Origin of the sequence: Virgibacillus sp. MSJ-26 (assembly GCF_018918075.1) — a bacterium.
Taxonomy (GTDB): Bacteria; Bacillota; Bacilli; order Bacillales; family Amphibacillaceae; genus MSJ-26.
Genome location: NZ_JAHLPW010000022.1, coordinates 1 through 56,896, shown reverse-complemented (window position 1 = coordinate 56,896; position 56,896 = coordinate 1). Strand labels below are relative to the sequence as shown.

Genomic DNA, 56,896 nt, shown 5'->3' with positions numbered 1-56,896 from the left:
AAAAACAGAAAACTCTAATGCCGCCAAACTTCTAAAATAATTCATTTTTATAATGGATGACAAAAGCACACGCTCTAAGTTTTGAACGTGTGCTTTCCTTTGCCACCACTCCTCCTTTGAAACAAGCATAGGAGGTAAAAGTGATAAAAGATAGTAGTTTTTTTCAAAGTGTCCTTGACATGGGGTCCACTTTAGAAAGCCAAAACGCTTGCTAACAGTTTTGTAATTTATTTATTATTAACCTCCACTGACTGGAGGAATAAATGCGACTGTGTCACCGGTGTTTAAAATGGCATCCTCTTCAGCATATTCTTCATTTATTGCAATCATGGCATTGTCTAGGTTTTCCAAGTCATATGATTTAAGCCACTGATCTTTTAATTCTTTTACCGTAATTCCTGAAGTATCAAATGACAACTTCTCATGTCCTACTTTGTCTCGCAAATCTGCGAAAAATAAAACATCAACCATTTTTCATTTCCTCCTCGGTTGGGATTTGTGACTCGTACGATGTCTCTTCTTTTTGATCACCAAGCCACTTTGTGCCGTCCTCCCAATGTTCTTTTTTCCAAATAGGGACAATCTCTTTTATGCGATCAATTGCATATTTGCTTGCTTCAAATGCATCTTTACGATGAGGTGTTGAGACAGCTATACCAACAGCAATCTCTGATATTTCTAGTCGTCCAATTCGATGAACGATGGCCGTTCTTGTGTCGCCCCATTTTTCTTCTATTTCCTCTCCTATTTGAGCTAGTTTTTTCTCAGCCATTGGTATGTAAGCTTGATATTCTAAAAAAAGAGTCTTTTTTCCGTGAGTGAATTCACGGACAATCCCTAAAAATGTACTCACCGCTCCCGCTTCAGGCCTGGTAACCTTTTGAATGCAGTCATCGATCTCTATTGGTTGATCTGTTATCCAATAATTTTTGTCCATAGTCTGTCCTCTCTTCCTAATTTTCCTTCCCCTGAAAAATGTCAGCTAATTGAGGCAATATTTGTTCGACATTATTTAATGAAAAGGTAAAATGATCAAACATGTCTATAAGCTTGTCATCCCTTACTCCAATAGCCTTAACATTCGTCAACTCATGAAGTAAATGGATATCATCTTCATCTTTCACCAAAGCAATTTTAGGATAATCGGCGTATTTATAACCTTCTATTAAAAGTAATTCAATATTAAAGAATGTGTACATCTTTATTAATTCAGTTAATTCCATCTGAAAATTTGTTGTTAATTGAAGTTCATTTTTTCCTTGCACGGCAGATAGGTGCGAACCAGACTGACTGTGTCTAAAACTGTCTGTACCTTCAACAGTTTTTAATGCTCCGCCATGACCGTGGTGCTTCAATGTCCCCACACGTACATTATGATTAGAAAAATATTGAATTAATTTTTCCATTAAAGTTGTTTTACCCGAATTTTTATATCCTACGACTTGATAAATGGGAAATGTCATTAAAACTTACCCCTTTATCCATTTTAATTTATGTGTAAAAAAGGTCGACCCATTCTTGTGATGAATCAACCTTTTCTGCATCTGATTATGAAGTGAAACTATATCGAAATCTGTATTAATTAATCGGGAATCCCTAGTGCAATTTTTGCATAACGAGACATTTTATCTTTGCCCCATGGTGGATCCCATACAATATTAACATCTATATCTTTGACTTCTGGTATATCTGATAATACATATCTTACGTCTTGTTCGATATGACCTGCTAACGGACACCCCATAGTTGTAAGTGTCATGGTCACTGTGCAGAGTCCCTCGTCATTCAAATCGACATCATAAACGAGACCCATATTAACAATATCAATGCCAAGTTCTGGGTCGATGACATTTTCAAGAGCACCCATTAAGTTTTCTTTTAACGCTGCATCCATGATCATACCCTCCTTCTTTATTCATATATTCATTTAACCATATTTTAAAACATTTTTAAATGATTTAAATCACACTCATTAAATTAAATGAGTCTTAAACCATTTTACCGTTTCTAAGATAGCAAATCGACTGACCTTGTGATCGCGGTTCACTTCTTTTAAAAACTTGATATTCTTTTTATTTTTATACTTTCCCTTCGCTTCTCTGTAAAAGGAATATGAAAGACGAAATGGAACGACAGAATCTTTATCGCCATGCCAAAACATAAGTGGACGTTCGTTCAATTTATCCATCTGTAATGATAAATCATACTTCTTAATTTGTTCAAAAGCTCGTTCAATTTCTTCTTCAGGCATAGGAAGTTTCTGTTTTTTAACAATCTCATCAACTAACAGATTAGCGTATTCGGTCAATTTCGGTGTCCCCATCAAGACAGCCGCTGTACTGATCCAAGGGTACTGTGTAAGTGCAGCAGTTGTTGTTATTCCGCCCATGCTTGTCCCTGCTAATCCTATTTTTTGATTTAAAATAAGACCGTCTCCTTCTAACTCTTCCTTAATAAATTTTAACTCTTCGACATTTTGGGTGATGATATTCCAAAATGAAAGCTCTCTTTTAAAATTGGATATGTCTTCTTCACGCTCACCATGATATTTGCTATCAGGTAAAATAACGCGAAACCCCTGTTCAGCTAATAGATAGGCTAAGGGTAGGTTATGTTCTTTCGCACTAGTGAAGCCGTGAGAGTAAATAATTGTCGGTAATGCTTTAAATTCATTGGTATTTTTTACAACGACCAAATATGGAATGTTCGCTGTTTCTTTTTTGTATATCCCAATCATCTTCATAATCCTCTCTTTACTTATATATAATTAATAATAGTATTTTTCAGCATACTAATGCAAATGAATGGCGCAAAATTTGATAGACGGCTAGTGAATCATATAAGGATAAAAAGTTGAATTTACAGATAGGTTACCCCATGATAAACTAACAACATGAGGTGAAAAATTTAATGGAAAATAAGAAACATCTAATCGCTTTAGATCTTGACGGGACACTTTTAACCGACAGCAAAGAAATCAGTGCTAGAAACAAGCAAATGATATTCAGTGCAGTAGAAGCAGGTCATATTGTTGTCATTGCGACAGGTAGACCACATCGTGCGAGCATTAACTATTATCATGAACTGAACATAGACACACCTATGGTCAATTTTAATGGTGCTCTGATCCATCATCCGAAAGATAAAAAATGGGGTGCACTGCATAATCCAATGCCAAGACGCACAGCTTTAAATGTAGTGGAGACTTGCTATGATTTAGATGTTTATAATATCATGGCTGAAATTCAGGATAATGTTTATCTCGATAAGTATGATGAAGACATTATTGACCTATTTCAACAGCTCGGGCAGACTTATCCTTTCACAATTGGAAACTTGAAGGAAGAGTTAAACGACGACCCGACATCACTGCTTATACATCCAAAAGAAGAACATATTGATTCACTCAGAAGTCACTTGAATGATCATCATGCAGAAGTCATTGAACATCGTAAATGGGGCGCTCCATGGAACATTATTGAAATTGTTAAAAAAGGATTAAATAAAGCAGTCGGATTACAAAAAATAGCTCATTATTATAATATCCCAGAAGAACGAATTATAGCATTCGGTGATGAGGACAATGACCTTGAAATGATTGATTACGCTGGCGTTGGCGTAGCAATGGGCAATGCCATCGATGAACTAAAATCAATTTCAAAACACATCACCGACACAAATGAAAATGACGGCGTAAGCACCTTCCTACAGTCATACTTAAAAATTAATGCGAATACAACAAAAGCGTAAGCGCCCGTTTAGCAACATACGAGCTGGAGAAGCCTAACGAGATAAAGGAGAACCGAAGAGCGGAGCGATTCGAGTTCGACTTATCGTAGGAAGGCATTCGAAGCTCGTTAGTTGCTGGGCGCTGAAGCTAGACGATACAAAAGCGTAAGCGCCTGTTTAGCAACATACGAGCTGGAGAAGCCTGACGAGATAAAGGAGAACCGAAGAACGGAGCGATTCGAGTTCGACTTATCGTAGGAAGGCCTTCGAAGCTCGCTAGTTGCTGGGCGCTGAAGCTAGACGATACAAAAGCGTAAGCGCCCGTTTAGCAACGTACGAGCTGGAGAAGCCTGACGAGATAAAGGAGAACCGAAGAGCAGAGCGATTCGAGTTCGACTTATCGTAGGAAGGCATTCGAAGCTCGCTAGTTGCTGGGCGCTAAAGCTAGACGATACAAAAGCGTAAGCGCCCGTTTAGCAACGTACGAGCTGGAGAAGCCTGACGAGATAAAGGAGAACCGAAGAGCAGAGCGATTCGAGTTCGACTTATCGTAGGAAGGCATTCGAAGCTCGCTAGTTGCTGGGCGCTAAAGCTAGACGATACAAAAGCGTAAGCGCCCGTTTAGCAACGTACGAGCTGGAGAAGCCTGACGAGATAAAGGAGAACCGAAGAGCAGAGCGATTCGAGTTCGACTTATCGTAGGAAGGCATTCGAAGCTCGCTAGTTGCTGAGCGCTAAAGCTAGACGATACAAAAGCGTAAGCGCCCAGCAACTCAATGAAAAAATAACAATGTATAGTTTTCTAATTCTGCCGGATATTCCCTCTTATACTTCAATCTTAATAATCCATACTATTAGTGAGCGTAAAAAACGTTCACTTTTTTGTTGGGAGGCTTCGTACCATGATTAATAAAAGCGAACCACCTGCAGAAGACCGAAATCAGGATAAAGGTTTAAAACGTAACAAGAACCTTTTAGAGCAAGAAAAGTTTACCGATGCGAACCGCAAAAGAAAAGAATCTGATGACCATACGGTAGGAGGGTTTTAACATGGATAACTTATTTCAGCAAGCAAAAGATGCTGTTAATCGTTTTACGAATTCAACTCAAGACGGACAAGTGAATGAACAAGAACAACAAGCAGCTCAAAACGCAATTCAATCCGCTTATAACGATGCATCTGCTGAGGAAAAACAACAATTACAGCAGTTGGAACAACAGCTGAAGCAAAATAATCTTAGCTAAACCTCCAATAAAAAGGCTTTGCGATGGTAATGATTGGACCATTATGGAATGCGAAGGGATTACTTTAAGCAAACTTAGAAAAAGATGTGCCTCTGTGGCACATCTTTTTCTAAAATACATCAAGTGAAACTTCAATCAGTGGGGTTTTCATTCCCACTGATTGTTAGTTGAACAAATCAGACTTTTACTGGCTGTTGATCCCCACTTAAATTCTTGATTGCCCTCGAATTCTTGAAGTGGCGGTCTTACAGCTAGTTAACCTGCGATAAAGTGGATTCAGTGTGGCACCAGCCGGTTAACCTTCGACAAATAAATGCATTCTCTTTTTTATTTAGATAATTTCTGATATGATGTATATACGAATGTTTATAGGAGGGAGATTAAATGGGAGTACGCGCAGAAGCTACACCTAATCCAAACGCTTTAAAATTTACAACAGACAAGCTAATCTTTGAAGGTACTGACAGTATTTCAATTATGCCTGGTGATACGAGCGAGCACGAGATTTTGAATGACTTAATGAAACTTGAAGGTGTCGACAACGTATTCGGCTATCAAAACTTTATCACTGTGAATAAACATTTCGATGCTGAATGGGATGATTTACAAGAGAAAGTAAAAGAGGTATTTAACAACTACGGATACTAATATACATAGAGAGAAAAACAGGCAAGCCTTATGGTTTGCCTGTTTTTATGCATAAATCCTAAATTTTTTTAATTACTCTCAGTATTGAATTGCATATTGAAATCAATAGGCAGGTAGTTTGAGTTAATGATTTGATCCTCCTCATCTTTTCCATAAAAAACAACGACAAGTGCGTCTTCACTTTCTTCCATATCCTTTGTAAGATCAAATTCAAATTCAAATTTTGTCCAATCTTTATCTTTATGTTCAAGTGGTATTTTAGTTTCACCAATTACAGTTTCGTCGCCTTGCGTCACCTCATAAAACACTTCATTATTTGTTGCTTCAGCTTGTCCAGTTATTTTTACATCATCAACTCCTAATAAAAAATCGATATTATGAAAACGAGCAAAATCATTTGTTTGTTCTTCCCCACCTTCTTGATTTTCAACAGTTTTACTTTCCGCATTCTCTGTATCATCTTTATCTTGATTTTCGTCGCTATTGCTACAGCCAACGAGAGTGAGCATTAAGACCATTAATAATGGTATTAAATATCGCATGGTAATTCCCCTCTTAATCATTTTGTCTAAAGAATCCAAAGATCCCAGTTGTTTGCACAATATTTGCAAATGCGCTCGGGTCGATTTCATTAATAATTTTTTCTAAATCGTATAATTCATAACGTGTAATGACAGTGTAAAGCATATTTCGATCTTCTTTTGTATAGGCTCCGACCGCTGGCAATATCGTAATGCCTCGTACCATTTTCTTATGAATAGCTTGCTGCAGTTCTTCAGCTTTACTTGTAATAATCATCGCAGTAACTTTCTCATGACGTGTATGAATCGCATCAATCACGAGGGTCGTAACGTAAAGTGTCACCATCGTATAAAGAGCGTTTTCCGGTTCGTAAAGAACCCCCGCAAGGACAATAATCACTCCATTCAGCGCAAGAAGATAATTACCGATGGGTTTATCTTTTAGTCGTGACAACACCATGGCAACAATATCCATTCCTCCTGTTGAGGCCCCTAACTTTAATGTTATTCCTACCCCAATTCCCCCAATGACTCCACCTGCAACAGCATTCATAATGATATCATCTGTTAGTGAAATAACAGGTAACACTTCCAGGAACAAAGTAACGAAGGCAACAGAAACTGCACTATAAATTGTAAATCCTTTTCCAACTTTATACCATCCTAATATAAACACGGGTATATTAAATAAGAACACGAGAATACCAGTAGTCACATTCATATTAAAAAAGTCATGAAAAACACTAGATGCAAGCTGAGCAGCACCAGTAAATCCACTCGCATAAACATTTGCGTTTATTAGGAAAAAGTTCAATGAAATAGCGAGCAATAGTGATCCTAGTATCACTGTTATAATTCGCCGTGCTTCAACTAAAAACATGAAGGTACCTCCAATTAGACATCTTTTAAAAGACATCCCTTATTTTAAATTTCAAAAAAATAGGTAAGTATGCTTTGACTATCTATCTTTATACCATTAAACTTATATTAACAAACATAACTTTTGGAATGAAGGTGAAAGAATGACTGTTAAAATTCTTGCTGATTCAGCTTGTGATCTAACAGAAGAATATTATAACGAATATGATATCGAAATGGTACCATTAACTGTTCATTTAAATGAAAAAGAATATAAAGATGGAGTAGAAATTTCACCAAAGACGGTTTACGATGCTATGCGAGAAGGAGCAGCACCAACAACATCGCAAGTATCACCGCAAACATTTAAAACTATTTTCACATCATACGCCGAAGCTAATCAACCACTTGTTTATTTAGCTTTTTCATCTGAACTATCTGGTACATTTCAAACAGCTAAAATGATTGAACAAGAAGTTAAAGAAACATACCCAGATGCCGTCCTGTATGTCATCGACACTAAATGTGCATCAATCGGATATGGACTTGTCATTCTTCGTGCTGCTAGATTAGCAAAAGAAGGCGCCGGAGTAAAGGAAATCATCGAGATTGCTCAATATCACGCAAAACATATGGAACACATCTTTACAGTAGATGACTTAGAGTACCTTTATCGTGGAGGCCGTGTTAGTAAAACGGCAGCATTTGTTGGCACATTACTCAAAATCAAACCCATTTTACATGTTGAAGATGGAAAACTAATTCCACTTGAGAAAATAAGGGGCTCAAAAAAAGTATTTAATCGAATGCTTGATATTATGGAAGAACGAGGCACCGACTTTAAAAACCAGACTATTGGAATTAGTCACGGAGATGATTTGGAAAGAGCCAATCAGCTTGTTGAAATGATTGAAGAACGATTTGGCGCCAAAACAGAAGTTATTGAGATGGTTGGTTCTGTTATTGGAGCACATTCAGGACCCGGCACGATTGCATTATTCTTCTTAAACGATACATATAAATAATTTTATCTTGAAATAAAACAGTTATTATTCTGCTGTTTTATTTCTTTTTTTGTCATAAAATTGTTGTGAATTTCTTACAATTATCATAAGATATTGCTTCTTATTTCATTTTTAATCAATATAGATAGTGGAGAAAGGACTTTTAAAATTTTAATACATTTTATTTAAATGAATAAGGTGATGCGTGATGCCAAAAGCTTTTACACATATGACGTTTTTCTTTTTCTTTTTAACAGCTTTATCCGGAGTTTGGATGCGATTATACCCTTTAAATTTAGAATTGGCTTTTCCTTACGACCATATTCTTCACGGACATTCTCATTTAGCTATTCTTGGTTGGACTTTTTTAGGTGTTTTCGTTATATTTTTAGCATTATTTTGGCAAAAGTTTAGCGGTAAAGAAAAAGCAGAAGCTAAATTAATAACATATATATTGTTTATCATAACAACGATCATGTTTGCCGCTTTTTTATACCAAGGTTACGCACTATATTCTATTATCGTGTCTACACTGCATATTTTTCTAGAGTACTGGGTCATAAGCTTTATTTATAGAATAACGAAAAGGAATCAGACTATACCTCGGACAAGCAGATTATTTATTAATGGTGCCTTACTTTCATTGATTATTTCTTCTCTAGGCCCATTTTCACTTGGATTTATTTCAGCTTCGGGCTTGAAGGATTCCTATTTATTCGATGTCGCGATTTATTTTTATTTACATTTTCAATATAATGGTTGGCTTTTTCTATTCTTGATTGGTTTATTTATTATCATTTTAAACACTCGAAAAGTATTCATTCGTCACTCTTTTTTAAGCGCGGGTTTCTGGATTTACTTCATCGCTCTGTTGCCCAGTTTCTTCGCCTCTGTCTTATGGGTTGATCATCCACACTTTATCTACACGCTTGCTTTAGTTGGTAGTGTTGGGCAATGGTTGGCCATCGTGTGTATTTTATATTCTTTTAATGGTGTAGTTAAGTCATTAAAAGAACAAGTTTCAAAGGGGTTAACCCTTCTATTAAGCCTTATATTCTTACTGTTATTTTTTAAAAGTACGATGGAACTGGGATTAGTTCTTCCAAATCTAGCTCATCTCGTTTTTGAAACTAGAAGTGTCATTATTGGCTACTTACATTTTACATTATTGGGTTTCATCAGTCTTTTTATTCTAGCACAATACTTTTTAGCACATATCTATTCTGTGAATCATTATACTGGCCCAGGATTTTCTGTTCTTTTAATAGGCTTCTTCTTAAATGAGTTATTGTTATTTATTCAAGGCTTATTCACTTGGCTTAATTGGGGATATATCCCTTATTATGTTGTCGGGCTCCTTCTCGCAAGTATTTTATTACTCGCTGCCATTGTCATAATATGGATATCATACACGGAACATCCTGTATCCTCTTCTAAAAATGATTGATTTCATAAGTTTGGGGGAAAATGAACCTAAGATAATCATTTGTAGGAGGAGATTATATGAGTGAAGAACAAAAGAACACTCCGCCAGCACAACAACAAAAAGAACAACCTGGTATTGAATCGAAAATGAATCCTAAACCTGAATACTTTCGCAATGACTATCAAGGCAGTAATAAATTAAAGAATAAGGTTGCTTTGATTACAGGTGGGGATAGTGGTATCGGACGAGCAGTGAGTTTGCATTTTGCTAAAGAAGGAGCAGATGTTGCGATTATTTACCTGAATGAACACGAAGATGCAATGGATACAAAACGATTAGTTGAGCAAGAAGGACAAAAGTGCCTGCTGATCGATGGGGATATTGGTAATTCACAGTTTTGTGAAGCTGCCGCCACCGAAGCCCTTGATAAATTTAAAAAGATAGATATTTTAGTGAACAATGCGGCAGAGCAACATCCTCAAGAAAATTTCATGGATATTTCCAACGAACAATTCGATCAAACTTTTAAAACAAATATATTTGGTACTTTTTATATGACAAAAGCGGTGTTACCTAATTTGAAAGAAGGAAGCTCAATTATTAATACTTCTTCCATAACAGCATATCAGGGAAGTAAAGATTTAATCGATTATTCAGCAACAAAAGGAGCGCTGACTGCTTTTACAAGATCTTTGTCACTGTCATTAATTGATCAAGGAATACGCGTAAACGGTGTTGCACCTGGACCTATTTGGACCCCATTAATTCCATCCACTTTCTCACATGAAAAAGTAGCTTCCTTTGGCGAAGATTCACCTATGCAGCGACCAGGAGAACCAAAAGAACTCGCACCCGCTTATGTTTATCTAGCAAGTAACGATTCTAGCTATGTAAATGGACAAATTATTCACGTTAACGGTGGAACAATTGTTAATGGGTAAATAAAACAAGATAAGCCAGGACCACTTCCATAACATGGAATAGGGCTCTGGCTTCACTTTTATTGTTGCTCTCTCCTCTTTTGCTTGCGACTTAAATAAATAACACTAACGATAAAAATAATAAAAACAGCTATAATCGGAACGATAAAAAACCAATTGATTCCTGTATTATCTTCCACAATATAAACTTCTGCCGTTTCTCTTGGTATACCAATTCTAAAGTCCCCATTTTTGTCTTCACGTACAAGGTTATCTCCAAGTAGACCTCTTAACTGTTTATCTTCACCCAAACTTTCAATTGATAAAGATCTTGATTCACTATCATTGTTGATGGCAACATATATTGACTCATCTTGATAGGTCCGTTTGAAAACGCTCATTCCTTCATCTGACCCTAACATTTCAAAATCACCATGGGTTAAAGGAGGAAACTCTTCCCTTAGAGCAGAAATTCTCTCGATAAACTCTGTTAAATCTTCATCCCCACTATTGAAATTAACCATTTTTTGATTTTCTGGAACCCCCTCACCATACTCAGGAATCTCTGATCCTTGATAAATAAGTGGAACTCCAGGTGACGTGTACATATATGTTAATGCCAAGGTCCAAGCAGTTACTTTGTTTCGTCCATTTTCAGAAAAACGCTGGGTAAAGCGTTTTGTGTATTTATCGTCTACATAAAGCAAACCCGATTTGTTTTCGCTTGCCTCCCATGTTTCAAAAATCTCAGATACTGCCGTATCTTCTTGAGAAAACACATTTGCCAAGGCATCAAACATCTTCGGATTTTTCACTAATTGAATGGACTCAATCTCGTTGAGTTGAGAAGAATCTTCGACAAGCACGTCAGCGATTATATAAGCATCCTTTTTCTTTTCTTTTATATGTTCTGTTAGCTTTTTCAAAAAACTAGGGGAAGCTTGATCAGCTGCATGAAGTTTATAACCATCAATATCTGTTTCATCTAACCAAAAATCAGCAACATCAATTAAATACTTATTAACTTCCGGATTTTCTTGATTTAATGGCACCACGTTCTCAAGCCATGGATAGTCATCAACTGGTTTTGATTTATCCTCATCCAACCAATCTTCTTTTTCAGGATCAGCTACAATGGGATGGGTTTCAGAAACATAATTAGTCACTAACTCTAAAATAACTTTCATATCCCGCTCATGAGCTTCTTCAACCAACCTCTTTAGGTCTTCCATTGTACCAAATTGTTCATCAATCTTATAAAAGTCTTCGATCCAGTAACCGTGATAACCATCTTCAGCATTCTCCATAATCGGAGAAAGTGAAAGTGTCGTATACCCTAATTCCTTTAACGAATCTAATTTCATAATAATTCCTTCTATATCGCCCCCATGAAAAGCATAAGGGTCATCAAGACGGATTTGGTCACTATGTTTTTGATTACCATTATTAAAGCGATCCACTAAAACGTCATAAATTATTTCCTCATTAATCGCCTCATCAGATTCATCCGCTGCTAAAACTGGTGTGGTATTTACTATAAATAGTGTAAAAACTAGTATGAAGGGGATTATTTTCTTAAATATTGCTCTCAGTCCTTTCAACTTAACTCTATCTTGTACTATTATTGCCCCTGTAGAAAAAAAGTCAACAATCTATAAAAAATTGTCGTAAAGAATTCAAAAATCAAAAGCACAAACGCCCGGTTAGCCCCGACAAGCTTAAGCAGGAAATCGTAAATGAATATAAAAAGAGCTATTCCAATTAATTCAGTTTGGAACAGCTCTCTTAAGTTAACATTTTTAAAGAACAACAAATCCTAAGATAAGTGTCACCACAAGCGCAACGACTAGTTGGATCCACATACCTCCTGCTGGCTTATCTTTAACAGTTTTTATGCCAACCATCTCAATCGCTGCAATGGTCCAAATACCAGCTAGTGTTTTAATGATAGCCATTGTTACATTTGGTCCTGAGAAAAACATGCCAAGCAAACTTCCACCAGAATATAAGATCAACAAATAATCTAGTCTTAGAATCATTTGCGTAATTTTGGCACCTTTGGCTTTTCCTTGTTTATGCAATATCACTACGACAAGTAATAGAATTAATGCCAATACCCAAGCTGTAATGTGTAAATGTGTATTCACACGACGTTCCTCCCTCATCAATTAATTAAAGTGTAATTTTTAATTTCTTATCTAATATAACACGTACCCTTCGTTAAATCACATGAAAATCATCTGTGCATTTAAAGTAATCGTTAAAAATGGTATATTAGAATCATAGAGTTGAAAAAATTCTAAATCTTGGAGGGATAAAATGGCAAAGACAAGTAAAGAAATCATTGATCAAACACAAGAATTTGGGGCAAAAAACTATCATCCCTTGCCTGTCGTCGTCTCAAAAGCTGAAGGCGTCTGGGTTGAAGATCCAGAAGGCAATCGATATATGGATATGTTAAGTGCATACTCCGCGGTGAATCAAGGTCATCGTCATCCTAAAATTATGCAAGCACTTAAGGATCAAGCTGACAAAGTTACCTTAACATCTCGTGCTTTTCATAACGATCAATTAGGACCGTGGTACGAGAAAATATGTAAATTAACAAACAAAGATATGGCATTACCAATGAACACGGGTGCTGAAGCTGTGGAAACTGCCATTAAAGCAGCTAGGCGCTGGGCATATGATGTAAAAGGTATAGAAGATAATAAAGCAGAGATCATCGCTTGTGAAGGTAATTTTCACGGGCGTACAATGGCAGCGGTTTCATTATCATCTGAAGAAGAATATAAGCGAGGCTATGGCCCAATGCTTCCCGGAATTAAAGTAATCCCTTACGGTGATATTGATGCATTAAAAGAAGCAATTAATAAAAATACTGCCGGATTTTTATTTGAGCCCATCCAGGGTGAGGCAGGAATCGTCGTCCCACCAGAAGGATTTTTAAAAGAAGCTTACGACCTCTGTAAAGAGAATAATGTGCTTTACATAGCAGATGAAATTCAAGCTGGTTTAGCACGTACCGGAAAAATGCTAGCCAATGAATGGGAAAATGTTTCACCAGATATTATCATTTTAGGAAAAGCTCTAGGCGGTGGCGTCTTCCCTATTTCCTGTGTTGTAGCAAATAAAGAGATTCTTGGGGTATTTAATCCTGGATCACACGGATCGACATTCGGTGGAAACCCACTTGCTTGTGCCGTTTCTATTGCATCACTTGATGTTTTAATTGAAGAAAACTTAGCGGACCGCTCCATTGAGCTTGGTAATTATATGATGGATGAGCTGCAAAAAATTAACAATCCAATTATCAAAGAAGTTCGTGGAAAAGGACTATTTATTGGCGTGGAATTGACCGAGCCTGCTCGTCCGTATTGTGAAGGTTTAAAAGAAAAAGGGTTATTATGTAAAGAGACACATGAAAATGTGATTCGCTTTGCTCCACCTTTAATTATTGAAAAAGATGATTTGGACTGGGCACTTAATCATATTAAAGAAGTATTGGAAGCCAAATAAATTTTTTAACCTCAAAAAGAGATAGTCGTCTGGGACTGTCTCTTTTTCTTTACCAAAGATATAGTTGATTTAAAGTTATGTGTTTTATCAACTAGCAAGTGTACTCGTGAGTTTAATCATGAGAGGTTCAATCGTATTCTGATTGATCTGTCACAGCGATATAGACTAGGAATATAGCCATACAAACAGCCATTGCTAAAAATCCCCACCCTAAAGTAATTTGTTCAACAAGAAGATAATTGTTGCATAATTGAACCGGAGACTTGATGTATAACCAGCCCATTCCAAATGACACAATCATAAAGCTGTAAAAGACGATATTCTTCCCTCTCTCGCCAAGTTTTTTCCAACTATCTCGTAGTGGTACTCCAGCAAGAAAAGTTAAACTAATGAATTTAAATATTTCCATTCCGTGCATAACTAGGGCTTCATCCATTGTACGGGGAATCATCCAATATAACCAAATAATCCCAAACAATAAGATACCCGGTGTACCATCTTTGTTCCACTTCTCAAAAAAGTGTGGGAACTTTTTCTGAAAAAGTTTAGCCATTAAGAATCCTGCGACAACGAGCATAGGCATTTGCATATGCATATGAATGATCATAATAGACTCCATTAAATTGGAAACTGGGGGCAATATAAGAAATATAAATAACACTAAACCATATACAAATTGTTTCATGATTGATTCCCCCTATTACTCTCAAGAATCCGTGTAATTTCATCAGCAGCTCCATCTGTATCTTGATAGTCCATAACATTGACTAATTTTCCATTAGAATCAACCAAATAAAATGCAGCATTATGAGCGTAATCCCCATATCCGTCAGGTATCACAATCACACCGAATTCATCTAGTAAATTGTCCAACTCCTGTTGATCAGGGATGCGAGCCATTCTCCACGTTTCCCCGTCACTATCAAAATAACCTTTATACTTATCTAGGGTTTCCGGATCATCGACTGTGGGGTCAAAACTGATACTAAGGAAGGAAATATCTTCACCTATAAATTCTTCTGGCACCTTGTTATACACTTGGGCCATATTCATTTCAAGGTCTAAGCAAACTGTAGTACAAGATGTATATATAAATGTTATAAGAACGTATTTATCGTCAAACTCCGAGAAGGAATAAACTCTTTCTTCACTATCTTCTAGTGTAACGTCCGGAAATGTCGGTTGTTCTTCAATAAGTTCATTTAATCGGGCAGTTTCTACAGTAAAAGCAGTTAAGCCATCCGTGCCGAAATAAACTAACAAACTTCCAAAGACGAGCACCATTGTAATAGCTACACGCTTTCTCCACTTAGCATCCATGTTTCATCACTCCCCGTTTTATGTCTTTGTGATTATACTTTTGTAAAGAGGATGGGACAAAACTAAGTATTAGTAATTAAAAGACGAACAATTTTAAGCGAGCGTTATTCGCTTCGGAAAAATACTTCGCTTTCCGCGGGGGGAGAAGAATTGCAGTTCATTCTTCTTTGCTGATGAGCCTCGGGCCAGCAGGATGTTGGTCATGAAGGCGCCTCCACAGGACGTCGCGAATTTAGCCTTCCATCATTCATGGCGCTCTGCGGGGTCTCATCTAAGCTTTTCATCCTGTTGGACAAGGAATGCTTCGACAGCGATTCATCGCGATTTTTCAAGGAGTCTACGTATTTTTCCTACGCTGATTTTAAATTGTATATTAAAAGATAAATACTTTAATACGTTCGCTTTTACATTAACTAAAATACTTATGTCCCAACCTCTTTTATTTTGTCTAGCAAATCAATCTCGTCAGGTTTCACCAGCTTGTACGTATCTAACCAGGTGCTTACGTTTTTGTTTATTTACCAAGTCTTAAATGGTGGTGATCCTGGAGGGGCATTCATAATTAAGTCGACGAGTGGAATGACATATCCCATAGCTACGACAGCCAGCATTAGAATAACCCATAAGCCCCAACGTTCCGTCCACATAGGAGTTTTGGGAGCATTATCTTCAGGCTCTCCTATCGGGAATTCAGTATGTCCCTTAGGTGCTTTAAACATGAGGTAGAAAGCGATATAGACCATAAGGACAACAGCAACAATTAATAGAATCCCGCCAACAGCTAGCAAGAGAAGATACGGACTCCAGCCTAATGCTGTGGCATTATCACCATAAGTAGAGAAAGATGTTCTTCTTGGTGATCCGAATAAGCCGACAGTATGCATTGCTCCAGACATGAACAACATACCAACTGTCCAAGTGATTGTTTGAATGATCCCGAGTTTATTAATTTTCGGTGTTAATTCACGTTTTGATAAATGTGGGATCAGCCAATAAGCTATTCCAAAGAATGTTAATGCTACAGATGTTCCAACAGTTAAATGGAAGTGACCTGTTACCCATAGAGAGTTGTGAACAACCTGGTTCAACTGGTTGTTTGTTTGTGCAATTCCACCTGCACCGGCTGGAATAAAGGCAATCATCGCAATCATAGGTGCTAGGAAGCGAACGTCAGACCAAGGTAATTTTTTAAGCCAACCTAAGAGACCTTTCCCACCTCTCTTTCTTCCGGCACGTTCTAAAACTGCAAACATAGCGAAAGCAGTCATTAAGGACGGGAAACCTATTGATAGACTCATAAATACGTGCATGAATTTCAAGCCTTGTGTAAATCCTGGATCTACAATTTGGTGATGGAATCCACCTGGAATATTCAAAATGACTAGTAAAAAGACAACGACACGTGCTAATGTATCACTGAAAAGACGTCCACCGATAATTTTTGGTACTGCAACATACCAAGCGGATACAGCTGTTAAATACCAAATATTAACAAGGGTGTGACCAAAACTCCAAAATAGTGTTCGACTTAACATGACGTTGACTGTTTCTGTCCAACCAAACGCCCAAGGGATTAAAGTTAACACTTCATAAGTTACACCTAGACTTCCAAAGAAGAGTAAAATAAACACACCAACTGCAAAATATGAAAGTAATGGAATATGTTTTCCCTTATTTCTTTTTCTCCAACTTGCCACATTTATAAAGCATCCAAATGCAGCGGTCCAAATACCAAGAACAAGAAAAACTAATCCAATATAAAACCAAGGGGATGCTTGCATAGGTGGATAGAATGTGTATAAAACTGATGCTTCCCCCATCACAATTGTCGTCACGACAAAGACAACACCGATGACCATCAAACTAAATGCTATCCAACCCATCTTCCTTACAACAGGAATCAACCCATCTAATGTATGAGACAATCCTGCATAAAAGTAACCAACTACAAAAGTAGCGGTAAAGACAAGAACGAGTAATACGCCGTGAGCAGTTAATACTTCATAGTAGTTCAACCAAACAGGTAGCTGAAGAAGGCCTGCTCTTTCAAGACCTTGTAGAAGTCCTAAAACGCCACCGATAAATAAAGCGATAAAAGAAACGGATAAATACGTTAGTGATAATTTTGCATCTTTTTCATTAGTGCCCAAAACTTTGGTTGCTTTCTCTTTTAATGTTGCTGGCTTTGTATGATCAAAATTTAATGCTTCCATTTTATACCCATGCCTCCTTTATTTTACTGTAATGGTCATGCCCATTTGTTGATGACCTGTTCCACAATATTCATTACACAAGACTAAATACTCACCAGGTTCATCAAAAGTTTGGGAGATTTTCTGAATATGCCCTGGCATAACCATAGCGTTAAGGTTGGTGCCGGGTACTTGGAAACCGTGAATCACATCTTTAGATGTCATTGTAAAATGAACCGTTGAGCCAGCTGGTATTTCAATATCACCAGGATTAAAACTGAAGATCTGCAATGTCATGACAACTTCATATTCGTTTTCACCAATTTCATAAACTCCTGGTTCATCAAATGGAGCTGTTTCATCTACTTTTTGTGGATCAATTGTTTCTTTATTACTTGGTGGACCCATACCTAAAGCAAATGTTTGATAACCCGTCAAGACCATAGAGATGACAATAACAGCTACTGCTAACACAAGCCATATTTCTTCAAAACGATGCATTTTCATTAATTACCCCTCCTTATAGTCGAATCATATAGAATATGAATAATAAAGCGATAAAGGCTACGATACCGCCACCTACAAATACTATCGTGGAAAACAAAGTACCTTTGAGAGATTGCTCATCATATTTTTCAACTTTTTCATCTGTGTTTAATTTAGTTTCCACCCTTAATCCCTCCTTGTTTAATTTCTTAATTACATTCTAATTGGGAACGGTTCTCAATAAAGTGAATTTAATCACACTCACTTGTGATTTTAATTACATAATTGACGATTTTGTAAGTATTAATAGTTAAAATTGATGTTTTAAGTAAATGGCTATCTTGCAACAAATTGAAGGAAAAACCTACAGCTACAGGGTTTAAAGAAATCAGAAGGAGACTAAAAAGACAACAAATTGATTTATGAACAATTTGTTAACACTCCCTTGTTCCTCATTTGACAACTTTGTGACTAAAAAGCATGATAAGTCACTTTTGAATGGGAGTTGCATTTTCTCGATAATTTTTTCAAGTTTAATAGGAAATTTGAACGGGAGGAGCACTCTCTCGATGACTTTCTTTAAAATATACGGAAATCTAAATGTAACGAGTGTAGTCCAGCCGGAATTTTCAATGGAACTTCAGAAAAGGAGCATTGTGTGGATTAATATCAAACTACAGAGATTATTTAAAAAAACAAAAAAGAGTTAAGTCATTTTAAATGACTTAACTCTTCCTCATTTGCTTTTAAATTTATTCAATAGGAATATCAATCAAAAGTTGCTTTGAAAAGAAGTATAAATAGGTTCCAATCACAGGTTGTTTCCATATTGTTTCAATTGCTCTTTTATAAAGACTTATTTGCGTTTCATAGCGTTTAATAAGTTTTTCTTTTAAACTTTCGTCAACTTCATCTTGAATAGCATCGGTCTTATAGTCCAGAATAATCCACCCATCATCTCTAGGAATAACACAGTCCAATACACCCTGAATAAGAACTTGTTCTTCTGTCTCACTTCGCCAAGTGGCGTACACTTCATTTGCAGGTAAGGTTAAACTAAATGGAAGCTCTCGGTAAAACGTTTGAGTCATCATATAATTTGCAATATCTGTCTGTAAAAATTGTTCTATTGCTGGTATATCAATGACTTCGGCCTCCGCTTCTATGAGAATTTCTTTAATAACAAGGCCACCAATAAATTCTTCTATATTTGAAGAAGTCATGTTTGGTTTGAATGGAAGATGCTGCATTGCTGTATGCATTGCCGTCCCTATTTCAGCTGAAGATAATCTTTTTTCTTTCTGTAAAAAAATAGGTCGTTTTATAATCGGTGCCTTGTAGGGTTGAATGAGCTGGTTAGAACTGTATTCATCTTGAAATTCGCGTTGCCTCTTTATTTCTGTGACTGTTTGTTTTGCTCGGGATGAGGCCGCTTCAAAGTATGGATACTGATACGACAATCTTTCATCCACTTGTTGGGATAAGCTAGCATCTTCTAAATCGATTGTTTTCCAGTTCTGTACAGCCTCTTGTAAATCAAAGTCAACGTCCTCAGAAGATACATCAACATCATTCAATTCATTCTTATGAACAATGGTTATATCCCATCTTGACGGGTCAATTTGTATTTTTTCCAAAACAGCATCGTGAATATCTTCAGTACGTAGAACACTTGTATCTTGATGTCTAATTAATGCTGGTCCGACCCAATCAAGATATGTTTTGGCTTCACTGCGTAGGTGAGCTGGCAAAATCCATTCCGAATGTTCCACCATTGTTTGCCATTTAGCCCGACACTTCTCGAAAGAGGGAACACTTGCAACCATCACTAGCTTTTCCTTAGCTCGGGTGAGAGCAACATATAAGACTCGCATTTCTTCAGCTAGCATTTCTCTTTGTTTTTCTTGCTTTAACGCGTGGAAAAATAAAGTAGGATACGTAATTCGTTTTATAGGATTGATATATTTGCTGGCAAAACCAAGGTCTTTATGCAAAATATACCGGCCTCTTATGTCTTGGAAATTAAAGTTCTTAGCCATAGCTCCAACGATAACAACTGGAAATTCAAGGCCTTTACTCTTATGAATTGTCATAATCCGTACAACATCTTCTTGTTCACTTAAGGCACCTGCTGCCCCTAAATCATCGCCACTTTCTTCCATTCTTTCGATAAATCTAAGAAACCGAAATAAACCACGGAAAGATGTTGTTTCATAGCCCCTTGCCCTGTCATATAGGGCACGTAAATTTGCTTGACGTTGACGACCTCCCGGCATGCCCCCAACAAAGTCATAATACCCGGTTTCTCGATAGATGGCCCAAATAAGTTCGGATAGAGCGCCTTGTCTAGCGGCTTTACGAAACTGCTCGAGTAAATTTAAAAAACGATTCACTTTGGAGAGAATATCATCCCCTGAGTTCTGCTTTTTAAAACTATTGAGTGCTTCATAATATGTTCCTCTCTGGTTAGCTAAACGAATTTTTGCCAATTCCTCTTCATTTAACCCAATAATCGGAGATCGGAGCACAGACGCTAAAGGGATATCCTGACGTGGATTATCAATCACCTTAAGAAAACTTATCATAATCTTTATTTCAATTGCTTCAAAATAACCTGTATTTAATTCAGCATATACCGGAATCCCTTGCTTTTTAAATTCATCAACAATCGTTGGTGCATCGCTCATTGCTCGGAGCAAAATAACAATATCTCTGTATTGTACATCGCGCTGGGCCTGGGTGGCTTTATCCACAACTTGAAGTGGTTGATTTTCGTCGTCACCTATCCAACCTTTAATTTTTTCAGCGTATGCCCTCGCTTCTAATTGGGCCTTTTCCAATTCTTCCCGACTGCCTTCTTCCGTATCGATATAGTTAGATTCTTCAGCTTCTTCTCGGTTGATTATGACTAACTCTGGATGTGGTTCAGGATGAGGTAGTTCATCATACATTTTATTGGCATAAATAAGCTCAGCATTCTCATCGTAATTAATTTCCCCAATTTTTTCGTCAAGTATCTGTCGAAATATATAGTTGGCCCCAGATAAAACATGTTCACGACTTCTGAAGTTACTTGATAAATCGATACGCTGTCCTAAAGACTCTGACGTATTGAAGCGTTTATATTTATCAATAAACAGTGAAGGTTCTGCATGCCGGAAACGATAGATACTTTGCTTTACATCGCCAACCATAAACATGTTCCCTGACCCTATTTGATCACTTATCATTCTTAATATTGTCTCTTGGACTAGGTTTGTATCTTGATACTCATCAACGAGTAATTCACTGTATTGCTCTTGCAAATTCCTAGCAATTGCTGACGGTAAAGGCTGTTCTGGTGTTGATTCAGAATCAATCAAAATTTCTAAGCAATAATGCTCAAGGTCAGAAAAATCAACAAGCCCTTTTTCTTTTTTCACGGCTGTATAACGTTGTTTAAACTCCTTCACAAGAATTGTAAGTTGTTTGATGACCGGCGCTAATTCTTTCATATCCTCTACATGACTTTCTAAGTTTCGGCTAAACCAATCTTTTTTTATCTTGTTCCATCGATCTTTATAGCTATTTCGCAGTGCTTTAACCTTTTCTTTTTTATCTTCATTGCATTCTGTTTTTTTTCCCGATAAACGAACAAATTTGCTTGATGCCATTACTGCTTGCAAATCATTCCATACATGCACGTTTTCCAAAGCGTTGTTTAACATTTGTTTATCGGCTTCAATGGTTTCTGCATATTGATAGGGACCGTCATTTTCATTAACTATTGTTTCTGCAAGTGTGATTTCTTGATAAAAGGCATCAAGCTGGAGTTTTACCTCCTTTTTAATAATGTCCAACCATCCAAGATTATCTTCCCTCCAATCATCTGGTATATCATATGCCTCGTTAATTTGATTTAACCATACGTCTGGCCATGGATGCTGTGTGGCAAATGTAAAGAGTTTAAGTATTAATTCTTCTACTTCGATATCATTTCGATCACTTGAAAAACGATCGACAACTTCGAAAAAATGACTCTGTTCATCATCTTCAAATCCGTACCATTCTTCAAAAAGGTCTTCAATGACGTCCTGTTTGATTTGATCATTTTCAACGTCATTTGCAATTCTAAAACCAGGATCAAGATCTATTAAGTAGGCGTATTCTCTTAAAATATCTAAGCAAAAAGAGTGTAAAGTTGAAATGGAAGCTCTTTGTAATAAAGACAGCTGCTTTTTTAAATGCATGGATGTTGGGTCTTGAGCCAGTGCTTCCTCCAAAGCTAAGCCTACTCGCGTACGCATTTCTTGAGCTGCAGCATTTGTAAACGTAACAACAAGCAAAGAGTCAATATCAACTGGACTATCTTTTTTAAGGAGTTTTTGAATAATCCGCTCAACGAGGACAGCAGTTTTTCCGGAACCCGCTGCGGCAGAAACTAAAATATCACTGCCCTCTGAATAGATGGCACTCTCTTGTTCTTTTGTCCACTTTACCATTAGTTTCCCCCCTATTCTATTTCACTTATGTTTTTTCGTAATTGAGCTAGTATCTCATCATCCTTCATATCTTTTAAACGATGATACTGATTTGATTCAAGTATTGGTTCGAACTGGCACACGGAACGGAATGGACAAAACGTACAAGCCGTGTTTTGTTTGTATTGAAACGGATTAAGATGGACTCCTCCCGACGTTATGTCAATACCAGCCTGAACCATAAGTTCATGGACGTGATTTCTAAGACTAGCAAATGTTTCTTCATCCGCTACTTTGGAATCTTTATAAAAAGATCCATCTTTTTTTAGTCCTGCCGGAATGATATCACTTCTACCGGAATCCAGTGTATGATCCATCATTTGAACGACATTTCCATCGGCTTTTAATAATCCTTGCATTTTATACTCTTTAAATATGTCCTCTTCTATTATTTCATCAGTTGGAACTTGGTCTTTTGAGAGCATTGGATTATGAACATGGAAATAAAGAACGCCACCAGGTGTTGCTTTTAAGCCGAGCCACTGTTCTGATTGCGATAAGACAACATCCAAATAAGCAAGCATTTGCAGGGCCAGTCCATAGTACACTTCAACTAGGTTAAGTCCTCTAGCACTTGACTTATAATCTATGATTCTTAAATATAAGTTACCATCATTAATAGACTTATCAACCCGGTCAATTTGTCCGCGTAAAACCAATTCAAAACCATTTGGTAGAGGTAAAATCAAGGGATCTAATGATTGATCTTCTCCAAACCCTAACTCTAATCCTATAGGTGAAAAATCACTTTGTCTTGCCTGTTCGCTTAATATATGCGTTGCCCGAGCGATGACTTCTTGAAGTTTCTTTTGAATATATTTATACCGATTTGAACTATGCAATATCTGGTGTTGCAGAATAGGAGACAGCTTATTTACTGCTTTTTGGGCATAACCACTTGCATCCTGTTTCGTTAACTTAGCAAAATCTTGCCCTTCTTCCTGAATCCATTCAGTAATCGTTTTTAATGCTTCATGAAAAAGCAGTCCAATATCCGGAGCGTCGAGTTGATATGTTTTCCTTTCCTCCAGCCCCAGACTATATCTAGCGAAATGTTGATAAGAACAACGGTAATAAGACTCTAATCGTGAAATACTAGTCTTAACCTTTTTCGGATAAAGTTGATTGACTGTTTCACTTGTTAATTCACTAGGAACATTCTGGTAGTACAAACTTTGTAAAGTTGTATAGGTTGTCTCATGTTTTTCATGGTGTGTGATATACCAATTAAGGACATGCCACCAAACCGAGTGAATTGGATAACCTTTCCTGTACCTCGCTAGTTGAGAGGTCAATGCCGCCCGAGTTTTATTTGGTGTTGTAATGAACCGATTTGCTTCAAGAAGTTCATCAGGTTCTTGTAATAACAACCTGTCACTGCATACAGGGAATAGATCTTCCATTTGTTTAATAAGCTGAGAAGGCATTTGTGACTTTCCTTCTTCATCACTAATTGGATAACTTAACCATAGAAAATCTCTCCCAGACGTAAAGACTGTATACATATCAAACCAATCATCTAAAAGTTGACGTCTGCTCGTATCAGCAAGCTTTAATCCTTGTTCAGCTAACAAATCCCGTTCTCTTTCGTTAATCATGCCATCAACAGGGGGTTTTAGAGGCCATACCCCCTCATTGACACCAAGTAAAAACGACCCTTTGATCCCACTGATTCTCGAATGCTCGACCGTTCCTACAATAACATGGTCAATCGTTGGCGGAACGTGTGCGAATTCCAGTGTTTCAAGGCCTGCTTCAAGGATAGACCGGTAAGTTGTCAGTTTCATCGGCTCATCGCCAACCATTTCGACCATTTCATCGAAAAGCTGAATCACCGCATCCCATACTTGCTCTTGTTCTCTGCCTTTTTCAATCGCACCCTCTTCGTCATGCATCTCTCGCATACGTTCTAATCTCGAGGGTGCATCAATATCTTCCAGTAAAGTATAAGTAACTTCACAAAGCTCTCTTACCGTTGTGGCATGTCTGATTTCGTTATCAAATTTCTCCAAGGCAAACGTTACCTGTTTCCTATAGCGATTGATTCGTTCTTGAATCTCCAATTCCTTATTCGTTTGAGCTGCTTGGTCAAAGCCACGAAAACGTTGAAATATCCAGTCATCATCACTAAGCCAACGACTACGAGACCTAATTCCGTATTCAAGAATATAATTTTCAAGTTCATCGATGGCATCTTTCGTTAAAGGATAATTTCTATCACAGCTTGGAATAAAACCAGTTTTCAAAACACGAAACACTGGTTCATATCGCCAGTTTCCTTCCACTATTTCAAACACAGAACGTAGAAATTCGATCAAAGGATGATTGAGCATGGTTTGTTTTTCATCGATAAATACGGGTATATTATAATCTTTAAATATAGTTGCAATCAGGTCGTGATACGTGTCAGGTTGCCTTAAAAAAAGAGCTATGTCCCTATACCGATAATTCTTATCGCGAACAAGATGCAGTATTTCTTGTGCCACACCTTCAACTTCTGCTCTGGGATGTACTGCTTCAGCTAGCTTTATTGGTACTTGTCCTTGGTACGCTGGAGAAGGTGTTTCATTAAAGTGTTGTTCTAGATGTAAAAAGTAAGGACGCTCTTTAAATCGTCCATTTTCAGGCTGAAGTGTGATGGTCTCTTCTATATTTATATTGTTTTCTTGTGCAATCGATTGAAGGGTATGGTACGTTTCTGAGGTTTTATAAAACAAATCTAAATCGGATTTTTCCTCAGTTGGTTGATCAACAGTTAATAACACAGTCACTTGCTTACATTTTTTCATCAGCGTTTCAATCACCGATAACTCAATAGGTGTAAAATTGTGGAAACCATCTATATAAACTTCCGCATCATTTAAGAAGTCGGTGTCATTTATTTTTTCAGCGAGCAATTGAAGCTGGTCTTCACTATCAATATAGTTATCTTGTAATGACTGCATTAATTTTTCATAAATATAGATTAAATCTTCTAATTTGTTTGCTAAAGCCACCTCACCCGGTTCCTTATGTACATACTGGTTAAGATGGTCTTGTTGCAGGCGGAGTATCTCTGGAGTGATTTCGTATCGTTTAAATTCTGTAATTATATTTTCTAGTTGATCAAGAAAGCCTTGTTTTTCCATTGCTTTTTGAAAAACAAGCCAGTCCCCTTGTTTTTCTTCAATTATTTTTCTTAGAACCATTTGAATACCAACAGAGCTAATGAATTGTCGAACGGCTCCACCTGTTTCTTGTAATATTCGCCAAGCTAAACGTGAAAAACTGACAACTTGTGTACGTATACTTCCCTGAAGGTCTTGGTCTTTAAAAAGCGTATACTCTTGTTCAAACGTCATTTGGTCTGGTACTAAATAAAAAATTAGTGGGCCTTGCGGATTTGAAATTGACTTTTCTATTATTTCATCAATCGCACGACCACTCTTTCCCGTACCAGCCCGACCTAAAATAAATCGAACCCCCATACTCTTCCCTCCATTTATCATTTATTTTGTATATGTCCATTGATTAAATTTACGAAATACTGCAGCACAGTTGATAGAAACTGTGTGATATGTGTTTTCGCCTCGATCTATGCGCCGTCAACTCGATCTATGCGCTTTCGTCTCGGTATCATCCTGTGCGTAGAAGGCTGAGGTAGGAAGAATGAACTGCAATTCTTCTCAGCCCATGGAAAACAAAGTATTCTGCCGGAGCGATGGTAAAGCACATAACTATCATCAGAATGAGAAGGTACATCATTATCATTTTTAGTGCGCAGTTTATATGTAATGTGTACTGTGGTTCAAAATTTATAGATTAAAAAACTTCTATCTCAGATAAATTTTATCAAAGATAGAAGCTTTAATATAGTTATTTGCAGTATGGTTATGGCAGGGAAACGAGCACGTTTTTTTCAAATGGCCAGTATTTGACGTCGACTTTTCCGACAAGCTTATCTATAGTAACAAAGCCAAATGACCGGCTATCTAAGCTATTGGTTCGATTGTCCCCCATAACAAATAAACTATTTTCAGGCACTTCTTGTTTTCCTGTTACTTCTTGTAAATTAAAATCTTCGGTATACAAAGAGTCGTCATGATTTTGTTTATATGTTTCAAGATATTCCTCTTCTATAAATTCCCCATTGATATATAACTTATCATTTTTATATTCTATTTCATCACCAGGCAGGCCGATGACCCGTTTAACATAATCTTCCTTCTCACTTTTATGAAAAACTACAACATCAAAACGATCAACTTTCTTCAAATCATATGCAACTTTATTAACCATTAACATATTGCCATCATGCAGAGTTGGTTCCATAGACTCTCCGTCCACAACATAGCTCACGAAAATCAGAGGGAGTATAATCGATAGGATCAGCATCCCGATAAGAACAGTTGTAATGAAACCATGATGTTTCAGTCTTTTCATATCCATTTCCTCCAAGGTACGAATTTAGAAGGGATTCAAATTAAATCTCTTATTTTGAAAACTTGCTTATATTCCAATCATACCCTGTTAGAATCTTTTTTAACCTCCGCTAATGACTGATACTCTTTTTCCAATGATTTTTTATGCAGCTTTCTTTCAATGTATTTACCAACAATCCAGAATAAACCAACCCCTATACCTACTAGAATAGTCTTAACCGGGTTCTTTGCAAAAGAAACAATACTGGCACCAATATAAGCAACTGAAAATACCATGACTGCTTTACCCAAAAAGGTAGCTAAAACAAACTGGTACGTGTTGATTCTTGATAATCCTGCGACAACATTGATTACCGAAGACGGAGAAAATGGAAAACATAATAAAAGAAATAAAGGCCCAAAGCCGTGTTTTTCTACCCAACCTGTCACTTTGTGCACCTGTTTGTTTTTTCGAATTTTAATGAATATACGCTTGTCCCCAAGCCGACGGATAATCATAAACAATAAGACTGAACCTATACTTGTTCCAATCCACGAATATAAAAATCCCTTTAACAACCCATATGCAGCACTATTGGCGATAATAATAACAAGTAATGGTAAAAAAGGAAGAAAGGCTTCAATGAATGGTAAGGCAATGCCGGGAATAGGCCCTAATTTTTCGTAATTACTCAGTAATTCCAAGATATAATCATCTAGCTGTTCATTTTTAATAATAAATTTCCATTCGCTCAAGATGTTAAGCACATACATTAGCTAAACTCCTCATTCTTTATGTAATACTGGTAAAGATGTCTTAACGTAGCTGGTTCATCGTATTTATAGATAGTTTCCCCTCAGCCCTAGGGTTTTAATCTAAATTAATTAAAGTAAGTTCAAACTACGTCAGTATATATTTAACCTCTTTCTCTTCATTCTTTTGTTTTTCAATGTATTTTTTTTAAGATTTAGCATATAATTAGAACAAGCGTTCTAGTTAGGAGGAGTTTACTTTGCGTTATCTGACAGAGATGGAATTAAAGGTTGCTTCACGTTTTCTTTTTTTATCAATGGCTATAGTTGTCATTAAGCAGGATGTAAAACATGTCCAAAATGGTGCCTTTAAAATTAAAGATCCATATATAAATCTCTTGAATCAAATGATTTCCGAGGCAACAAACGAGCGCAGAAAGTTGAGAAAAATGATGGAAGATAAAAAAATCCAAGTTGTTTCGTTAGGTAAAAATGATACTTTTTCATCATACCTTTTTGTGTGCCAAGGACGAGAAGAAAAGCGAAATTATTTTAACCCTGCTATCCGTAAAAAAGTAGAAACTATTATTCAAGAATTTGTGCAAAAGGCTCCGCCACTCTGTCAGCCGCCTGTGGTCTCAGATGACTAATACGCTTATCAAGTAAAAAACGAAATTGAGCTGTACGATGGAGTTGATTCTGGATCGAACCAAAGGACACTTGAATTGGAAGTTTGCGACCATTATTAAACACAATTTCAGTAAAGTTATCTTTTAAGTTATTTACCTGCGCAACATGAGAATGTGCAATCCAAGAACATCTTGGATTAACAGGTGAAGTTGTAGGGAAAAAATACATACCGTTTGAAGGATCGATTGAAATTGGAGCTTTATGGGTAATTCTACATACATTAAAGGTGCCCTCTTGTCTACCCTTCAAGCTGCTTCCAAAAAACCTGCATGATTGATCAATCACTTTACTAGGGGAATTATCAACATAATAGTCATCACTTTCTTCAAGTATCCATGCACCGGTATGACCACGCTCATCACAGTGCACAAGAACCGCCATTGTTTGGGGAGTAATCTCATAAGTTGGGGAGTTAAATTTATTATTCATTTCTCTTCATCCTTTCGACTTAAAATGAAAAGAAAGAGGTTATTTATTAATTTAACAGATTTTCTTTTAAAAAGATAGTAAAATCTAAAATTTTTTGTTTATTTTGTCTCTTTTTGAGATAAAATAGCTTTTTTACATCAATTTCTCCTGTCCTAAAAGCAGAAAAACTTGGCAGATACACAACCAAGTTCTTCCCCATCATTCCATTTATTTATCCTTGACTAAATCTTTAAGTTGACGTCTTAATATTTTTCCTGTCGTGTTTTTTGGTAATTCTTCTAGAAATTCAATTTTTGTTGGAATCTTGTATTTTGCTAAATGACCTTTACAGAATTCTAGTAAATCTTTTTCGGTTAAGTCAGGATCTTTTGTAACGACAAAACTTATCACCGCTTCACCAGCTTCTGAATGCGGCGTCCCAATGACAGCTACTTCAGCAACACCAGGATGCTCATAGAGAACTTCTTCTATTTCTCTTGGATAAACATTATAGCCACCTACGATAATCATATCATTTTTACGATCAACGATATAAAAATAACCTTCATCATCCTCACGGGCCATATCCCCCGTATAAAGCCATCCATCTTTCAGAGTCATAGCTGTTTCTTCTGGCATGTTATAATAACCCTTCATCACATTCGGCCCTTGAACGATAAGTTCACCTACTTCACCGACAGGAACTTCTTCACCAAATTCATCAACGACTTTGTTCTCCACATTCACAATGCTTCTACCAATGGATCCTGGCTTTCTCGGTCGATCAAGTGGGTTGAAACACGTTACAGGTGAAGCTTCAGATAAACCAAATCCTTCAGAAACGATGACATCGAAATACTGCTCGAAGTTTTTCAGAAGAGCTACTGGCATAGCTGATCCTCCGGAAATACAGAAACGAATATCTTTGAAATCTTCCTTAGTTCCTTTTCCACTTTGTAATAAATAATTATACATTGTTGGTACACCTGCAAAAATAGTCGCGTGATATTCTTTTGCAAGACGGAATACTTCTTGAGGTGAGAACTTTGGCATAATTAAAATGGTTCCACCATTCATTAATGGTGCATTTAAAGAAACTGTTAAGCAGAATACATGGAACATCGGCAATGCTGCAATCACTCGGTCACCGCCGTTAATTTCAAGATAATCAGCTGTATCTTTAGCATTCGAATATAAGTTTTTGTGAGTCAGCATAGCTCCTTTTGGTTTTCCAGTTGTGCCTGAAGTATACAAAATTAGCGCTATATCTTCTTTATTTAACGAAGGTCCTTTATAATCTAAAGTCCCCTCTTCAACTAATTTAGTAAACGATTTCATTTTCGGAGTAGAAATATTTTCATTAGTTTCGCTATCTGTCTCACAGGATATGTAATGAGTGACATTTGGCAATTGATCATCAATCGCGACCATCATCTCCATTAACACATCCATAGTGATAATACCTTTGACATCCCCATTTCTTAAAATATAAGTCATTTCGTGAGGAGTATAAAGAGGGTTAATCGGAATAACGGTAGCCCCCATTCGTAAAGCCCCATATAATCCAATAATATAATACGGACTATTACCCACAATCAGTGCAAGGTGATCACCTTTTTTATACCCAAGTTGTTCTAATTGTGATGCAAATTTAACAACTGCCCCCTCTAACTCCATATAACTAGTTTCTTTGTCATCAAAAATATAAGCAGTTTTTGTAGGATGGTTTTTAGCTGTTATAGATAATTGATCACTTAAATTCACGTACAAATCCCCCTTTGTTACAATGCAAAATGAATGAATAGTCATTCATTTCATTGTGAAATCTCTTTAATTATAAAATACTCAAAATATTATTTCAAGAGAAAGCGGTATCAATCAAGAAAAGACTTGTTTGAATAAAAAGAAAAGGACTCTCCTAAGACTTTTTGCAAAGTGTTTCAAGTCCTAGAATGCAGCCCTTTTATAAAACTCTATTATACTTATTTATAAAGCGATATCATACCTACCGTTTGCTGGGCAGGCTTATTTCAAAAAATTAATAAATTAAGTTAATGAGATCTTCTTCCGTTATTTTACCTAGGTAATAAGGAACATCAATATCCCTGAGTGCTTCTTCAATTGCTTTTCTTTCGTGACGGACACCTGTCAGTTTATTCTCAAGGACACTAACATCACCAAGGCCAAAGAAGTCGCCGTAAATGATACAGTTTTCAATGATACCTTTTTTAACATCGAGACGTACGTCTAAAAGACCAGAAGCAAATTTATGAGATTGTTGTACGTTAAATTTCGGAGATTTACCATAGTTCCATTCCCACTTTTGATAACGGTTTTCAGATATTTTATGGACGTTTTCCCAATCTTCGTCTGTTAATTCATATTGAGGCACATCTTTAACATCTTCTACGTCAAAAACGTATTTTAAAATAAGTTCTTTAAATGTTTCAATTGTGATTTTTTCATCTAGGAATTCTGAGATATTAGCAACTCGGCTACGAATTGACTTAATACCTTTTGATTCAATTTTTGCTTTATTGACATTTAAAGCTTTTACAACTTCTTCAATTTCGGAGTCGAGCATTAATGTCCCATGGCTGAACATTCGCCCTTTAGTGGAATACATGGCATTCCCTGATATCTTACGTCCTTCAACAACGAGGTCGTTTCTTCCTTCCAATTTTGCAGGTACACCTAATTCATTTAATACGTCAACAAGAGGCTTGGTGAATTTAGCAAAGTTATGGAAGCTATCCCCATCATCTTTAGTAATAAAACTGAAATTTAAATTTTCTAAATCGTGATAAACAGCTCCACCACCTGACAGGCGGCGTACAACTTTAATGCCTTTCTTATCCACATATTCTGTATTAATCTCTTCCACAGTATTTTGGTTTCGCCCAATGATAATGGAAGGCTCGTTTACATAAAATAATAAATATGTATCTTTTTCACCGAAATTCTCTAACATATATTCTTCTAGAGCTAAATTAATTCTTGGATCAGTAATTCCTTTGTTATCAATAAATTTCATATTCTATTTTCCTCCTATATCGTTTCTCCTAGTTCATACATATTTATTTTAATGCAATTAGTGAGGACATTCAAAAGATAGGTTTTACCCGCAATCTACTCACCCCAGACTAACCCAGTTTTTGCTAGTCGAATTTTGCCTTTATAATAGTAACTTGCTTCTTCTATCAATTGTTCCCTGTTCCCGTATTGAGGTAAATGACTTAATAAAAGTTCTTTCACTTCGGCCTCTTTGGCGATTTTTCCTCCCTCTTCACTTGTCATATGGCCCGCACCACTTCCGTCTTGTTCTGCATAAAAATTGCAATCTGTTATTAAAAGATCTGCCCCCTTACTAAATTCAATCCAACTGTCTTGGTAACTTGTATCAGCTGTATATACAATTGATTTTTGGCCATCTGAAACTCGCATGCCATAACAAGATACAGGATGCTTCGTTTTTAAAAAGGAAATAGAAAATGGACCTATATTTAAAGTTGCATGGGGATCATAAGGCACGCCCTCTGTAAAGTCATGCGTTAGTTTTGAAAACCCAGTTTCGTCCTCCATATGTCCATATATCGGTAAGATTTCATCCACGTCTTTTAGATAGGACTGAGTCAACCATGCATACTGTAAGACACCAATGTCAGCTATGTGGTCCGCGTGATAGTGGGAAACAATTACGGCATCAATGTCCATGACATGTTTATATTGTTGTAGCGTGGATAATGCACCACTTCCCACGTCAATTAATAAATTAAAATCGTCCTTTTCAACTAGATATGCTGATGTGGCTTCTCCCGGCGCCGGGTATCCACCCCAGCAACCAATTACAGTTAATTTCATTGTAAACACCTCATTTTGATTTTTGGGTATTCGGAATATAGTGTGGAAAGTTTAATATTAAAAAAGCGTCGTTCATGCAATATACTCGCTTTCCGTGGGCAAAGAAGAATTGGGGTTCATTCTTCTTTGCGGCTGAGCCTCCTCGAGCTATCACTCGAAGTCACTGAAAAAGTCCTCCAAATTGTTCCGGTACCACATTTCGGCTGGTGCATCTGTTTTATCCTCCCTGGATTTTTTCTTGAATCGTATTCCAGGGAGGGTAGCTGCTTTACCCTATCTGGATTTACGTTGCTAACCAGGCGTATAAGCTTTCGTGTCGGCTAGCTTATACGACCAGCCCCTCGAGGTCTTAAGCATTAAATCTACGTGGCAAAAGACCGCCACTACGGTTTTCTGCTTAAGCTTGTCGGGGCTAATCGGTCGTATAAGCTTTTGATAATATGTTGTAACACAGCATTGACTTGTTGCATACTGTTATAGTACAATGCTTCTTAAGCATAGGGGAAAGGGGATATAAATGATAAACGTTCTTGAGTTTTTCCGTAATTTGCCTGATAAGATTTGTCGTCACTGTGGTCATCCTATGGTTGAAAAGGCCGATTGTTATGGGAATATTTGCGATGAATGTGATCACCCTGCTAGATAATTTAATAGAAAAATGGATTCGCTATAAAGACAGAATAGCGATGTAACAATTTTACTTTGTATTATAACACGTTAATAATTTTCTAATCACAGCTATCCCAAATAGCTGTTTTTTTCTTTGAAAAGAAGTGCTCTTTTAAAATTTATTGAAAAATCGTATCATTTTGATTCATTTTATACTATAATTATTTAGAGTAACGAAGTAGTTTTAGAAAGGGGTTATTTGTATGACTGAAAGACTGAAGCGCTCTGAGGTTCCTGTGGAGCAAACTTGGGATTTATCAGATTTATTTACTTCCCACAACAAATGGGAAAACGAATTGCAATCCATTCAAAACGATGTTCAAGAAGTGACGAAATTCAGAGGTAAGTTGGGTGAGGATGCAGAGACACTTTTAAATTGTTTAACAACGCTCGCCGACTTTCAAAAGAGAGTCATTCGTGTCGCAACTTATGCTAGTCTGCGTTCAAATGCTGATGGATCCGATCCAGAGAACCAGCGTGACTCTGCTAAAGTTGCCTCGGCACTTGCATCAATTGGAGCAAAACTCTCATTTATCGAATCAGAATTATTAACTATTTCAAGTGATACATTAAAGCAATTCATGAGTGAGAATACAAAGTTAAGAACGTATGAAAAGATGCTTGACGATATTTTAGAGAAAAAACCTTATACTCTTTCTCCTGAAATCGAAGAAACCTTAGCTGCATTAAGTGAAGTTCATGACGCACCGATGATGATATATGAACGAAGCAAGTCTGCAGATATGCAATTTAATCCAATTCATGATAATGATGGTCAAGAGTATCCTATGTCATTTGCTTTATATGAGGATCGGTATGAACTATCGCCTAATACGCCACTCAGAAGAAAGGCATTCGATTCATTTGTTCATACACTGAATCAATATAAAAATACATATGCAGCAACATATGCAACCGAAGTGACAAAACAAGTCACAATGGCGCGTCTTCGTAACTACGATTCTGTGATTGATATGTTACTGCACCCTCAACAAGTGACTAAAACGATGTATGAAAATCAACTTAACATTATTCAAGAAGAATTAGCACCACATATGAGAAAGTATGCAAAATTATTAAAGGATCAACTTGGTGTTGATGAACTAAAATTTTGTGACTTACAAGCACCATTAGATCCCGAATTCAACCCTAAAACGACCTTTGAAGAGGCAAAATCTACTATTCTGGATGCTTTAAAAGTGATGGGCCCGGAATATAGTGAGATTATGAAAAAAGGTTTAAATGAACGTTGGGTAGACTACGCCGATAACATTGGAAAATCTACAGGAGCATTTTGCTCTAGTCCATATGGTGTTCATCCATATATTTTAATCACATGGACAGATACAATGCGTGGTGCTTTTGTGTTGGCGCATGAACTTGGACATGCTGGACATTTTTATTTGGCAGGCAAGAATCAAGAACTTGTTAATACACGTCCGTCAACTTATTTTGTAGAAGCACCGTCAACAATGAATGAGATGCTTCTCGCTAATCATTTGCTCGAAAAGACGGACGATAAAAGAATGAAACGCTGGGTCATTAGCCAATTACTCGGAACTTATTATCACAACTTTGTAACTCATTTACTTGAGGGTGAATATCAACGACGCATCTATGCGTTAGCGGAAAAGGGAGTTCCTTTAACAGCCAGCGTCTTGTCTGAACAAAAGAAAGAAGCATTGGAAAATTTCTGGGGTAATACCGTCACTATTGACGAAGGAGCAAGCTTGACATGGATGCGCCAACCTCACTACTATATGGGATTATATCCATATACGTATTCGGCTGGGCTCACTGTTTCAACAGCTATGTCTCAGCAAATCCTCAAAGAAGGTCAACCTGCCGTTGATCGTTGGTTAGAAGTGCTTAAAGCTGGTGGCACTTTGAAACCATTAGATCTAATTAAAAAAGCTGGTATAGATATGTCAAAACCAGATACCATCAAGGCAGCAGTCGCCCATGTAGGCTCGTTAATTGATGAGTTAGTAAAAAGTTATAATTAAAAATCAGAGGCTAAATCAATTAAGATTTAGCCCCTTTTTTTGCCTTAAAATAGTTTATTGATTTGATATACACATCTATGGTTAGAATGACAACTCAACAGCTTCTGAATGCTTACCTTCCAGTTTTGTTAGTGGATCATAAGGCACGACGTAATAAGAGTTAGTCTGAAGTAAAGAAAGCCCTGTAATCGTATAACTATTTTGCCCCTCGACTTCCCCAATCCTCTCATCAATCCCAGACTTTTGTTTATAAATTCGATAAACTACTCGCTCATCATCAGAGCCCGTCCACGTTAATTCACCTTTCATTAAAGAGTTTCCTCCAAGTCCAACCTTGCCTTGAACATCTGAAATAACCGGTAATTGGATTGGATCAGGTAAAGCTTGAACGTTTTCTGGCCTCTTAAAATCATCACCCAATGCAAGATTGCCCTTTAACTCAGTCAGTATGTCTTTTGTAAGTCGAGTCGGATATGCACTTCCCCCTGTTAGATAATGATCTTTATCGGATGTATCGTATCCCATCCACATTGCTGTAACCATGTTAGGCGTATAACCTACAAACCAAGCATCCTTATTTTCCCCGTCAACTAATGGATGCTGAGTTGTTCCTGTTTTCCCAGCTAAATTACCTGCATAATCTCCTGCACTTGCTGTCCCATATTTAGCGGTGTAAGACAACATTTCAGTCATATTCCAAGCAACTTGTGATGAAAAGACATCGGTTGTTTGCCTGTCCTCTTGGTCAATCCGTTGATCATCCGAGTTGTATATTTCATTAATTGTTGATGATTCGACAATAGTTCCATTATTCGCGAAAGCACTGTAAGCATCAACCATATTAAATGGCGTTACTCCTTCATCCAAACCACCTAATGCGATGGCCAAGCCGTCGTCTGGAATGTCCATCCCCATTTTTTCTAAATACTCTTTTGAATAATCTATTCCTATTTGATCCAACATCCAAGTCGACGATGTGTTCTTAGACTTCACTAGAGCAGAATAAAGCGAAACAATATTATCATATTCCTGATTTGCATTCTTCACACCATAAGTCTCGCTGTCTACCTGGCGATCAGGCAAAAGAGAATAAGGTTTATAATCTCCTGTCATTAGAGCAGGTCCATATACAGCAATGGGTTTAAAAGTTGAACCTGGCTGTCGATTAACATTTAGTCGATTCAACTCCCCTAAATGGTAATCCCTTCCACCAATAGCCACTTTTATCTCCCCAGTTTTTGGTTCTTTCATAATAAAAGCACCTTCTACACCTTCCGTATTACCCGGGAAATAGTTATCATCTTGAAAACGTGTATACACGGCTTGTTGAGCATTTTTATCCATATTTACAACAATGCGATAACCTCCACTTTGTAAATCAGCAACAGTTAAATTGTACTTTTCAGCCGCTTCTTTCATAACCAGATCAACATAACTGTCAACCCAAGGTCTTTCTTCTTGTTTACTAACCTCTATACTAAGTGGCTTAGCTTCCGCTTCCTGCAACTCATCTGTTGTGATTTTTTCTTGTTTTTCCATGACTTTTAAAACTGTATTCCTTCGTTCAATCGACTTATCAGGGTGATTAATTGGTGAATAGCCATTAGGAGCCTTTGCTAAGCCTGCAAGCAGCGCGCCTTCTTCTAACGTCAGTTCTTTTGCTGGTTTTGAAAAAAACTTTTGTGAGGCTGTTTCAATACCATAAACACCACTGCCAAAATAAATTTTATTTAAATACAGCTCTAAAATCTCATCCTTGCTATAATGTCTTTCTAAATAGATCGCAGCCATGACCTCTTTAGTTTTTCGTAGCCATGTTTTATCATTAGTTAAAAATAGATTTTTTGCCAATTGCTGCGTAATTGTGCTTCCACCTTCCGCCTTGCTGCCAGTCATAATATCTCGATAAACAGCTCTAAATATAGATTGATAATCGATTCCATCATGTTGATAAAAACGTCTATCTTCTACGGCAATATAGGCATCAATGACATATTCTGGTATATCGTCTAATCCGATAAGTGTCCTATTTTCTTGATACAATTGTCCGACCATGTCCCCTTCTGTTGTGACGAGTGTCGTAGTTGCATCTAATGTCAACTCTTCTTTATCGACAATAAAGACACCACCGAAATAAATAATCATATATCCTAAGGCACTCATACATATTATGATCGTAATGAACAGTATGAGCAGCTTGTCTTTTAATGATAGTAAAGGAACTCGATGACGATCCATGCGTGTTTCCATATATTCACCTCGCGTTAAATCTATTCCATTATACGACATTTTTCTACATGGATGAATGGATATACACAGAATGGTAATAAAAAACATCTAAAGGATGGCTAGTGTCATTGAAATTCGGGTATTATACAGAGAAAGGTGATTTTAAAAGGAGAGTTTCTAATGAACGCTCACATGACTAATGGAACGGTTGACTTTTTATTCAAACTTACTGAGAAACATGTCCAACTGACAATTTATTTAATGGTTGGTGACTCTAGCACTCTAGCATATTATGAAGATGATAAGAAAAGTATCTTTGCTGCTGGGAGGAGCTATGATATTCTTTTAAATTCAGGTGACATCCAGGAAAAAGGATATATTGCCATGAATAATATTCCGGTAGCCGACGAAGCTAAACCCATTTTTGAAACAAGTTTTAATAAAATACAGCAAAACTTAGATTCGGTAAAAGGCTTCCAAGCGTTTCGCCTATTAAAGCCTTTAGATGGAAATACATACATCATCTTAACGCAATGGGCATCAGAAAAGGATTATGAAGCTTGGAAAAACTCTGATGCATTCTCCAATGCACAAGAAGCCTTTACTGCTAAACAGCCGGCGTATTTTATGGAACAACCGTTTTTAAACACTTATACTATGTATGATCTAGATGATGATGATAATATATAATTCTTATAACTAAAATAAAAACAGGCTAGTCCAATGGTATAATCCATCAAACTAGCCTGTTACTTAATCAATCACATATTCATTGAAAAATGCCTGAAATTCCTCTTCTGTTCGTTCCCCTATTATACGAGCGACCTCTTCGGAATCATCATAATGAACGAGTGTCGGGGTTTTTTCTATATTCCAATTATCCCACTCCGCAGGGAATTCAAGTAAATTCAACTTAACGACATCGATATCTAAGTCTTCAGTTACGGGAACAAGGACAGGGGTTGTATTTTGACAATGGATGCATTCAGGACTATAAAAATAAACCGTCACTGGTTCACCGCTCTCGACCTCTTCTTTAAGTTCCTCTGGCATAATTTGATTATTGTATAGAGGATCATCCAATTGAGCAATTGTTGACTGTTCTAACTTTTTATCTCCATATGGATTTTCATTATTTTCGATAGTTTGCTTGTTCTTATAATCATTTATAAAATATAGCGCTCCGAATAATACAACAATCGCACCAATGATAATAATCATTTTATTTCTCATTTATGTAATGCCTCCCTACCTTACATGTTTTAAATTAGTATGTGAATAACGAATATAACGATAAATGCCACACCCGCTAAAAAGGGTATTGTTATAAATCCTAGGTAATTTATATATTCTGTATTACATGGAATAATCCCACACGTATCTCCAGCCTGTTGGAGTGCTGGCCATTTTTGAAGTAAATAATGATAAGCTGATATAAACATGCCAATGCCACTTAAAATCAAACCCGGTAATGCTATTTTTATATCTCTTTTTAATAAGGCAATACCATATATAATAACTAAAGGATACATAAAAATTCGCTGGATCCAACAAAGTTCACATGGTACATAACCTTTTATCTCAGAAAAATACAAACTACCAGCAACAGCCAGTAAAGCTTGTATCCAAATCAACAACATAAGATTCTCAGTTTGACTTTGTTTTTGCATATAAACGTTCCCCTTTTTAATAATCTATTTAATTATACATCATCCATATAAAAAAACAAAAAAAGAGAGATTATAAATTACCCTTCCCCCTCTAATAGTTGATTTCTATGGGCATATACCGCTGCTTGTGTACGATCACTCACCTCAAGTTTAGATAATATATGGCTAACATGTGTTTTAACTGTTTTGATTCCAATATATAACTTTTCACCTATCTCCTGGTTTGTCATCCCGTTACCTATACAGATAAGAACTTCAAACTCACGATCTGTTAAGTCTGTATGAAGCTTTTTCTCCTCTTTTTTAAAGCCAGCCATCATTTTCCTACCTTGGGTTCAATAACATTTTCACCTTGTATTGACTTTTTTATAGCAGTAATAATTTCATCTCCGGAAGACGTCTTCAACATATAACTAAACGCCCCAGCTTCTATCGCAGGAAATACTTGTTCATCATCATAATAACTCGTCAAAATAATAATTTTGCATTCTGGATAATTTTCCATTACTCTTTGTGTCGCTTCAATTCCATTACCGTTTTCCATAATTAGATCCATTAGAACAACATCGGGTTTTTCTTTTATAATTAAATCGGCTCCTTCGTTCCCACTTGAAGCCTGCCCTACCACATTAATTTCCTGATCTGTTTGTAGATAAGCGATTATCCCCTTACGCACGATATCGTGATCATCGACAACAATAACTCGGATCATGATCTTCTCCTCCTCTTTAAAAATGAGACTTTTATAACTTTGTTTTATCTAACAGCCCCTCGAGGTTTTAAGCATTAAATCTACGTGGCAAAAATCACCACTACGATCTTCTGCTTAAACTTGTCAGGGCTAAACGTGCGCTTGAGCTTTTGTTCCGTCTAGCTGAAGCGCACAGCCCCTCGAGGTTTTAAGCATTAAATCTACGTGGCAAAAATCGCCACTACGATTTTCTGCTTAAACTTGTCGGGGCTAAGCGTGCGCTTGAGCTTTTGTTCCGTCTAGCTGAAGCGCACAGCCCCTCGAGGTTTTAAGCATTAAATCTACGTGGCAAAAATCGCCACTACGATTTTCTGCTTAAACTTGTCGGGGCTAAGCGTGCGCTTGAGCTTTTGTTTTTTGATAAGGTATTTTTATGTCAATGTATGTGCCTTCGTCTTTATTGGATCTTACGATGAACGTTCCACCGATTTCCTCGCTCCGTTCTTGCATTGTTTTTAAACCGTAAGATGCTTTTTTGTTGGTATTGTTTTTGATATCGAATCCTTTTCCATTATCAGCAATATGTATTAAAACTTCCTTGTCTTTTTGAACAATAGCCAACTTTACTTCCGAAGCAAATGCATGGCGTAGAATGTTAGAAAATGCTTCTTGGACGATTCTGAAAATATGCTCTTCAATCATCTCAGATAATGTAAGATCTGAATCTATTGTCACTTGAAAATCTATTTGGCATTTTTGCTTTAATTCTTCAATTAATTTATGTATCCCTTTAACAAGTGGATCACCTGATAAATATACTGGGCGAAGATGAAGGAGAAGCGCCCGCATTTCCGCTTGAGAATAAAGAGCAGCTTGTGCGACTTCGGTCATCTGTTCTTTTGCTAAGCTGGGATTAATATCAATTTGTTTTACTGCAGCTTCAGAAAGCATAGTTAACGCAAAAAGTTGCTGACTAATTGCGTCGTGTAAATCTCTTGCTAATCGTTGCCTTTCTTCAATAACAGCTGATTTATGAGCCGTTTTAGCTAGTTCTGACTTTTCATCAGCCATCCGTTGAAGTGATTTAACTTGATTCTGCAATTTTCCTCCTAACTCATTCATTTCATTTCCAATGCGAGCCAGCTCATCTTTTTCGTTAACATATACGCGAGAATCGTAATTTCCATTCGAAAATTGAGTAATTAATACGGATAAATAATCTAGCTTTTCTCGCATATCACCACTTGATTTAAAACCGACATAAAAAGATATGAACATGGCTAAGCCTATATATAATAAAATAAATAAAAATATACTCTGCACAGATAGCCATTTTGGGTCAAGTACCACATGGATGGTAAGTAAAATAGAGAGTAGAGTAACCGTGGTCAGGAACAACCCATACAAATGAGAGCGAATATAACGATACCGAATACTATTAAATTTCTTGTTCATCACCATCGCCCCCTATTTGATCAATCCGAACAGATCCTGCTTTTAACTTTAAAGTAAAATTTACTTTACGAATAGCCTCATCATAATTTGCTGTTTTAAATGATAAAGAACGATTTATTCCGTCAACAGATTGTCCTACAATATCAATATCCCCTGCTCTTACAGATGCCTCTACATTAAAGTCCACATTTTCAGGCATTAAAATATGAACATCTCCAGCTAATGCACTAATCGTTATGGGAGTTTCTTTTTCAGGGATAAAAGCCTTTGTGAAATCGAAATAAAAATCTCCTGCCAAATTAGTTAAATAAAGTGGTTCAACTTTCCAGTTAGGCTGATTATACTCATAATCCCCTATTGAAAAATTTGAGTTTTTATAGAACTTTTTATACTTATGCTTATCTTTATCTTTTGGATTGATTACTACTGTCGGACCAAATGAATGACGGAAAAACGTAAATCCCAAGTACACAATTAATAATGGCCAGAGCTTTCCAATATCACTAAATTTAAATACAATCAAATCGACACGATCTAACATTAATAGACTACCGAATATTAAAAAGAAAGATCCTAAAAGCCAACTGCCACCTTTATATTTCATTCGATCGATTATTAATTTAAATCCATAAAAAATAAATATAATAGGATATATTAAGTTCCAAGCATTTTTCACGTTAAATGTAGCTATACCAATATTTTCTAGTATTAAAACTACTCCAACAGCAATTAGTATAGTTGCTAATAAAAAACGAAAAAAGCCACCTCTCATGTTCCTGCCTCCTCGCTGTATCTATTTCTGTATTACTTCATTTGATAATTTCATTGTACCAAGAAATTGAGTTCAAAGAGAACAACCTTTAGATTGGTTCTTTCTCAGCCTTAAGACTGAGATCTGTGTTTATTAATCATCATGTCTAGGTTAATTAGGGCGAGCAAGCATCCGAAACCTATTGAAAACCCTGCTAAAATATCAGTTAAGTAATGAACATTAATAACGTACCTGCTTAAACCAATCATCAAGATTAAAAGTGCAAAAATCACTTGGATGGCAACTTTAATTTTATTTGATTTTACCTTCTTACATATAAAGTAAACGAGCAAACCATAACAGACAATCGTTATCATTGAGTGGCCTGAGGGAAAGCTGTAACCCTCGGCATTAGCCTCCACCCAAATACTCGGCCTTTCTCTCGCTATGACTGTTTTGATTAATTTATTGAATAAATGGGTCACTAACGTTCCGCCACCTAAAATGAGTGCCGGGATCCAGTCTCTAAAAATAACCCATACCAGGAGTGAGCTCACAATTGTAAATGGAATTAGAAAAGATTTTGACCCAAGATCTGTAACTGCTCTAAAAATATAGTATAGATTTGTTTCATTTAAAGTTGCAACAAACGCTCGTGTCCATTGGTCGATATATGGCAATTCTCCATTGACAATCTTTATTGACCAAATGACAAGCAAGAATAAGACAAAAGTAGATAGTATGTAATTAAATTTTTTAGGTATTGCAATCTCCCCCTTTAGTTATTACAGCAAATAGTCATTTTTAAAGTTTGTTATAATCATACCTTATATTTGGTTTTAAAAAAATAGGATAGGGAATTATATAATAGTGGTTAGCTTTACGATATGAAAGGATTGATAAATATGGATGATAAAAAGAAAGATCTTCTTGATGGATTAAATGAGGACTTATCACATGAATATGGAGCCGTAGTTCAATATACTTACAGTGCTGCTGTTGTTTCAGGTCCATATCGCGCTTCTTTAAAACCTGCTTTCGAAGATGAAATTGAAGATGAATTAGGACATGCTCTTTATCTTTCAGAAAAAATTAAAGCACTAGGTGGCACACCGACTGTAGAAGTGGCCAAGAATCCACAGCCTACAGAAGTCGATGAATTGCTAAAAGCTGCCTTACAAGCTGAAAAAGATACAATTGAGCGCTACGAAAAACGCAAAGAACAAGCTGAAGAACTAGGTTACACCGCACTCGTTGTTAAGTTAGAAGATATCATAGCAGATGAAACAGGACATAAAGAAGAACTCGAACGATTACTTGGAAAATAATCTTAAAAGCATTTCAAAGACACTTTATTAACCTAAAGTGTCTTTTTTACTTCCACAATACATCCCAAAATGTCTTCACATAATACATAAACTGCAACACAGTTTTAAAAAAATTTCCTTCCAGTCCTACTAAAGTAAGAGATAATTCGAGCGCTGCGGAAAAAACGCTACGCTTTCCGTGGGCGGCTGATGAGCCTCCTCGAGCTACGCTCTCCGGGGTCTCATCTAGGCCTCAGCTCCCACTGGAGTCTCCGCATTTTTTCCTACGCTGATTTCAGCGTAATATCATTGTACAAATTTGCCTTATAATAGCATTAAATAACTTTAATAGTCTGGGTGAGCGCAGGGCGGTGACTCCTGCGGGAAAAGCACGAGTCTGAAGACCCCGCAGAGTGGTTTTCTCGAGGAGGCTGAAGCCGTGCCCGCGGAAAGCATCCGCCCGGAGCGATCCCAGACGGTCATGATTACGCTTGCGTTGAAAATAGCTCATTAGTTACTGCACATTTTATATCTACTGTGTAAGATTAACTGTATAAAAATGAGGTTACAACTACAGCATAAAAACTTCGATAAGTATATACTTTATGTTCTGAATCTTCCCTAAAGAAGCCTTTAAATGTTATAATTATTCAAAACATATAGGGAGGTTTTTGGGTGATTCAAGAAATTTTTCAAGCAATTGATGACTCGTATCAAGACATGGTGGATATACGGAGATACCTCCATCAATATCCCGAGTTGTCATTCCAAGAATATAAAACTGCTAAATACATTGCTGAATTTTATGAAGAATTAGGGATTCCTTATAAAAAGAACGTAGGTGGAAATGGGGTCGTCGCCACTTTAAAAGGTGGAAAACCAGGTAAGACAATTGCACTAAGAGCTGACTTTGATGCTCTTCCAATCCAAGATGAAAAAGATGTTCCTTATAAATCAAAGGTAGATGGTGTGATGCATGCCTGTGGTCATGATGGGCATACAGCCACACTCTTAACTCTCGCAAAAGTCATGAAAAATTACCAAGAAAGTCTTCCTGGCACAATCGTTTTTCTTCACCAACATGCAGAGGAATATGCTCCCGGCGGTGCGAAACCAATGATTGAAGCCGGAGCAATTGATGACGTGGATGCTGTATTCGGTACTCACCTATGGGCAACCACGCCATTAGGTGTATTAGAAACATCAACCGATGTATTTATGGCAGGGACTGATAGGTTTAAACTTACTATCCAAGGGCAAGGTGGGCATGGCGCTTATCCGCACGAGACAAAAGATTCAATTGTGATTGGTGCGCAAATAGTCAGCCAGCTTCAACAAATTATCAGCAGACGAATCGACCCACTTAAAACGGCAGTTGTAACAGTTGGTGCATTTGAAGCAGGTGAAGCATTTAATATTATCGCCGATCAAGCAAAGATTCTTGGAACGGTTCGTTACTTAGAAAAAGATGTTCAAGACACAGTCATTAAAGAGATGGAAAGAATAATTGAGGGTGTATGTTTGTCAGCCAATGTGACTTACGACTTTGATTATTTTAAAGGGTATCCACCTTTAATAAATCATGCGGAAGACGCCGAACTCGTTTTAGAAGCAAGTGAGAATATCGAAGAAATAGAAAAAAGAGAAAACATCATTCCCGTTATGGGTGGAGAGGATTTTGCCTATTATACCCAAAAGAAACCCGGGGCTTATTTTTTTACAGGCGCTCAAAAAAAAGGAAATCTTTACCCCCACCATCATCCTAAATTTGACATTGATGAGCGTGCATTACCTATTGCCGCCAAAACTTTGATTCAGGTTTATTTTAACTATCAAGAAAAGCACGCTTAGGTTTTTAAGAACAAAAGCGCGAGGCGCCCGTTTAGCAACGTACGGACTGCGCCTCCCAAGCGGGATGGGTCAATGTTACTGCTCAGGAGCAGTGGTTTTAATTGGCCATTCCTACGTAGGAGATAAAGGAAACATGCCCCTGCAAAAAGGGTATGCCGACGTTAGCCGCAAAGGGTGATTTTAGTCGGTCTTCCTTAAGTAGAGCCGTTTAGCATGAGGTGAAGGAAGTCTCGCAAGTTTTTTAATACCAAAACTTGCCTGCTAGTTGCTGGGCACCCAGAGCTGGACGTAACAAAAGCGCGGGGCGGCCGGTTAGGAACGTACAAGCTGGAGAAGACCTGACGAGATAAAGGAGAACCGAAGAGCGGAGCGATTCGAGTTCGACTTATCGTAGGAAGGTATTCGAAGCTTGGTAGTTGCTGGGCGCCCAGAGTTGGACGTGGCCAATTTCAGTATAAAGTTATCCACAGGGTTTTAATGTTATAGTTTCCTTAACTACCAAAAAAGCAATGGCAACTATGAGATGCCATTGCTTTTTAAACTAACTTCCTACTGACATAGCCATTAACAAACACATAAACAAACAATATTCCCCCAACTAAAGCAATCAGCGCACCTAAATAAAGCTTAAGTATGACAAAGATAAGCGCAAAAAGAACCGCTTGGATAAAGCCTAATTGGGTAAGCCATTTCAATAATGCTTGTTTTCTAACACTATATTCAACTGGATAAATATCCAACCACATCACTGTACGATGGTGATGGAAGAGCGTTACCATTTGAAAACTGCTCATATACAAGAATAAAAGTGCAAACAGAAGTTTCATCACTAAATTCGGGATATAAAAAATGACTAGTCCACCAATAATCATAAGCCGTATATACATACCTAAATAATCTCCACTACGAATAAACGTAATTCGATATAAATAGTCATATGTATACTGTTTAGCAAAAGGAACATTCTTAACAAGTGAAACAAGCCAAGTTCGTTTTTTAACCGGATTTCTTAAATGAGGAACGTCAGTAAACATATTGGCTAAACGGTAAAAAGCTTGCATTCGATTTCTATCTTTTTCCACAAGCAATTCCCAGGCAATGCCTAGTTGCTTTTGTGATAACTGATAGTCATATAAAAAAATAATAACAAATAAAACTGTCATGATCCCTGCGAGCAAACCATCTCCACTGACAAAAAAGTAAAAAGCAGCACAGTTTAAACTTACTCTTAAAGCTAGATCGACATGCCTGAGAGAATCGTCTCTAACTTTTAACATCCACCAATTAGCAAGTAAATTCCAAGCTTTAAAAATTAGCAAGGCAACAATGGTATACAAATACATCTTTCCGGAACGCTCCGGATATGTAGCTAAATAAAGTGGTCCTAAAGCCGCTGCCACGATGAAAACGATATAAAGCTGGATAACAAAACTATAAATTAACGTATTACGAAAATAGGCTGACATTTTGTCTTCAGCAACGATTAAAAATACAAGATCAGGCTCTTTTAGCAATGTTCGCACTGGACTATAACTGACGACAAGACCGAATGCAATTCCGATGATCAAAGCAGTCGGAAAATTTTCAGGTAGTTGAGCAAGCCATTGCTGATAATAAAAAGCTAATGCTGATATAAGAAACAGCATGGCTATAGAAATATGTTCATTTAACATATATCTTAAATAACGACTTGTCTCTTTTAAATGTTCAGAAAGACGTTTTTTATAAAAAGTATGGGAATTAAACATGACTATCTTCCTTTGTCAATTGAACATAAAGATCATCCAAAGTTGCATCCAGCATATTAAATTGCTTCCTGAGTTCGTCAAGCGTACCCAGGGCTTTAATCTTACCTTCGTGTATAATAACAAATCGATCACAGTAGCGTTCCGCTGTTGCGAGTATGTGTGTGGACATGAGCACGCCCGAGCCCTTTGCCTTCATGTCATCCATTAATTGTAGATATGATTGAATCCCTATCGGATCTAATCCGACAAAGGGTTCATCAACAATATATAAAGATGGCTCAATTAAAAAAGCACACATAATCATTACTTTTTGACGCATTCCTTTTGAAAAATGAACGGGAAACCAGTTTAGCTGCTTTTCCATTCGAAATTCTTTCAACAAGGGATGGAGTCGTTCTTCAAATAAATCTTCTGGAACATCGTAAGCCATGGCCGTCAAGCGAAGATGTTCATGTAACGTTAATTCATCATATAACATAGGCATCTCCGGAACATATGCCATTTGATTGCGATATGTGGTTGGATCATCTTGAAATGTTTTCCCATTCACTGATACAACACCCTGTTTTGCCTGCATTAAGCCAATCACATGCTTAATCGTTGTACTTTTCCCTGCACCATTTAAACCGATAAGCCCCACTATTTCGTTTGGATATACATCAAAAGATATACCGTGTAGAACATTTTTGTGGGTATATCCTCCAACTAAATTTTCGATGCGTAACAAAGGTTCCACAAATTTTCCCCCTAGCATATTCATTGGCTAAATTTTATCACTTTTAAAGGACTTTGCCAAAAGATACTCCTACTCATCGTTCGACAAGATTTACAGCTAATTAGGTATAAAATTTAAAATCCGGTCTACTATAAGTAAGGAAGATTTAAGGATGTTTCACTAAAGTGAAAGTTAATCTAATGACAATAACCCTTTTGTCGGAACATGTCCTTCCGAAAAAGGATACCGCCAGAAAGGTTTAGTAAAATCGTTAAATGAAATATTTAGCGCCTATTACTAGCCCCCACCATTAGATTATTCGTCCTACTACCATCTTTATATCTTCACGGGTGTAATCCAAATTTTGGGTTATACCCGTTTTTATTTGAGTGATTTATCCATTATATAAATCTGACTTTTTAGATAACTTATTTGAAAAGCTTTACATATAACACTTAATCCCTATACAATAGATTTAAAATAGTTGAGGAGCTGATGTTAATTATGGCACATGAAGATTGTATTTTTTGCAAAATTATTGAAGGTGACATTCCTTCTGCCAAAGTATACGAAGATGAACATGTATTTGCCTTCTTGGATATTAGCCAAGTCACAAAAGGTCATACGTTAGTTATCCCTAAAGTACATACAAAAAATATTTATGAAACACCTGCTAATGTAGCGAAGGAGTTATTTGCAAGAGTCCCTAAAATTGCTAACGCGATTAAAAAAACATACAATCCAATTGGGATGAATTTATTAAATAATAATGAAGAACCGGCAGACCAATCTGTATTCCATCTTCATATTCACCTAATCCCACGCTACGGAGAAGGCGATGGTTACTCTTCAAATTGGGTGACGCATAGCGATGATTATGAAATGACAGATCTCGAAGCTATGGCTAAAAAAATTAGTGACAATACAGAAAAATAAATTTGAAACGAGCTTTTAATAAAATTAATGCTTTTTATTTTGATGGATATTTGTTATAATTATTTATAATAATCTCGCAACTAACGACGAGCGTATAGTTGGAGATTAAGCGGGAGCCCCGCTAGAGTTTAGATTATTTAGCTTGAGTAGAGCTGAGACGAGGAGAGAAGACAAATGAATACAAGAAATTTAGTTTTACTGTCATTATTAGTAGGGATTGGGACAGTGCTTCACGCTATGGTTCCACCGATTTTATTCGGGATGAAGCCGGATATGCTGTTGTCAATGATGTTTCTCGGTATTTTATTAATCCCAAAAGTTAAGTATGTCGTGCTGCTATCCATATTAACAGGGATAGTATCCGCGTTAACGACCGGCGTACCTGGTGGTCAAATCGCTAACGTTATTGACAAACCGATTACTGCCCTAATATTCTTAGGATTACTTTTATTAATGGATAAAAAAATCCAACGAACAATCAATGCTCCTATTTTAACTGCCATTGGAACCATGATCAGCGGTTCTGTTTTCTTAATGGTTGCACTGTTTATTTTAGGATTAATGGAAGGTGGATTCTTAACACTCTTTATAGCTATCGTCCTTCCAGCTACTGTAGTCAATACAATTGCGATGGTAATTATTTATCCAATAACACAAGGTATTATGAAGCGAGCTCAACCATTAACCCATTCTTAAATATAAAATATTACACAAACTATACAACTCCTCTGGCTCAAACTTTTGTCAGGGGAGTTTTTAAAGAACAAAACAAGCCTTTTATAAATCAATGTCATTATAAAGTTCTAGAAAACTACTTGACAGCATAAATGTGAACATGATTTTATTTGATTGAAAAAATAATGTTTAATAATTTATTCACAGGTGAAAATATTACATAGAGAGGAGCGGATTCATTTGGCTAGAACTAAATCACTAATTTTGGGAGTCCTTGTTGGTAGTGCTGTTGGAGCCGGTGTTACTCTGCTTAGTACACCTTCCTCTGGTAAAGGAATGCGCTTTAAAGTAAAACAGCAAGCAGAAGAGTGGAAACACTTGGCAGACACTTTACGTGAAGATGGATTTCGATTAAAAGATCAACTGGCTCAAACATCAAAAGAGGGAGCCATTTTATTTAAAGAGTTAACGCAAGAAATGAAAGAATCAGTTGAAGATTGGAAAGAGACAGTAGAACCCCATCAAGAAAATATAAACGAATATCTATCACAAATTGAATCAAGCTTAAGAGAATTAGAAGAAAAAGTGAAAAAATAAATATCAAAAGCCTTCCCGAAAGTTTGGGAAGGCTTTTATACGTGATTCGATTTAGTTAGCAGGCTCTAGGTCCTCAATGGAATCAATATCCATATACTCAGGTACAACTAAACCGATTTTTGCACCTTCAAGGTTTGGACCTAATTCAACGAGATCGTCTTTATATTCTTCATATAAATCACCATGCGTGTCTGGTAACCATGCAGCAACCATACCATCTGCTTCACCGTTTGCAATTGCTTGCCACATTACTGCGTTATCAAGTGGTGTAATTGTTACATTGTACCCTAAATCTTCTAAAACATTTTTAACAACGTTTGTTGAGCCAATTTCAGTATCCCACTCAACATAAACTAATTCAATCTCATCACCGTCTACTTCGTCAACACCATCTTTCCACTCAGATACCATGTCTTCATTCTCTTCTACCCATTCAGCTGCTGCTTCTTCTGGATCGGCACCTTGAGAAATTTCTAACATGACATCTTCAAGATCGTCAGGTGACCAGTGGAACTGATCCAATAATTTGTAAGCTTCAGGCATATCATCTTCTAAACCTTCACGAACCATTGTTTCAATTGTTTCTGCTTCACCAAACACACCTTTTGGATCATCTAGATACTTAAGATCATATTCAGCAAACTTCCAATGAGGTGACCAGCCAGTTACAACAATCGGCTCTTCTTTGTCAATAGCTTCGCCTAGCGCTGTCGCCATGGCACCACTGGAAGAAGTTTGAACATCCCAACCATCCAAATTACCGTATTCTTCTACTGAATCTTCAGCGGCTTGAACAACGCCCGCTCCTGGCTCGATAGCCGTAATTGAATAATCCATTTCTTCACTGTAGTTTACATCATCACCGCCAGCATTATCTGATGCGTCATTATTTGTATCTGCATCGTCATCAGAACCGCAACCTGCTGCTACAAGTGATAGTGAAAGTCCGGCTACAATACCTAGACGTTTCCAATTAAATTTTAACATAAAGTTAAAGTCTCCCCTTTTTAATATTATATATATGGAATCTTTTCTGTTAGGCAAGCTTCTAAAGAATGCCTAACCTAAAAAGATGTACCAACACTAATTAACCTTCTTTTTTAGAGTTCATATTTTGAGTCACTCGGTCAATAATGATTGCTAAAATAACAATTCCAATACCAGCAACAAATCCTGTTCCTACTTGAGCACGCTGCAGGGCAGATAATACTTCTCTTCCTAATCCGGGCGCTCCAATCATGGAAGCTATAACAACCATTGACAAGGCTAACATAACTGTTTGGTTAATTCCAGCCATAATAGTATCTTTCGCCATCGGCAATTCTACTTTGAAAAGTTTTTGCGAGCCAGTACTACCAAATGCCTCTGATGCTTCAACCAATTCCTCAGAAACTTGTCTAATACCTAAATTGGTAAAACGAACTGTTGGCGGTGTTGCAAATATTAAGGAAGCAAATACGCCTGGGACCATTCCGATTCCAAAAAAGGCCACTGCCGGAATCAAATAAACGAAAGCAGGCATCGTCTGCATAAAGTCTAAAATTGGCTGTATAATCGCTTCTGCAATTCGACTTTTCGACATTAGTATCCCAATTGGAACACCAATTATGACTGACAATAAACTTGCTATTAAGACAAGGGTGAAAGTACTAATTAAATGATCCCAATACCCTTGGTTATAGATAAGCCAAAGCCCAACAATTGAAAAAATCGCCAGACCTATTCGCTTACCAGTAATGAAAAAGAAAATTAAAGCGACAATTAGAATAATGAATATAGGTGGTACTTTCATTAATAAATCGCTCGTAAATTCCATGAAATTCCCAAAATGTTCTTTAATCGGCGTAAACAAGAATGAGAAGGTACTTGTTAACCAGTCCGTAAAATCTGTTGTCCATTCAGCTATTGGAATTTCAGGTGCAAAATCTAATATTTTATCAAACATTTTGTAAATTCACCTCTCCATCTCCGGCTAGTCCGGCTATTACAGCCCCGCGTACGAGGATTCCTTCTAAGCGATCATTATCAACAACCGCAATTGGAATGGGTGAATCGTAAATGATATTAAAAATTTCATTCATAGGTGTATCCTTAGAAACTTTTTGAATATCTGTTTTCAAGATCTGATGGAGATCTCTCGTTTCTTTCTGTGTTGCTTCATACGCATCTTCTGCCATAACATAACCTTTCAATTGACGCTTGCCATCTACTACTAAAATACTTGATAGACCTTCTTCCCGCATACGCTCTAGGGCTACACGCGGTCCATGTCTATCAATATTAATCGTCTCAGGGCGTTTCATAACATTCTGGGCTGTTAATATTTTTGCACGATCCACATCTTCAACGAATTTCTCAACGTAATCGTTAGCTGGATTGACCAAAATCTCTTCAGGTGTACCAACTTGTACAATTGACCCATCTCTCATAAGCGCAATTCGATCACCCAGCCTGAGCGCCTCATCAAGATCATGAGTAATAAATAGGATTGTTTTTTTCATACTACTTTGTAAATCAATGAGTTCATCTTGCATTTCCTTACGAATAAGTGGGTCAAGTGCTGAGAATGCTTCGTCCATTAATAAGACTTCAGGATCGTTAGCAAGTGCCCTAGCAAGTCCAACACGTTGCTGCATTCCACCAGATAGTTGACTAGGTTTTTGATTCAGATATCCACCAAGTCCTACCATTTCCAATGCTTCAGTCGCTTTCTTTTCACGTTCTTCTTTTGGTACGTTTTGAATTTCTAGTCCGAACTCGGCATTTTCCAAAATCGTGCGGTGTGGAAATAGAGCAAAGCGCTGAAAAACCATTCCTAATTTTTCACGCCTTGTTTGGCGTAATTTTTTCTTATCCATTTTGGATAAATCTTCACCAGCAATTAAGATATTTCCTTCTGTAGGCTCAATAAGTCGATTTATCAAACGGACAAGGGTTGACTTCCCACTTCCGGATAATCCCATAATAACGAAGATTTCACCTTCTTCTACTGTGAATGTTGCACGATTAACCCCTACAGTATTACCTGTTTTTTTCAATATTTCTTGCTTTGTTAAGCCTTCATCTAGAAATTTTGTTGCTTGGTTTGCATTCCTTCCAAATATTTTAGAAAGATTTTTAACTTCTATTAAAGACACAACATCACCTCGTTTTCCTGTTATTAAAAAAGTTTTTTACTGCCGTTACTAATGCTTTGTAATCATATTTAACAGTTACACACTGAATAACTACTATATACATTTATTAATGAAACATTAGAACCGAGCGCATTACCTACTTTACTACTATATAAGTTTCGTTCGTTCATTACAAATGGTAGATACGGTTATTTTCTTTTATATTTTTCGTACAGTTTAAACTGAATATACTTTAAGCGTAGTTTTCTTTTATTTACTCTTATTTACTCTATTATCCATGCCTATTAACCATTTTCAATAATCTACTTTTTATTGTAACATTGATTTAGCAAGCTTTAGGGGGTTTTAATCATCACCTTGGAACAAGAAGAAGTGCTTAATAAGCTAATCATTGAATTTTCTAAAACGTTGGAAGTGTTTAATCTTTCCCCATTAGAAGCTCGATTATTTGTTCATTTATACTTATCAAAAGAACCGATGACTCTTGATGACATGAGTGAGGCTTTAGGGAAAAGTAAAACATCTATGAGCACGAGTGCGCGCCATTTATATGAAGCAAACTTGATTTCTCAAGTTTGGAAAAAAGGAGTCCGTAAAGATTTATATGAAGCTAATAATGATTTATTCAACACATTTGTGACTTCACATTTCAAACAAATCACCTCTCTTATTCATCGGCAAAAAGAAGTAATTACTAATATCGAAGGTCAAATAAACAATAGTGAAACGTTCCAAAATCAGATTAAGGACATCATCGCTTTCCACTCTCAATTGGAAACTCTTTTTGAAAATATTAAATTGAATGCAAATACATAAAATAGAGATGTCTCGCTAAGATGAGACATCTCTATTTTAGTTATATTCATCTTCTAAAATATTTTGAAACTCATTCATTAATTCCACGAAAAGCTCCTCTTCTTTCAGTGAAATTATCGTTTCTGTCGGTGATAATTTTTCGTTCAACATTCCCGCAAAATGAACAAGCAATGATGAAAAATTCAACAGACCCTGTTCTTTTTGAGATTGGTACGTATGATCTAGTTCGGTTAATAAAGACATTAATTCATTATACTCTGTTTGGGTTATTTCCCTATCAATAATTAATTTAGTAAAAGGATAATGTCTCATATCAATTATATTCATTAGTAATTGAAGATGAAAAGGCGTGCCCTCCCCTACTCTACCTTTTGTCATTTCCACCTCTCCCTTGTTTGCATAATCTAAAAATAAAATACGTTTCCCTATTGATTTTCACTAAAAAAAGGACTATTATTCATTATGGCTTTTATTTATAAACGATTTGGGGGTATCAAAATGAATTGCTGGAAATCCATTCACATCGAAAGAGAATTTGGTTTAAGTTACATACGTGGGATGTCTCTAATAACTGCTGTGATTGCGTTTATATTTTCTTATTTAATACTTTCCACTTATCATGGCAGCCATCACGTCGAAGAAGCTGGTATTACTTTTTTCTTAGTTTCTATTATTTGTTTACCATTTCTTCATTTATTAGGTCATGTGCTACCTCTAATATTACTTAAAAAACCTATAAAATTCACTTTATATAAGAAAAATCGATTTTTGCCTATTTGTACTTATTATACGCGTACCCATTTAACAAAGAAAGTGTCAATTTTAGCGGCAATATCACCAACATTTTTAATAACAGTTCCAGCAATCATTTTTGGCTTTTATTCTATTGATTATTATGTATATATTTCACTTTTTGTTTCACTCCATATTGGAATATCTTTTACTGATTTTATTTATATCAGTCAAATTGCTAAAGCTCCAAAAACGGCTATTGTAGAAGATGGAATCCGCCAATTTGATGTATTATTAAAAGATACAAATGATTTTTATGACAAACGATACTCATAATCTGAGATATAATAGATTCGGTACTGTTCAGAATGAATATAGTTTGATAAAGTAAGAGATATGATAATGAATAGGTTACTCGTATATAAGTAGCGATCTAGTTTGGAAGATGGGGGGACTTCGATGAATTATATATTTGTAGCTTATGCCTTGCTGATTCTTTATATTTTTAACTCCTTGACACAACAATACTGTCTTAAACTAGAGATGAACCAGACGAAGCAAGCTACCGTTTTCCGTTTTACTAATATAATGATACTTATTTTATTGGTATCATCCTATGTTAAAGTATTAAACGCGATTACTTAGGAAAAAATTATATATGAATATTTAAAATACGGCACTCAGTTGAAAATAAGGACTTACAAACCGAGTGTCTCGATACAAAAGTATTACGTAATTTTATATTAACATTAGTTTTCAAAATAAAATATTACTGTTTTTGGCATTTGTGTGATTATAAATGAAAAAAATGATAAAAGACTATTGTTCCATCCATGATTTATGGTATATTTATCTTTAGCGATTTATTTTGGTATAAAAAGAATGGGAGTGTACTTATGTTTAAAAAGTTAGCAATAGCCGCCACCATTTCAGTAGGTGTGGTTGGGCTTTCTGCATGTTCTAATAACGCGGACTCTGATGTAGTTGTTAAGACAAATGCAGGGGACATTACGAAAGAAGAGTTCTATGACGCTTTGAAAGAACAACAAGGTGAACAAGTCCTTGATGAACTTGTGACCCAAAAAGTCTTGGAAGATAATTATGAAGTTAGCGATAAGGAAGTTGATAAAGAAATTGATAACTTTAAAGAGCAGCTCGGTGATCAATACGAAATGTGGATGCAACAACAAGGTTTTTCTGATGAAAAAAGCTTTGAAAAAGTTATCAAATTAAGCTTATTACAAGAAAAAGCAGCTTCTGAAGATGTTGAAGTCACTGAAGACGAAATGGAAAAACGTTATGAAGAAATGAAAACAGAAATTGAAGCCCAACACATCCTCGTCGATGATGAAGAAACAGCTGAAGAAGTTAAAAAGAAACTTGACGATGGTGAAAAATTTAAGGATTTAGCCAAAGAGTATTCTCAAGATGACGCGAATAAGGATGAGGGCGGAAAATTAGGTTATTTCTCTGCTGGAGACATGGTTCCTGAATTCGAAGATGTTGCATTCGACATGGAAGTTGGCGACATTAGTGATCCTGTTATGACCCAACACGGCTTCCACATTATTAAAGTAACGGACAAGCGTGAAACTGAAGAAGACATTGGTTCATTTGAAGACAATAAGGAACAGATTCGTCGCGAGTTGCTTAATGAAAAGATTGATCCAATGGAAGCTCAAGAAAAAGTAAACAAATTGATGAAAGACGCCGAAGTTGATGTTAAAATTGATGAATACAAAGATCTTTACAAAGACTTAGATCAAAACGATGATGAAAAAGCGGATGATGAGGCGGACGAAGAAACAGAAGAATAAAACATAACTTTATTTTGTCCCTATAATAACACAATAAAAGGTAGAGGTGGCTTAGTTGAAAAGCCTACACTCTACCTTTTTTATTGTGACATCGTTTGGCGCTTCTCTTTTTGTCGGCTCTCTCTTTCTTCTTCCATCCGTTCGATATATCTTTGTCCTTCTTCCTCGATAAATTGTTGTTCTAATTTTTGTTCCGCACGCATAGCTCTAAATGCCATGTACCCACTTAAGAATATCAATAAAATTGTAATAAAAACCCACCAAGGAACTCCAAGAATCACAATTTCAGCCCCCTTGTCCATTGTTTATCATATTTATATGAGACAAGGATGAAAATAATAACTAGAAGTTTAATTTAAAGTTTAGAAGCTACATTGATTGTTGGGATTTTAATGAATATAATCCGTAAACTGTGCAGTAATTTAACACTTTCTATTAAAAGAATGAGGTTAACCATCGCTACGGAAATACGCTACGCTTTGATATGCTCCCTTTTGAGTAGACAGTTAAAAAATAAAAAAACAACTATTCAAAAGGAGAGGTATTCATTGGCAAATCCATATTATTCACCCGACTTTAAATGGAAAGTAGTTC

Annotated in this window: 55 protein-coding genes and 1 pseudogene; 20 read left to right on the top strand and 36 right to left on the bottom strand. The window is 36.6% G+C overall.

Going from position 1 to position 56,896, the window contains the following annotated elements:
- Positions 1-237: 237 nt before the first annotated feature.
- The 5 genes from moaD to KQI49_RS16335 form a co-directional block, all read right to left on the bottom strand.
- Positions 238-471 (bottom strand): molybdopterin converting factor subunit 1, encoded by a 234-nt coding sequence (gene moaD / locus KQI49_RS16355; protein WP_216490658.1) that lies wholly within the window; start codon positions 469-471, stop codon positions 238-240.
- Positions 464-937, bottom strand: coding sequence for a molybdenum cofactor biosynthesis protein MoaE (locus KQI49_RS16350; protein ID WP_216490657.1), 474 nt, complete (start codon positions 935-937; stop codon positions 464-466). The genes moaD and KQI49_RS16350 overlap by 8 nt, the downstream gene beginning before the upstream one ends.
- Before the next feature lie 16 nt (positions 938-953).
- Positions 954-1,463, bottom strand: a complete 510-nt coding sequence (mobB, locus tag KQI49_RS16345; RefSeq protein ID WP_216490656.1) for a molybdopterin-guanine dinucleotide biosynthesis protein B — start codon at positions 1,461-1,463, stop codon at positions 954-956.
- A 119-nt stretch (positions 1,464-1,582) separates the two neighbouring features.
- Entirely contained in the window at positions 1,583-1,894 is a 312-nt protein-coding gene (locus tag KQI49_RS16340; RefSeq protein WP_216490655.1) for a metal-sulfur cluster assembly factor, read from the bottom strand.
- A 78-nt stretch (positions 1,895-1,972) separates the two neighbouring features.
- Entirely contained in the window at positions 1,973-2,743 is a 771-nt protein-coding gene (locus KQI49_RS16335) for an alpha/beta fold hydrolase (RefSeq protein WP_371817589.1), read from the bottom strand.
- Between the two features lie 167 nt (positions 2,744-2,910).
- Between KQI49_RS16335 and KQI49_RS16330 the strand changes: the two genes are divergently transcribed.
- The 4 genes from KQI49_RS16330 to KQI49_RS16315 all read left to right on the top strand — a co-directional run bounded on the left by KQI49_RS16330 (position 2,911) and on the right by KQI49_RS16315 (position 5,622).
- Entirely contained in the window at positions 2,911-3,750 is an 840-nt protein-coding gene (locus tag KQI49_RS16330) for a Cof-type HAD-IIB family hydrolase (protein ID WP_216490654.1), read from the top strand.
- A gap of 881 nt (positions 3,751-4,631) precedes the next feature.
- Complete coding sequence (locus KQI49_RS16325; RefSeq protein WP_216490653.1) at positions 4,632-4,778, top strand: hypothetical protein; 147 nt, start codon at positions 4,632-4,634, stop codon at positions 4,776-4,778.
- A 1-nt stretch (position 4,779) separates the two neighbouring features.
- Positions 4,780-4,974: a DUF3813 family protein gene (locus KQI49_RS16320; RefSeq protein ID WP_216490652.1), complete on the top strand. Its 195-nt coding sequence runs from the start codon at positions 4,780-4,782 to the stop codon at positions 4,972-4,974.
- Positions 4,975-5,358: 384 nt separating this feature from the next.
- Positions 5,359-5,622, top strand: coding sequence for a NifU N-terminal domain-containing protein (locus tag KQI49_RS16315; protein ID WP_216490651.1), 264 nt, complete (start codon positions 5,359-5,361; stop codon positions 5,620-5,622).
- Between the two features lie 68 nt (positions 5,623-5,690).
- Here KQI49_RS16315 and KQI49_RS16310 read toward each other — a convergent pair whose 3' ends face one another.
- Both KQI49_RS16310 and KQI49_RS16305 read right to left on the bottom strand, forming a co-directional pair.
- On the bottom strand, positions 5,691-6,164 hold the full coding sequence (locus tag KQI49_RS16310) for a Gmad2 immunoglobulin-like domain-containing protein (protein WP_216490650.1): 474 nt from the start codon (positions 6,162-6,164) through the stop codon (positions 5,691-5,693).
- 13 nt (positions 6,165-6,177) lie between these two features.
- Positions 6,178-7,023 carry a YitT family protein gene (locus KQI49_RS16305; protein ID WP_216490649.1) on the bottom strand — a complete coding sequence of 282 codons (846 nt, stop codon included), beginning with the start codon at positions 7,021-7,023 and terminating at the stop codon, positions 6,178-6,180.
- Between the two features lie 142 nt (positions 7,024-7,165).
- On the opposite strand from KQI49_RS16305, the gene KQI49_RS16300 reads away from it, so the two are divergent.
- The 3 genes from KQI49_RS16300 (at position 7,166) to KQI49_RS16290 (ending at position 10,372) form a co-directional block, all read left to right on the top strand.
- Complete coding sequence (locus KQI49_RS16300; protein ID WP_216490648.1) at positions 7,166-8,026, top strand: DegV family protein; 861 nt, start codon at positions 7,166-7,168, stop codon at positions 8,024-8,026.
- Between the two features lie 187 nt (positions 8,027-8,213).
- The gene (locus KQI49_RS16295; RefSeq protein WP_216490647.1) at positions 8,214-9,452 is read left to right on the top strand and encodes a hypothetical protein; all 1,239 of its coding nucleotides are present in this window, start codon (positions 8,214-8,216) and stop codon (positions 9,450-9,452) included.
- Between the two features lie 56 nt (positions 9,453-9,508).
- Positions 9,509-10,372: an SDR family oxidoreductase gene (locus KQI49_RS16290; RefSeq protein ID WP_216490646.1), complete on the top strand. Its 864-nt coding sequence runs from the start codon at positions 9,509-9,511 to the stop codon at positions 10,370-10,372.
- A 59-nt stretch (positions 10,373-10,431) separates the two neighbouring features.
- On the opposite strand, the gene KQI49_RS16285 is transcribed toward KQI49_RS16290, so the two are convergent.
- Both KQI49_RS16285 and KQI49_RS16280 read right to left on the bottom strand, forming a co-directional pair.
- Positions 10,432-11,952 (bottom strand): alpha-amylase family glycosyl hydrolase, encoded by a 1,521-nt coding sequence (locus KQI49_RS16285; RefSeq protein ID WP_253286891.1) that lies wholly within the window; start codon positions 11,950-11,952, stop codon positions 10,432-10,434.
- 198 nt (positions 11,953-12,150) lie between these two features.
- The gene (locus KQI49_RS16280; RefSeq protein WP_371817588.1) at positions 12,151-12,498 is read right to left on the bottom strand and encodes a DUF1516 family protein; all 348 of its coding nucleotides are present in this window, start codon (positions 12,496-12,498) and stop codon (positions 12,151-12,153) included.
- A 172-nt stretch (positions 12,499-12,670) separates the two neighbouring features.
- Here KQI49_RS16280 and KQI49_RS16275 point away from each other — a divergent pair, with 172 nt between their 5' ends.
- Positions 12,671-13,870 (top strand): ornithine--oxo-acid transaminase, encoded by a 1,200-nt coding sequence (locus tag KQI49_RS16275; RefSeq protein ID WP_216490644.1) that lies wholly within the window; start codon positions 12,671-12,673, stop codon positions 13,868-13,870.
- A 127-nt stretch (positions 13,871-13,997) separates the two neighbouring features.
- Here the strand turns inward: KQI49_RS16275 and KQI49_RS16270 are convergent, their stop codons facing one another.
- From KQI49_RS16270 to KQI49_RS16230, 9 genes are all read right to left on the bottom strand, one after another.
- Complete coding sequence (locus tag KQI49_RS16270; protein ID WP_216490643.1) at positions 13,998-14,555, bottom strand: hypothetical protein; 558 nt, start codon at positions 14,553-14,555, stop codon at positions 13,998-14,000.
- Positions 14,552-15,190 (bottom strand): SCO family protein, encoded by a 639-nt coding sequence (locus KQI49_RS16265; RefSeq protein ID WP_216490642.1) that lies wholly within the window; start codon positions 15,188-15,190, stop codon positions 14,552-14,554. The genes KQI49_RS16270 and KQI49_RS16265 overlap by 4 nt, the downstream gene beginning before the upstream one ends.
- Before the next feature lie 518 nt (positions 15,191-15,708).
- Positions 15,709-17,403 (bottom strand): cbb3-type cytochrome c oxidase subunit I, encoded by a 1,695-nt coding sequence (locus tag KQI49_RS16260; protein WP_216490641.1) that lies wholly within the window; start codon positions 17,401-17,403, stop codon positions 15,709-15,711.
- A gap of 18 nt (positions 17,404-17,421) precedes the next feature.
- Positions 17,422-17,889: a cytochrome c oxidase subunit II gene (locus tag KQI49_RS16255; RefSeq protein ID WP_216490640.1), complete on the bottom strand. Its 468-nt coding sequence runs from the start codon at positions 17,887-17,889 to the stop codon at positions 17,422-17,424.
- 13 nt (positions 17,890-17,902) lie between these two features.
- On the bottom strand, positions 17,903-18,052 hold the full coding sequence (locus KQI49_RS16250; protein ID WP_216490639.1) for a hypothetical protein: 150 nt from the start codon (positions 18,050-18,052) through the stop codon (positions 17,903-17,905).
- A 568-nt stretch (positions 18,053-18,620) separates the two neighbouring features.
- Complete coding sequence (addA, locus tag KQI49_RS16245; protein ID WP_216490638.1) at positions 18,621-22,349, bottom strand: helicase-exonuclease AddAB subunit AddA; 3,729 nt, start codon at positions 22,347-22,349, stop codon at positions 18,621-18,623.
- 11 nt (positions 22,350-22,360) lie between these two features.
- Positions 22,361-25,855 (bottom strand): helicase-exonuclease AddAB subunit AddB, encoded by a 3,495-nt coding sequence (gene addB, locus KQI49_RS16240; protein ID WP_216490637.1) that lies wholly within the window; start codon positions 25,853-25,855, stop codon positions 22,361-22,363.
- A 403-nt stretch (positions 25,856-26,258) separates the two neighbouring features.
- On the bottom strand, positions 26,259-26,810 hold the full coding sequence (gene lepB, locus KQI49_RS16235) for a signal peptidase I (protein WP_216490636.1): 552 nt from the start codon (positions 26,808-26,810) through the stop codon (positions 26,259-26,261).
- A 77-nt stretch (positions 26,811-26,887) separates the two neighbouring features.
- Positions 26,888-27,562 (bottom strand): TVP38/TMEM64 family protein, encoded by a 675-nt coding sequence (locus tag KQI49_RS16230; RefSeq protein ID WP_216490635.1) that lies wholly within the window; start codon positions 27,560-27,562, stop codon positions 26,888-26,890.
- Positions 27,563-27,801: 239 nt separating this feature from the next.
- On the opposite strand from KQI49_RS16230, the gene KQI49_RS16225 reads away from it, so the two are divergent.
- Positions 27,802-28,191: a YhjD family protein gene (locus KQI49_RS16225; protein ID WP_216490634.1), complete on the top strand. Its 390-nt coding sequence runs from the start codon at positions 27,802-27,804 to the stop codon at positions 28,189-28,191.
- Here KQI49_RS16225 and KQI49_RS16220 read toward each other — a convergent pair.
- The 4 genes from KQI49_RS16220 to KQI49_RS16205 all read right to left on the bottom strand — a co-directional run bounded on the left by KQI49_RS16220 (position 28,127) and on the right by KQI49_RS16205 (position 32,500).
- Positions 28,127-28,660, bottom strand: coding sequence for a competence protein ComK (locus tag KQI49_RS16220; RefSeq protein WP_216490633.1), 534 nt, complete (start codon positions 28,658-28,660; stop codon positions 28,127-28,129). The two genes, KQI49_RS16225 and KQI49_RS16220, sit on opposite strands and share 65 nt — an antisense overlap.
- Positions 28,661-28,867: 207 nt before the next feature.
- The gene (locus KQI49_RS16215) at positions 28,868-30,403 is read right to left on the bottom strand and encodes a fatty acid--CoA ligase family protein (RefSeq protein WP_216490632.1); all 1,536 of its coding nucleotides are present in this window, start codon (positions 30,401-30,403) and stop codon (positions 28,868-28,870) included.
- A 274-nt stretch (positions 30,404-30,677) separates the two neighbouring features.
- Positions 30,678-31,673, bottom strand: a complete 996-nt coding sequence (gene lplA, locus KQI49_RS16210) for a lipoate--protein ligase (RefSeq protein WP_216490631.1) — start codon at positions 31,671-31,673, stop codon at positions 30,678-30,680.
- 95 nt (positions 31,674-31,768) lie between these two features.
- Entirely contained in the window at positions 31,769-32,500 is a 732-nt protein-coding gene (locus tag KQI49_RS16205; RefSeq protein WP_216490630.1) for an MBL fold metallo-hydrolase, read from the bottom strand.
- A 517-nt stretch (positions 32,501-33,017) separates the two neighbouring features.
- Between KQI49_RS16205 and yhfH the strand changes: the two genes are divergently transcribed.
- Together yhfH and pepF are read left to right on the top strand one after the other, a co-directional pair.
- On the top strand, positions 33,018-33,146 hold the full coding sequence (gene yhfH / locus KQI49_RS16200) for a protein YhfH (protein WP_216490629.1): 129 nt from the start codon (positions 33,018-33,020) through the stop codon (positions 33,144-33,146).
- A gap of 226 nt (positions 33,147-33,372) precedes the next feature.
- On the top strand, positions 33,373-35,175 hold the full coding sequence (pepF, locus tag KQI49_RS16195) for an oligoendopeptidase F (protein ID WP_216490628.1): 1,803 nt from the start codon (positions 33,373-33,375) through the stop codon (positions 35,173-35,175).
- 81 nt (positions 35,176-35,256) lie between these two features.
- On the opposite strand, the gene KQI49_RS16190 is transcribed toward pepF, so the two are convergent.
- A complete protein-coding gene (locus tag KQI49_RS16190) occupies positions 35,257-37,425 on the bottom strand; it encodes a transglycosylase domain-containing protein (protein ID WP_253286889.1) in 2,169 nt (722 codons plus the stop codon).
- Between the two features lie 159 nt (positions 37,426-37,584).
- Here KQI49_RS16190 and KQI49_RS16185 point away from each other — a divergent pair, with 159 nt between their 5' ends.
- On the top strand, positions 37,585-38,094 hold the full coding sequence (locus tag KQI49_RS16185; protein WP_216490627.1) for an antibiotic biosynthesis monooxygenase family protein: 510 nt from the start codon (positions 37,585-37,587) through the stop codon (positions 38,092-38,094).
- Positions 38,095-38,157: 63 nt separating this feature from the next.
- Here the strand turns inward: KQI49_RS16185 and KQI49_RS16180 are convergent, their stop codons facing one another.
- The 6 genes and pseudogenes from KQI49_RS16180 to KQI49_RS16155 all read right to left on the bottom strand — a co-directional run bounded on the left by KQI49_RS16180 (position 38,158) and on the right by KQI49_RS16155 (position 42,651).
- Entirely contained in the window at positions 38,158-38,637 is a 480-nt protein-coding gene (locus tag KQI49_RS16180; RefSeq protein WP_216490625.1) for a thioredoxin family protein, read from the bottom strand.
- A 29-nt stretch (positions 38,638-38,666) separates the two neighbouring features.
- Positions 38,667-39,074, bottom strand: a complete 408-nt coding sequence (locus KQI49_RS16175; RefSeq protein WP_216490623.1) for a disulfide oxidoreductase — start codon at positions 39,072-39,074, stop codon at positions 38,667-38,669.
- Between the two features lie 77 nt (positions 39,075-39,151).
- Positions 39,152-39,786 (bottom strand): annotated as a pseudogene (locus tag KQI49_RS16170) (response regulator transcription factor).
- Between the two features lie 369 nt (positions 39,787-40,155).
- Positions 40,156-41,220 (bottom strand): sensor histidine kinase, encoded by a 1,065-nt coding sequence (locus tag KQI49_RS16165; RefSeq protein ID WP_216490622.1) that lies wholly within the window; start codon positions 41,218-41,220, stop codon positions 40,156-40,158.
- A complete protein-coding gene (liaF, locus tag KQI49_RS16160) occupies positions 41,204-41,992 on the bottom strand; it encodes a cell wall-active antibiotics response protein LiaF (protein ID WP_216490620.1) in 789 nt (262 codons plus the stop codon). The genes KQI49_RS16165 and liaF overlap by 17 nt, the downstream gene beginning before the upstream one ends.
- Before the next feature lie 110 nt (positions 41,993-42,102).
- Complete coding sequence (locus tag KQI49_RS16155) at positions 42,103-42,651, bottom strand: phosphatase PAP2 family protein (RefSeq protein ID WP_253286888.1); 549 nt, start codon at positions 42,649-42,651, stop codon at positions 42,103-42,105.
- A gap of 225 nt (positions 42,652-42,876) precedes the next feature.
- Here KQI49_RS16155 and KQI49_RS16150 point away from each other — a divergent pair, with 225 nt between their 5' ends.
- Together KQI49_RS16150 and KQI49_RS16145 are read left to right on the top strand one after the other, a co-directional pair.
- Positions 42,877-43,299 carry a ferritin-like domain-containing protein gene (locus tag KQI49_RS16150; protein WP_216490618.1) on the top strand — a complete coding sequence of 141 codons (423 nt, stop codon included), beginning with the start codon at positions 42,877-42,879 and terminating at the stop codon, positions 43,297-43,299.
- Between the two features lie 654 nt (positions 43,300-43,953).
- On the top strand, positions 43,954-45,129 hold the full coding sequence (locus KQI49_RS16145) for a M20 metallopeptidase family protein (RefSeq protein ID WP_371817587.1): 1,176 nt from the start codon (positions 43,954-43,956) through the stop codon (positions 45,127-45,129).
- Positions 45,130-45,665: 536 nt separating this feature from the next.
- Here KQI49_RS16145 and KQI49_RS16140 read toward each other — a convergent pair.
- Positions 45,666-46,877 (bottom strand): ABC transporter permease, encoded by a 1,212-nt coding sequence (locus KQI49_RS16140; RefSeq protein WP_216490616.1) that lies wholly within the window; start codon positions 46,875-46,877, stop codon positions 45,666-45,668.
- Positions 46,870-47,613 (bottom strand): ABC transporter ATP-binding protein, encoded by a 744-nt coding sequence (locus KQI49_RS16135; RefSeq protein ID WP_216490615.1) that lies wholly within the window; start codon positions 47,611-47,613, stop codon positions 46,870-46,872. The genes KQI49_RS16140 and KQI49_RS16135 overlap by 8 nt, the downstream gene beginning before the upstream one ends.
- Before the next feature lie 483 nt (positions 47,614-48,096).
- Here KQI49_RS16135 and KQI49_RS16130 point away from each other — a divergent pair, with 483 nt between their 5' ends.
- The 3 genes from KQI49_RS16130 (at position 48,097) to KQI49_RS16120 (ending at position 49,800) form a co-directional block, all read left to right on the top strand.
- The gene (locus tag KQI49_RS16130) at positions 48,097-48,528 is read left to right on the top strand and encodes an HIT family protein (protein ID WP_216490613.1); all 432 of its coding nucleotides are present in this window, start codon (positions 48,097-48,099) and stop codon (positions 48,526-48,528) included.
- Positions 48,529-48,702: 174 nt separating this feature from the next.
- On the top strand, positions 48,703-49,224 hold the full coding sequence (locus KQI49_RS16125) for a tryptophan transporter (RefSeq protein ID WP_216490611.1): 522 nt from the start codon (positions 48,703-48,705) through the stop codon (positions 49,222-49,224).
- 219 nt (positions 49,225-49,443) lie between these two features.
- Positions 49,444-49,800 carry a YtxH domain-containing protein gene (locus KQI49_RS16120; RefSeq protein WP_216490609.1) on the top strand — a complete coding sequence of 119 codons (357 nt, stop codon included), beginning with the start codon at positions 49,444-49,446 and terminating at the stop codon, positions 49,798-49,800.
- 51 nt (positions 49,801-49,851) lie between these two features.
- Here the strand turns inward: KQI49_RS16120 and KQI49_RS16115 are convergent, their stop codons facing one another.
- The 3 genes from KQI49_RS16115 to KQI49_RS16105 form a co-directional block, all read right to left on the bottom strand.
- Positions 49,852-50,787: a glycine betaine ABC transporter substrate-binding protein gene (locus KQI49_RS16115; RefSeq protein WP_216490608.1), complete on the bottom strand. Its 936-nt coding sequence runs from the start codon at positions 50,785-50,787 to the stop codon at positions 49,852-49,854.
- Between the two features lie 100 nt (positions 50,788-50,887).
- A complete protein-coding gene (locus KQI49_RS16110) occupies positions 50,888-51,745 on the bottom strand; it encodes an ABC transporter permease (RefSeq protein ID WP_216490606.1) in 858 nt (285 codons plus the stop codon).
- Positions 51,738-52,937 (bottom strand): quaternary amine ABC transporter ATP-binding protein, encoded by a 1,200-nt coding sequence (locus KQI49_RS16105; RefSeq protein ID WP_216490604.1) that lies wholly within the window; start codon positions 52,935-52,937, stop codon positions 51,738-51,740. Before KQI49_RS16105 ends, KQI49_RS16110 begins: the two co-directional genes overlap by 8 nt.
- 357 nt (positions 52,938-53,294) lie before the next feature.
- Between KQI49_RS16105 and KQI49_RS16100 the strand changes: the two genes are divergently transcribed.
- Positions 53,295-53,753 (top strand): GbsR/MarR family transcriptional regulator, encoded by a 459-nt coding sequence (locus tag KQI49_RS16100; RefSeq protein WP_253286887.1) that lies wholly within the window; start codon positions 53,295-53,297, stop codon positions 53,751-53,753.
- Between the two features lie 36 nt (positions 53,754-53,789).
- Here KQI49_RS16100 and KQI49_RS16095 read toward each other — a convergent pair whose 3' ends face one another.
- On the bottom strand, positions 53,790-54,131 hold the full coding sequence (locus KQI49_RS16095) for a DUF1878 family protein (protein WP_216490603.1): 342 nt from the start codon (positions 54,129-54,131) through the stop codon (positions 53,790-53,792).
- Between the two features lie 120 nt (positions 54,132-54,251).
- Between KQI49_RS16095 and KQI49_RS16090 the strand changes: the two genes are divergently transcribed.
- Positions 54,252-54,821, top strand: a complete 570-nt coding sequence (locus tag KQI49_RS16090) for a DUF3267 domain-containing protein (protein ID WP_216490601.1) — start codon at positions 54,252-54,254, stop codon at positions 54,819-54,821.
- A gap of 560 nt (positions 54,822-55,381) precedes the next feature.
- Complete coding sequence (locus KQI49_RS16085; protein WP_216490599.1) at positions 55,382-56,302, top strand: peptidylprolyl isomerase; 921 nt, start codon at positions 55,382-55,384, stop codon at positions 56,300-56,302.
- An 80-nt stretch (positions 56,303-56,382) separates the two neighbouring features.
- Here KQI49_RS16085 and KQI49_RS16080 read toward each other — a convergent pair whose 3' ends face one another.
- Positions 56,383-56,583 (bottom strand): sporulation YhaL family protein, encoded by a 201-nt coding sequence (locus tag KQI49_RS16080; RefSeq protein ID WP_216490598.1) that lies wholly within the window; start codon positions 56,581-56,583, stop codon positions 56,383-56,385.
- Positions 56,584-56,896: the final 313 nt, after the last annotated feature.

Excerpts from the sequence above, each read along its gene's own strand:
- KQI49_RS16140 (WP_216490616.1), bottom strand. The coding sequence starts at position 46,877 with ATGTTTAATTCCCATACTTTTTATAAAAAACGTCTTTCTGAACATTTA.
- KQI49_RS16320 (WP_216490652.1), top strand. The coding sequence starts at position 4,780 with ATGGATAACTTATTTCAGCAAGCAAAAGATGCTGTTAATCGTTTTACG.
- KQI49_RS16205 (WP_216490630.1), bottom strand. The coding sequence starts at position 32,500 with ATGAAATTAACTGTAATTGGTTGCTGGGGTGGATACCCGGCGCCGGGA.
- KQI49_RS16130 (WP_216490613.1), top strand. The coding sequence starts at position 48,097 with ATGGCACATGAAGATTGTATTTTTTGCAAAATTATTGAAGGTGACATT.
- KQI49_RS16175 (WP_216490623.1), bottom strand. The coding sequence starts at position 39,074 with ATGCAAAAACAAAGTCAAACTGAGAATCTTATGTTGTTGATTTGGATA.
- KQI49_RS16325 (WP_216490653.1), top strand. The coding sequence starts at position 4,632 with ATGATTAATAAAAGCGAACCACCTGCAGAAGACCGAAATCAGGATAAA.
- KQI49_RS16340 (WP_216490655.1), bottom strand. The coding sequence starts at position 1,894 with ATGGATGCAGCGTTAAAAGAAAACTTAATGGGTGCTCTTGAAAATGTC.
- addB (WP_216490637.1), bottom strand. The coding sequence starts at position 25,855 with ATGGGGGTTCGATTTATTTTAGGTCGGGCTGGTACGGGAAAGAGTGGT.
- KQI49_RS16185 (WP_216490627.1), top strand. The coding sequence starts at position 37,585 with ATGAACGCTCACATGACTAATGGAACGGTTGACTTTTTATTCAAACTT.
- KQI49_RS16125 (WP_216490611.1), top strand. The coding sequence starts at position 48,703 with ATGAATACAAGAAATTTAGTTTTACTGTCATTATTAGTAGGGATTGGG.
- KQI49_RS16310 (WP_216490650.1), bottom strand. The coding sequence starts at position 6,164 with ATGCGATATTTAATACCATTATTAATGGTCTTAATGCTCACTCTCGTT.
- lepB (WP_216490636.1), bottom strand. The coding sequence starts at position 26,810 with ATGAAAAGACTGAAACATCATGGTTTCATTACAACTGTTCTTATCGGG.
- KQI49_RS16115 (WP_216490608.1), bottom strand. The coding sequence starts at position 50,787 with ATGTTAAAATTTAATTGGAAACGTCTAGGTATTGTAGCCGGACTTTCA.
- KQI49_RS16265 (WP_216490642.1), bottom strand. The coding sequence starts at position 15,190 with ATGGATGCTAAGTGGAGAAAGCGTGTAGCTATTACAATGGTGCTCGTC.
- KQI49_RS16290 (WP_216490646.1), top strand. The coding sequence starts at position 9,509 with ATGAGTGAAGAACAAAAGAACACTCCGCCAGCACAACAACAAAAAGAA.
- KQI49_RS16260 (WP_216490641.1), bottom strand. The coding sequence starts at position 17,403 with ATGGAAGCATTAAATTTTGATCATACAAAGCCAGCAACATTAAAAGAG.
- liaF (WP_216490620.1), bottom strand. The coding sequence starts at position 41,992 with ATGAGAGGTGGCTTTTTTCGTTTTTTATTAGCAACTATACTAATTGCT.
- KQI49_RS16090 (WP_216490601.1), top strand. The coding sequence starts at position 54,252 with ATGAATTGCTGGAAATCCATTCACATCGAAAGAGAATTTGGTTTAAGT.
- lplA (WP_216490631.1), bottom strand. The coding sequence starts at position 31,673 with ATGAAATTTATTGATAACAAAGGAATTACTGATCCAAGAATTAATTTA.
- KQI49_RS16330 (WP_216490654.1), top strand. The coding sequence starts at position 2,911 with ATGGAAAATAAGAAACATCTAATCGCTTTAGATCTTGACGGGACACTT.
- mobB (WP_216490656.1), bottom strand. The coding sequence starts at position 1,463 with ATGACATTTCCCATTTATCAAGTCGTAGGATATAAAAATTCGGGTAAA.
- KQI49_RS16165 (WP_216490622.1), bottom strand. The coding sequence starts at position 41,220 with ATGAACAAGAAATTTAATAGTATTCGGTATCGTTATATTCGCTCTCAT.
- KQI49_RS16220 (WP_216490633.1), bottom strand. The coding sequence starts at position 28,660 with ATGAATAATAAATTTAACTCCCCAACTTATGAGATTACTCCCCAAACA.
- KQI49_RS16295 (WP_216490647.1), top strand. The coding sequence starts at position 8,214 with ATGCCAAAAGCTTTTACACATATGACGTTTTTCTTTTTCTTTTTAACA.
- KQI49_RS16305 (WP_216490649.1), bottom strand. The coding sequence starts at position 7,023 with ATGTTTTTAGTTGAAGCACGGCGAATTATAACAGTGATACTAGGATCA.
- addA (WP_216490638.1), bottom strand. The coding sequence starts at position 22,349 with ATGGTAAAGTGGACAAAAGAACAAGAGAGTGCCATCTATTCAGAGGGC.
- KQI49_RS16270 (WP_216490643.1), bottom strand. The coding sequence starts at position 14,555 with ATGAAACAATTTGTATATGGTTTAGTGTTATTTATATTTCTTATATTG.
- KQI49_RS16190 (WP_253286889.1), bottom strand. The coding sequence starts at position 37,425 with ATGGAAACACGCATGGATCGTCATCGAGTTCCTTTACTATCATTAAAA.
- KQI49_RS16085 (WP_216490599.1), top strand. The coding sequence starts at position 55,382 with ATGTTTAAAAAGTTAGCAATAGCCGCCACCATTTCAGTAGGTGTGGTT.
- KQI49_RS16110 (WP_216490606.1), bottom strand. The coding sequence starts at position 51,745 with ATGTTTGATAAAATATTAGATTTTGCACCTGAAATTCCAATAGCTGAA.
- moaD (WP_216490658.1), bottom strand. The coding sequence starts at position 471 with ATGGTTGATGTTTTATTTTTCGCAGATTTGCGAGACAAAGTAGGACAT.
- pepF (WP_216490628.1), top strand. The coding sequence starts at position 33,373 with ATGACTGAAAGACTGAAGCGCTCTGAGGTTCCTGTGGAGCAAACTTGG.
- KQI49_RS16095 (WP_216490603.1), bottom strand. The coding sequence starts at position 54,131 with ATGACAAAAGGTAGAGTAGGGGAGGGCACGCCTTTTCATCTTCAATTA.
- KQI49_RS16180 (WP_216490625.1), bottom strand. The coding sequence starts at position 38,637 with ATGAGAAATAAAATGATTATTATCATTGGTGCGATTGTTGTATTATTC.
- KQI49_RS16230 (WP_216490635.1), bottom strand. The coding sequence starts at position 27,562 with ATGTATGTGCTTAACATCTTGAGCGAATGGAAATTTATTATTAAAAAT.
- KQI49_RS16315 (WP_216490651.1), top strand. The coding sequence starts at position 5,359 with ATGGGAGTACGCGCAGAAGCTACACCTAATCCAAACGCTTTAAAATTT.
- KQI49_RS16150 (WP_216490618.1), top strand. The coding sequence starts at position 42,877 with ATGGATGATAAAAAGAAAGATCTTCTTGATGGATTAAATGAGGACTTA.
- KQI49_RS16255 (WP_216490640.1), bottom strand. The coding sequence starts at position 17,889 with ATGAAAATGCATCGTTTTGAAGAAATATGGCTTGTGTTAGCAGTAGCT.
- KQI49_RS16350 (WP_216490657.1), bottom strand. The coding sequence starts at position 937 with ATGGACAAAAATTATTGGATAACAGATCAACCAATAGAGATCGATGAC.
- KQI49_RS16275 (WP_216490644.1), top strand. The coding sequence starts at position 12,671 with ATGGCAAAGACAAGTAAAGAAATCATTGATCAAACACAAGAATTTGGG.
- KQI49_RS16300 (WP_216490648.1), top strand. The coding sequence starts at position 7,166 with ATGACTGTTAAAATTCTTGCTGATTCAGCTTGTGATCTAACAGAAGAA.
- KQI49_RS16335 (WP_371817589.1), bottom strand. The coding sequence starts at position 2,743 with ATGAAGATGATTGGGATATACAAAAAAGAAACAGCGAACATTCCATAT.
- yhfH (WP_216490629.1), top strand. The coding sequence starts at position 33,018 with ATGATAAACGTTCTTGAGTTTTTCCGTAATTTGCCTGATAAGATTTGT.